Here is a 57,671-nt window from a genome sequence, read left to right as displayed (position 1 = left end):
TAATCAAACAAGAAAGTTAGCACATGGTGCTATGATGATAGCTATTTTTACTGTGCTGATGGCTATCGTATTTTATATTCCTATGGCGAATATTATTGCAGCCGTCATAGCTCCTTTACCGATGATTTGGTATAGCGCCAATTACGATCGAAGGTCATCATTTTTAGTTGCAATAATTGCTGTAATCGTCACTTTTTTTATTGGCGGTTTACTGCTAATACCCGCTTCACTGATTTTTGCAGCGGCCGGTGTGGCAATTGGGGATGCTATTTACAATAAAAAAAGCAAAGTATTTATGTTTATATCTACGAGCACTGTTTTACTCGTAACATTTGCGATTCAATATCTCATATCATTACGTTTGTTTGAAGTGGATTTTATCCGTGATTCGATGGAACTCATGAAGACAAGCTATATTGAATCGATAAAAATGACGGAGAAGCTGACAGGACAGGCAACACCAAAAGAAGTAATGGATAATATGAACAATATGCTGAATATGTTAGAAATGACTCTACCTGCATCCATTACATTGGCAATGCTGTTTGTGTCCTTCATTATTATCACTGTTAACTTACCGATTCTAAAGCGATTGAAAGTAGATGTACCAAGGTTTGGGAAGTTTAGTGAGTTACGCTTACCAAGATCGGTCCTATGGTATTATCTCATTGCTTTATCCATTAATTTATTTGTTCAGCCTGAACAAAACTCTTCATTGGCCATTATCATGTTAAATATTTCAATGATTTTATGGATATTGCTAACATTACAAGGTATTTCTTTTATCCATTTTGCTATCGATGCATTTGGTTATCCTAAATTTATAAAAGTATTAAGTACAATTGTTGCCATTCCACTTTATTCTTTTGTTATATTAATTGGTATTATCGATTTAGGCTTTAACGCAAGAGATTACATTCGGGAAAAGAGTCAAAAGTGAGGAGCTGATTGAAATGGGCAATTTTCGTAAAAGACCAATTCGATATCCACTAGTAGTATTGTTTTTACTAGGTGTAGTGGCAGCTATCCTTATGATGATATGGAATGTATGGATTGGGGTCGCATTTATAATCGTGTATTTAGGAGTTGCCTACTATACGTTAAAGATTGAAGCATTGACGTACAAAGATACAGAGCAACATATAGAAGCACTTTCCTATCGGATGGAAGATGTGGGAAAAGAGGCATTTCTTGAAATGCCATTCGGAATTGTATTATTAAATGATGACTTTACTGTGGAATGGGCAAACCCATTTATGCTTCGGGTATTGCAGCAAGAATCATTAGTCGGAGTTGAATTGGATACGATTTCAGATGAGTTACCTATACTTATAAATGAAGAACAGAAGAATGAAACGGTTGTGGCGATACATGACCGAAAATATCATATTTATTATAAAGAAGATGAAAAGTTATTTTACTTCTTTGATGTTACAAAACAAGTTCAGATAGAAAAGCAGTACTTGGCAGATCGTACCGTGTTGGCAATACTATTTATTGATAATTATGATGAGCTTACATCAGGTATGGATGACCAAGCGAGAAGTGTAACAAACACAATGATGACTTCTATTGTGAATGAATGGGCCGCGCATTATGGTATTTTCGTAAAAAGAATAGCATCCGATCGTTTTATGGCCGTATTAAATGAATCGATATTAGCAGAGCTTGAGCAAAAGCGGTTTTCTATATTAGATGTAATACGTGAGCGAACGATGATGCAGAAGAACCTGTCATTAACTTTAAGTATTGGGATTGGAGCAGGCTCTCAATCATTAGTGGAGCTTGGCCAATTAGCACAGTCAGGTCTAGATTTAGTGTTAGGACGCGGCGGTGACCAAGTGGCTATCAAACAATCAAATGGTAAAATTCGCTTTTATGGTGGGAAAACAAACCCTGTTGAAAAGCGAACGAGGGTACGTGCCCGTGTAATTTCGCATGCACTTAGTGATTTAATACAAGATAGTGATCAAGTATTTGTAATGGGACATAAACATCCAGACATGGACTCAATAGGGGCTTGTGTCGGCGTACGTAAAATGGTCGCAATGAATGGAATTGAAGGATTTGTAATCGTAAATTTTGATGAAGTGCGCGGCAGTGTAAGCCGTTTGATGACCGAATTGGAGCAAAAAACGGATTTTTACAATCGTTTTATAACACCTGACGAAGCTTTATCGAAAATAACACCAAAATCTCTCGTAGTCATTGTGGACACACATAAGCCAAGTATGGTAATTGATAGCCGGTTATTAAGTAGAACGGATAAGGTTGTTGTCATTGACCATCATCGTCGTGGTGAGGAATTTATTAATAATAGTCCAACGTTGGTGTATATGGAGCCATATGCTTCCTCTACTGCAGAACTTGTTACAGAACTGTTGGAATATCAACCGCAAAACGAAAAATTACTGCCTCTTGAAGCAACAGCATTATTGTCTGGAATTATAGTTGATACAAAGAGCTTTACACTTAGAACAGGTGCGCGTACATTTGAAGCTGCTTCCTATTTACGTACATTTGGAGCAGATACGGTTTTAATTCAACGATTGCTAAAAGAAGATGTAGGAACATATGTCGAGCGATCAAAAATTATTCAGACAGTTCAATTCCCTTATACAGGCATTGCAGTCGCGCATGGTGAGGAAACTAAAGTATATGATTCAGTATTAATCGCCCAAACTGCGGATATTTTACTGACTATGAAAGATGTGGGTGCCTCTTTTGTTATTGCACATCGCAATGATGGATTAATTGGCATTAGTGCACGTTCTTTAGGAGACATCAATGTACAGCTTGTAATGGAAAAGCTTGGCGGCGGCGGGCACTTAACCAATGCTGCTACACAGATGAAGGCAGAAACTATTGAAGAAGTAAAAAATCATTTAATTGAAGCTATTAGCGAAATAGTCGAAGGGAGCAAGGAATCATGAAAGTAGTATTTTTAAAAGATGTAAAAGGCAAAGGTAAAAAAGGTGAAATTAAAGAAGTTGCTGAAGGTTATGCTCGTAACTTTTTAATTAAAAATGGTTATGCGAAAGAAGCAAATAATCAAGCATTGAGCGAAATTCAAGGTCAAAAGCGTTTAGAAGAAAAAAATGCAGCTGCGGAACTACAAGCAGCGAAAGATCTAAAAGAACAGTTAGAGGCTATTACAGTAGAAATAAAGGCAAAATCAGGTGAAGGTGGACGTTTATTTGGTTCAGTTTCTACAAAGCAAATTGCAGATGCACTTCAAAAAAAGCATGGCTTTAAAGTAGATAAGCGTAAAATGGATTGCAATGATGGAATCCGTTCATTAGGCTTTACAAATGTTCCTGTTAAGTTACATCAAGATGTAAAGGCAACGTTAAAAGTACATGTAATTGAAGAATAAGGAGCGACAACAATGAACGAATCCATGATGGACCGCGTTCCGCCGCATAATAATGAAGCCGAACAATCGGTTATTGGCGCAGTTTTCCTTGATCCACAAGCTCTTATAACAGCATCTGAAATTGTTATTGCAGATGATTTTTATCATATTGCACATCAGAAGATTTTCCAAACGATGCTGAATTTAAGCGATCAGGGGAAAGCGATTGATGTTGTAACTGTTACAGAAGAATTATCAGCGAAAAAAGAGCTAGAGGATATAGGTGGCTTAAGCTATATAACGGAACTAGCAAATGCAGTACCGACAGCTGCCAATATTGCACATTACGCAAAGATTGTAGAAGAAAAGGCGATATTACGTCGCCTTATTCGCGTTGCTTCTAAGATTGCGGATGATGGATATACGCGTGAAGATGAAGTAGAAGTGCTCTTAGCAGAAGCTGAGAAAAAAATGCTTGAAGTTTCAAACCGAAAAAATGCGGGAGACTTTAAGCACGTAAAAGATGTATTAGTTCAGACATTCGATAATATTGAACAGCTCCAATCACGTGCCGGAGACGTGACAGGTATTCCAACCGGTTTCCGTGACTTAGATAAAATGACTGCTGGTTTCCAACGCAATGATTTAATTATCGTGGCAGCTCGTCCATCGGTTGGTAAAACAGCCTTTGCATTAAATGTTGCACAAAGTGTTGCCGTAAAGGCGCGTGAAAATGTCGCGATTTTCTCTCTTGAGATGGGTGCCGATCAACTTGTCATGCGTATGTTATGTGCGGAAGGCAATATTGATGCACAACGCCTACGTACAGGGGATTTGCAAAATGAGGACTGGGGTAAGTTGACGATGGCGATGGGAAGTTTATCGAATTCGGGAATTTATATTGATGATTCACCAGGTGTTCGGATGGCGGATATTCGTGCCAAGTGCAGACGATTAGCAAAAGAGAATGGATTAGGAATGATTTTAATCGACTACTTACAGCTAATTTTAGGTAGTGGTAAGCCTGGCGAGAACCGTCAACAAGAAGTATCCGAAATTTCACGTTCGTTAAAAGGTTTAGCGCGTGAATTAAAAGTTCCAGTTATTGCGCTATCACAGCTATCACGTGGTGTAGAACAACGTCAGGATAAGCGTCCGATGATGAGTGACTTACGTGAATCGGGTTCGATTGAGCAAGATGCGGATATTGTAGCGTTTTTATACCGTGATGATTATTACGATAAAGAATCGGAAAGTAAGGATATTATCGAGATTATTATCGCGAAACAACGTAATGGTCCAACAGGTACAGTAAGTTTAGCATTCCGGAAAGAATACAATAAATTTTTAAATTTAGAATTTACCCCTCCACCACGCGAGGAATAGACATTAAACACGAACGTTTCACATAATCGACATGTGTACGTTCGTGTTTTTTATTGACTTTTATGTTTCGAAATTGTTAAAATGTTCATGCTTCATCATTAAGGAATAAAAAGTAAGTTTTATTAAACTGAATAGGATACTTAATACTTCTTAAGGATTCAATTCGTCGGAGGTGCTCGTATATGACAGCGGTAGTTGTAGTAGGTACACAATGGGGAGACGAAGGAAAAGGTAAAATTACAGATTTCCTTTCTAAAAAGGCAGATGCAATAGCTCGCTTTGCAGGTGGCGATAATGCAGGACATACAATAAAAATTGGCGAAGAAACGTATAAGCTTCACTTAATTCCATCTGGGATATTTTATTCTGATAAATTGTCGGTAATCGGCAATGGGGTTGTTATTAATCCAAAGTCTATCGTAACCGAATTGAAAGGTTTACAGGCAAGAGGTATTGATACATCAAATTTGAGAATTTCAAATCGTGCGCATGTAATTTTGCCATACCATATTCATCAAGATATCGTAGAAGAAGCGAGTCGTGGTGATGAGAAGATTGGTACAACGGCAAAAGGAATTGGACCATGCTATCAGGATAAAGTAGCTCGAATCGGCATACGTATGGCTGATTTATTGGATAGGCCAACTTTTGAGAAGAAGTTACGCGAAAACTTAAATTTAAAAAACCGCCTATTTACGAAATTCTATGAAGTAGAAGGCTTAAATTTTGAAGATATATTTGAAGAGTATTACGCGTATGGTCAAGAAATTGCCCAATATGTAACGGATACTTCAAAAGTGTTGAATGATGTAATTGATGAAGGTGGCAAGGTGTTATTTGAAGGAGCTCAAGGAATTATGCTTGATGTTGATCAGGGGACATATCCTTTCGTAACTTCATCAAATCCTGTTGCAGGAGGCATTGCGATTGGATCAGGTGTAGGTCCTACTGCAGTAGAACGCGTAGTAGGTGTATGTAAAGCTTATACATCCCGAGTGGGAGATGGTCCGTTCCCATCAGAACTACACGATGAAATTGGTCAACAAATTCGTGAAGTGGGCCGTGAATATGGTACAACGACAGGTCGTCCACGCCGTGTTGGTTGGTTTGACGCGGTAGTTGTTCGCCATTCACGCCGCGTGTCAGGAATTACTGACTTAGCATTAAACTCCATCGATGTATTGTCAGGCTTAGAAACAGTAAAAATTTGCACAGCATATGAGTATAATGGAGAGCAAATTACAGAGTACCCGGCTAACCTTGAAATAATTAAACAATGTAAGCCAGTATATGAAGAGTTACCTGGATGGTCAGAAGATGTAACGGGTGTCCGTACAATGGAAGATTTGCCGGAAAATGCACGTAACTATATTAATCGTATTGTAGAACTTACAGGAATCCCATTAACAACATTTTCAGTTGGTCCTGCTCGTGAACAAACTAATATTGTAAACGGTATCTGGGAATAATAGAAGTGCGCTTTAGAGGGGTATTAAAAGTCATTAGGCTTTTGATACTCCTTTTTCTATGCTATTAAAGAGTTAAAAAGAATAAAAAGGTACGAAGCAATATAAAATAGCTCAATTAATTAGAATGTAACAATTTTTTAGATAATAATACAATTTCATTACAAAAATATTGAAGTAGTTCATTTGGTATGAGAAATATGATACAGTATCAAAGTGTGTTTTAACGCTTGAAAATAAATAGATGGACTAAAAAATATAGATTAGACATAGTTGGAAGGAGCTTTATCATGAGTTCAAAAGGAAACAAGTTAGGCTTGGGCAATTTAAAACAAAGTCTAATGAATCGTCATAATGGAAAACTAAAAATGGCTGCAATTTTTGCGTTACTCGTTTCTACGGTGACATTCAATCTAGGTTTCGCGAATGAAACAGATAAAGAACAATTCGCTAAAATTTTCCACGTTTATGTAGCTGATACATATGTTGGATCTGTTGCAGATGAAGCAACAGTAGAAGAGGTTGTACTAAATAAAGAACTAGAGGCTAGTAAAAAGTATGAAGACTTAAAGGTCGATGCTAGTGCCGAAGTTAAAATTATTCCAGAGCAAGTGTTTACAGTAGATGCAAATGAAGAAGAAACGATAAAAAACCTTCAAGAAGCATTGACTGTTCAAGCACAAGCTTACTCATTACAAGTAGAAGAAACAGTCGTTGCTTCATTGAAGGATAAAGCAGATTTTGAAGCTGTAATTGACGGATTAAAGCTTCAGTATATTACTCAATATCAATTGAATAAATTAAAAAATAACTCAACTAATGATTCATTACCCGAATTAAAAAAAGATGAAACACGTTTAATCGATGTTGCCTTATCAGCTCCGATTACGGGACAGGAAGATTTAGCAAAGCCTGAAGAAATTGTTTCTGTTTCAGAGGCGGTTCAGTTATTACAAACAGGTTCAATAGAACAAGAAACCTATACTGTAAAATCTGGGGATGTGTTGGGCTCCATAGCATCTGCACATGATTTAACAACGGCACAATTACTAAATTTAAATCCTTCTCTTAAAGAAAATACAGTACTTCAGATTGGTCAAGAATTAAATGTAACAGTAGAAAAACCATTTGTTACTGTGAAGGCAGTATATGAGAAGAAAAAAATTGAAGAAATTGATTTCGCCAAAATTGTTGAAGAAGATCCAACAATGTTAAAAGGTGAAAAGCTTGTTAAGCAAGAAGGTAAAAAAGGTAAAAAAGAAGTTACTTATTTAATTTCAGAAGAAAATGGTGTACGAACAGAGCGACTTCAATCTGTAGAAAATATATTAGTAGAACCTGAAAATCGTATAGTCGTTGTAGGAACGAAGGTAATTCCTTCTGTTGGGACAGGGACATTTGCTTGGCCAGCAGTTGGAGGTTATGTTTCAAGTAATATGGGACATCGTTGGGGACGCTATCATTATGGAATCGATATTGCGCGACCATCCAATTATACAATCAAAGCATCAGATAATGGGGTTATTAAAACAGCTGGCAGTCATTCAACTTATGGAAACTATGTTGTAATCGACCATAATAATGGTTTTGAATCACTATACGCTCACTTATCACGTATTGACGTATCAGTTGGACAAGTAGTAGAACAAGGGTCGGCACTTGGACAAATGGGTTCAACAGGTCGTTCAACAGGAACGCATTTACATTTCGAAATTCACAAAAATGGTTCAGAAGTAAATCCATTATCATATTTAAATTAATCTGGGAGGTGTGTTAAAAGCTTTGTCTTTTAGCACACTTTTTTCAATATACAGTAATTTTATATTTTAGAACTAAAATTCGAAAAAAATTAAAAAATATTTCCTGGAAAATAATCTATGGGAAACATCTGTATAATGCATCAAATCGTAAAGCGTGATAGAGTAATGATAGTAAATTATAAAAATTACTTTTCATTTCATATAGAATTTATTAGGAAAGAGGTATATAGATGATGGATAAAACAATTTTAGTTGTAGATGATGAAAAACCAATTGCAGATATTCTACAATTTAACTTAATTAAAGAAGGCTATCGTGTAATTTGTGCATACGATGGAGACGAAGCACTACAAAGAGTAGAAGAAGAGCAACCAGATTTAATGCTGTTGGATATTATGCTTCCAAAGCGTGATGGGATGGAAGTATGTCGTGAAGTCCGTAAAAAATATGATTTCCCTATTATTATGCTAACAGCAAAAGGCTCGGAGATTGATAAAGTATTAGGTCTTGAAATGGGTGCAGATGATTACGTTACGAAACCATTTAGTACGCGTGAACTAATCGCACGTGTGAAGGCAAATATGCGTCGATTAAATGTCCCTGCTCAAGTAGAAGAAGCAACAGCTGAATCGAATGATATTGTTGTAGGTTCATTGACAATTCAGCCTGATGCATATTTAGTGTTAAAGCGTGAAGACTCCATTGAGTTGACCCATCGTGAATTTGAATTATTACACTATTTAGCAAAACATATTGGCCAAGTAATGACACGTGAACACTTGCTGCAAACGGTTTGGGGATATGATTACTTTGGAGATGTACGTACAGTAGACGTGACAATTCGCCGTCTGCGGGAAAAAATTGAAGATAATCCTAGTCATCCTTTATGGATTGTGACAAGACGAGGTGTCGGTTATTATTTACGAAATCCTGAACAGGAGTAGACTGCATGCAAAAAGTAAGCTTTTTTAAGTCAATTCATGTAAAGCTTGTATTAATCTATGTACTTTTAATTATTATTGCGCTCCAAATTATTGGTATTTATTTTTCAAAGCAGCTTGAGACGAATTTGAAATCAAATTTCCAGGATTCCATTCGTCAAAGGATCGAGCTTGTCCACTATAGTATTCGTGAAGAAATGATTAAAGAGCCGGATGATACAACACCCTCAATAGAGGAGAGGTTAAATACAATTTTACAGGAATTTTCTACTGAAGATATTAACAAAATTCATATCGTTAATAGACGTGGACGAATTCTAGCTACTTCTGATAACAATAGTCAGGCACTTATAGGTCAGCGGGCAAATGAAGAAATTATACGAAAAGCGATATCTGCCGAAACGTTATGGGATAATATTTCATTGGATCGAGATACAGGACAACGAGTCTGGATACTTGCAACACCCATTAGCGAATCAGTTGGCCCGAATGGGGAAATTATAGGGGCCATTTATGTCCAATCAAATATTCAAAAAGTATATGAACAATTAAATGAAATTAACCGTATTTTTGCTGCGGGTATTGCGATGTCTCTCGTAATTACCATCATTTTAGGAATACTGGTAGCACGAACGATTACAAGGCCCATTTCCGATATGCGAAAACAGGCGCAAGCGATGTCAAAAGGGAATTACGCTCGAAAAGTGCGAGTATATGGCACAGATGAGATTGGTCAGTTAGCAATTGCTTTTAACCATTTGACTAACCGTCTACAAGAAGCGCAGTCTACGACAGAGGCTGAACGCCGAAAATTGGCAAGCGTTCTTAGTAATATGACAGATGGGGTTATCGCAACAGATCGCAAAGGGAAAATTATATTAATTAATGAGCCTGCTTTGGATCTACTTCATGAAACAAGAGAATCTACGTTAAATCGTCCGATTGCCTCTGTATTGGGATTAGATCAGGAATATAGTTTTGAAGATTTAATTCATATGAAAGATCCAGTGAATCTTGATTTTAGTATGAGTGAAGCGCGGTACATTTTACGAGCTAATTTCTCTGTAATTCAAAAGGAAACGGGCTTTGTAAATGGTTTAATTACCGTACTGCATGATATTACTGAACAAGAGAAAATTGATATGGAACGCAGAGAATTTGTTGCGAACGTATCGCACGAGCTACGGACACCACTTACTACAATGCGCAGTTATTTAGAAGCATTGGCAGAAGGTGCTTGGCGCGATGAAAATATTGCGCCGACGTTTTTAAATGTAACTCAGACAGAAACAGAGCGTATGATTCGTCTAGTAAATGATTTATTACAACTATCTAAAATGGATAGCCAAGAGTATGACTTGAATTTAGGGTTTGTAGAATTCAATAAATTTTTCACTCAAATAATTGATCGCTTTGAAATGTCGAAATCACAAAATGTTGAATTTATTCGTTTGCTTCCAGAGAAAAGCTATTTTGTTGATATTGATACCGATAAGCTCACACAGGTAATTGATAATATTATTTCAAATGCATTAAAGTATTCCCCGGACGGTGGCAATATTCGTTTTGGCTTTACAGTTCATGGTAATATGCTGCGTGTCATGATTTCAGATGATGGAATGGGGATTCCGAAAGAAAATGTGACGAAAATTTTTGATCGCTTCTATCGTGTAGACCGTGCCCGAGCACGTTCTATGGGTGGAACAGGTTTAGGACTTGCAATTGCTCGTGAAATGATTGAAGCACATGGCGGAAAAATTTGGGCAGAAAGTGAGGAAGGTCAAGGTACTACGATATTCTTCACTCTACCATACGAATTAGATGAAGCGGAGGATTGGGAATGAAATATGTTGAACAAGTAAAATCTATTTTGTTAACATTCCTCGTTTTACTTAGTATTATTTTTACGCTTCTTATTTGGAACTATAGGCCCGAATATGGGTTAATAGAAGAAACACAAATTGAGGAAGTTATGGTCGGAGAGCAAAAAGAATTGAAAGATGTATTAAAGCCTTATCGATTACTGTACCGGCAAAATGGCCAATTTTTCGGTACAGTATCACCAAGCGTGTTGAATGAAATTTACAGCTATTTTCCAACATGGCAAACGAATGAGTTGGAATTGATTAATAGCAATGAAAAGCTATCAGATGAAAGAATGAATGAAGTTATAAGAGCAAATAATCGGATCACGATGTTTTTCAATGAGGAGATACCGTTTCAAGTCTTTACCAACCTTTTATCCTTTAACAACGATAAGGATTTACCTGAATCAAGCTTTAATCGTTTAATTTTAGACTGGTCCACTGTAGAAACAAACAATCAATTGGAGCTTCTCTTTTTAAATACAGAAAAGCGCTTATTATTTAGAGGATATACAAATTTAAGAAATACAGATAGATTTTTAGCAGAGGTAGTTAAGCCTGCAGAGGATTATAGTCCTTACGTTGAGGTGGAAAGAGATTCATTACTTTCACTATACGTCTCTCAAAACCCAATACAATCGACACGCTATACGTATTTAGTCGATTATATTAGTGAAAGTTTATTTAAATCAATCGTTTTTACAGATCCCAAGATTGTAAAGCCAAATAAGGAAAGTGAACAATCGGTAAGATATACAGATAATACATCGTTTATGACAGTGGATACAAAGAATCGTATTCTTAATTATGTATACCCACTTGCAGAAAGTATTGCGCCAATTAAATCCTCCAAATTATTAAGCGATAGCTTTAATTATATTAATGATCATGGAGGGTTTACAGCGGATTATCGATTCTCTTCCATGAATATAGGTAAGCATATAGTAGATTATCAACTGTTTTTACACGGATTGCCGATTTATAGTAATATGACGACTTCCCGCATTTCCACAACATGGGGAGAGAATCGTATTTTCCGTTATCGCCGACCATTTTATACTATCGCAACTGCAAATGAAATTAATAGAGAACGAGAACAAAAAGAATTGATTTCTGGTGAGCAGGTAATTGAATACCTTCGAAATACAAAGGAATATTCATTTAAAGATATTGATGAAATCGTTGTTGGTTACCATTTCACGCAAAATGAAGCCTTCGTTTTAGAACCTAGTTGGTTTATCATTTCGAACAATGTGTTTAAACAGATTTCGCCCGAGCGTACAGGGGGGATTACAGATGGATTGGAGTAGAACGAAATCTATTTTTATATGGGTGTTTTTAATCTTAAATCTCTTTTTGTATACGCAATATCTAGAAAGCTATAACGAAGGGCAATTAATGGAAGTTTTAGGAGAAACGACAAAAATTGAAGCACGTTTGAAAGATGATAATATTACGTATATTGCGCTTCCTAATAACAATGAAAATGCAGCTTACTATTCTGGTGAAATCAAAAAATTCTTACCAGAAGAAATACCGTTTTTTCCAAATCAGATAACACAAATTGAAAATGAAAATAAGCTAATCGTTACGATGGAAAAGCCCGTAAAGTTGCAGGAAAGCGGTGGCCGTAATCCATATGTTGAATTTGTTAATGGCCATGTTCATGAAGGAAATGCCTATGTATTATGGGATGTTAATGAGGAAAAAAGAGAGGCGACATTTTTCCAAAAGGTAAATAACTTAACACTGTATTACAATGTGCGCGGTTATGTAAAAATTTATTGGGATGAAGAAAATCGTGTGTATGCGTATGAACAAACTATGCTTGAAAAACACGAGAAAGTAGATAAGCAACAAAATTTATTAACGTCGATACAAGTTTTGCAGATTTTATATGGTAAAAATTTATTAAAACCAGATTCTCAAATTTTAGAGATGAATCTTGGTTATTCCACAAATGTTCAATTAACACAAACACAGGTTTTTGCCCCGACATGGGAAGTGCGTGTGAAGTTAGCTGACGGTACACAAGAAATACATTTTGTAGATGCAGTACAAGGTAATATTGTGGAAATACAAAATGATTTATCCGAAATCGTCGAGCAGACAGAGGATATGGAAGAGTAGGGAGTTTTAACAATGCGATTTAGCGTTTTAGCAAGTGGCAGTACAGGAAACGCGGTCTACGTAGAAAATGATAATCATTCATTTTTAGTCGATGTAGGCTTAAGCGGGAAAAAGATGGAGCAACTGTTTGCTAATATAGATCGTGATATGAAAAATTTATCAGGTATTTTAGTAACGCATGAGCATAGTGATCATATTAAAGGTCTTGGAGTTATTGCACGTAAATATAATATACCAGTATATGCAAATGCAAAAACATGGACGGCAATGGATGGTTTAGTTGGTACAATTCCAACAGATTTATGCTTCGATTTTGATATGGAAACAGTAAAAACATTTGGCAGTCTTGATATTCAATCGTTTGCCGTGTCGCATGATGCCGCGGATCCAATGTTCTATACATTCCATGATAATGGCCGTAAGCTTGTTGTCATTACAGATACGGGCTATGTAAGTGATCGGATGAAAGGATATATCTCAGCAGCAGATGCGTATGTATTTGAAAGTAATCATGATGTGAGTATGCTGCAAATGGGTAAATACCCTTGGAGCATTAAACGACGTATCTTATCTGATGTCGGTCACGTTTCAAATGAAGATGCTGCAGTAGCAATGGCAGATGTCGTAGCAGAAAAGCAGACGCAAATTTATTTAGCCCACTTAAGTAAAGACAATAATATGAAAGATTTAGCTCGTATGAGTGTCGAACAAACGTTGCAGTCTTGCGGAATTATAACGGGGGAGTATTTGCATTTACATGATACAGATGCAAACGAACCTACCAAGCTTGTGATGGTATAAATATGGGTAAAGGGATGTGTTGAAAGTCTATACTTTCAACACATCTTTTTTTTAAGGAGGTTTTAAGTAATTTTCATCTAATTTTAATGTTAAATGTGTATGCTATGAATAAGAAAAGTAATGAAAGGATGAACATCATGGGTTATTTTCCTGAAGATGAAAATGAAAAAAAGGATAGCCAAAACAACCATATTACAGAGCTTGAGGCTCGTTTAAAAAGAGAAGAGGAAGAAAGACAGCTGCGCCTAAAAAACAAAGGTAATAAAAGCGGCAGTAAATTAGGCTACTTTATATCGGGACTGAGCGGTGTTGTTGTAGGTGCTTTATTATTATGGTTACTTTTACCGTCTCTTGCTAATCAGTTGCCAGGTTCAAACGAAATAAACTCTATTTCAAGTGAATCATCAAACTCAACAATTAATCAAACTGCAACGGAAGTAACGACTGATGTTACGAATGCAGTAGAAAAAGTATCGAGCGCTGTAGTAGGGATAACAAATATCCAAAAAGTTGCACCAAATTTCTGGAATCAAAGTACCGGGACTGAACAAGCTGTAGGGAGTGGCTCAGGTATTGTTTATAAAGTAGAAAAGGACTTTGCTTTTATTGTTACGAATCATCACGTAGTAGAAGCTGCAGAACAAATTGAAGTAACGTTGGAAGATGGCGAAAAAGTTGAAGCACAGCTTGTTGGCTCAGATATTTGGACAGACTTAGCAATTATTTCTATTCCGAGTGAAGGAATTGAGACAGTGGCGCAATTTGGTGATTCCGACATATTAAAACAAGGTGAAACAGTTATTGCAATCGGGAACCCATTAGGCTTAGAATTCTATGGGTCGGTAACAACGGGTGTTATTTCAGGGAAGGATCGGTCTGTACCAGTTGATTTAAATGAAGATGGTGTAGAAGATTGGTCGACTGAAGTATTACAAACAGATGCAGCAATTAACCAAGGGAATTCCGGCGGTGCTTTAATTAATATTGCCGGTGATTTAATAGGCATAAATTCGATGAAAATTGCGCAATCTTCTGTAGAAGGTTTAGGTTTTGCTATTCCGATTAATTCGGCAATACCTATTATCGAACAGTTAGAGAAGCATGGAGAAGTTCAACGCCCAACAATGGGTATTTCATTAGTTGATTTGACAGAGGTTCCGGCTTATTACCAGCAGCAGACATTACAATTACCTGAAGAGGTAACGAACGGTGTTGTCATTTCACAAGTTGTGCGCGGATCTGCTGCAGATAAAGCAGGTTTACAGCAATATGACGTCATTGTGGAAATGGATGGACAAAAAATCGAGAATTCGATTCAGCTACGAAAGCATTTATATAATGAGAAGGCAATTGGGGATACATTGCAAATTAAAGTGTACCGTGAAGGAAAAATAGTTGAAGCACAATTGGAATTAGTAGAGAATGCACAATTATAAATTGTGGATAACTAAATATTAGAACTATTTTATACACAATGGGTAGAGAAGAAAAAGGCTTTTCTTTTCTACCCGATTTTTGTTTGTTACAATGGATTGTGGATAACATTTAAAAATTGTGAATAAGTTTCTAGAAATTTCAGAAAAGAAAGAAGGATTAAAAATGAAAAAATATAGCTGCGAAACCCATATAGATCACGCTTTAGATATGCTGGTAGCTGAGACAGAACAATTTCCAACGATGGACTTTTTAACAGAAGATGAAAAGTTATCAACAACTTGTTCTTACTGTGAAGAGCAAGCAACATATATAGTATCAAGTAAATAACTTTACACCATATATAGGTTTTAGTTGTGGATATGTGTATAACTTTTGTGAATAACTTGTTTGTAAATGGAATGTAAAGGTGGATAAGTTGTGAATATAACAATCGTTTCAGTAGGTAAACTTAAAGAAAAATATTTGAAGTTAGGTATCGAAGAATACGTGAAGCGTTTAGGCGGATATGCAAAGATTGATTTAGTAGAGGTTCCGGACGAAAAGGCACCTGAACAGTTGAGTGAAGCCGATATGGAAATTGTGAAACGTAAAGAAGGTGAGCGCATCCTAGCAAAAATTAATGAGGGTACATATGTTATTGCGCTCGCTTTAGATGGTAAAATGAAAACAAGTGAAGAAATGGCCGCTGATTTAGAATCTCTCATGACATACGGAAAAAGTAAAGTTGCCTTTGTTATTGGCGGTTCATTGGGGCTGCACGCCGATGTATTAAAACGAGCAGACGAAAAGCTGTGTTTTGGAAAAATGACGTTACCTCATCAGTTAATGAAGCTCGTATTAGTAGAACAGATTTATCGTAGTTTTAGAATTATTAAGGGAGAACCGTATCATAAGTAAGTGCGGGATTAACGTGTCCTAATTTAATATTTAAATTACAAATTCAAAAAAGAAGCAAAAACTAAGGCCGATTTTCGTTATATAGAAAATCGGCCTTTATAAATATAAATAATATAAAGCACGGTCATATCATAGATACGTAAATTATATGTATTTCCTTTACTGTCAAAGTTAACTTTCCAATTTTCCTTTTACGAAAATGTTTCTACCATTTCTTTTAGCCGTATAAAGTGCTTTATCGCAGCTTATGTAGACATCTTCTAAGCATGTATCGTTAGATGGAGCAATTGTAATGCCACCCATACTTATTGTATAGTGCACTACTAACTCACCCACAATTAAAGGTTTTATTGACTGATTGATTTGTTTGATTATTTCGGTTGCTTCCTGTTCATTTTTGTCTACTAGAAGGAGAGCAAATTCATCACCACCATAACGACCAAATAAATCATTAGTTTGTAAAAATGGCTTGATGATTGTTGTGAGATTTTGAAGAACTTTATCTCCAATAAGGTGTCCGTATGTGTCATTAATAGATTTAAAATGGTCGACATCAAATAAAACATAAGTTATACTTTCTCTTTTTTTAGCATAGTACCTTAATTTATTTTCTGTTTCGGTGCTAAAGGAACGCCGATTAAGGACACCTGTTAAATCATCAAAATTTGCGAAGTGATATAAATCTCGATCCACTTCTTCTTTCATTAAAAGAATAAAGCCGATTGTCCCTAAATTTGAGAAAATATAAATTGCTAGTACCACGGTCCATTGAAATGTCCCTGGAATATAAAAGCTGGTGGGAACTGACGATATAGCTGTTATTACGGCGCGTATGACAGATGCGAAAGAAACTATTAAATAGAGACTTCCAATTAATTTCATAAGAGCCGTTGCACCTTTTGAGAAAACCATCCGGTACATAAAAAGGTAAATAACAGCATTTACAACTGAATAAAAGATAATGCGTAAAGCCGTCGTATCATTAATAATAATAATTAAATTAAATCCGATTATACTAACAACCATAAAGAAGTAAAGTAAGCGTTTTTCAACATTATGAAGCATATTTTTTAAGGTTAGGAATGCGATGATTTCTAATGTATAAGAAATAAAAAGTAAGGAATTAGAAAAACCTAAAAAGAAACTTTTATAAGCTCCTTCACCATATCCTAAACCTATCCAGGCGATAATTTGAATAAATTTTGCGAGGAGAAAGGAATATTTAATACGTTTTGTTAATTGTTTATGCTCATAGGCGATTATCAATAATAGTGTTATTAAATAGCCTATACTAAGCGTTAGTATGATTATTTGAGATGGGAGAAATAAATTCACTGTTTTATACCTTTATTTGATTTATTTTAAATTGATTGTAGTATAAAGGTGGAAGTGTAGTCTAGCAAGTTCACTTTCCAAATGTCTATGTTGGATTAAATATAACTGCAATTTATAACTACGCTTACATTAGTTACGGTGAAGCGTATTTTTTATGAGAAAAGCTTTAGTCCAAGTTCTAAGTCGAACTGGACTAAAGCTTTTCTTATATGCCTCTGTGCTTTGTCACTTCTTGTGGAGGATTATTATGAATCACTTGGTTAAACTCTTTGGAATACTCTTCACGATGATTAATATCTTTTTTCGGCTTTTTTCTTTTTGTAAAAGTTGTTTTACTTTTCTTAGCCATCAATCGTTCACCTCCATTTTATGAGTCAAAGCTATGCGACAGAGTCAAAATTAATTTGTTCAGAACGGTTAATTTTATTCTTGATTTTTAATGGTTATTAAATTTAAAAAATAACTGTAAATGGATTGGCAGCTTACCAGGTAGCGTTATTTCTTTTTTTAAGTACATATAAGAGGAATTAAGGATAAATAATAATGCGCATTTATCATAATTAAGTGAAGTTTTTAAAAGTACCACCTAAGACGTTGATTTGTCATCGTTTTAGGCGGTTTTTATTTTTTTATAGTTACTTAGATACTTGCCTTAAGTAATCCTTTTCTTTTTTTTGAGCAAATTGTCTAGGAGTTTTTTACTTCATATTCGTTTTATCCGGGTCATTTCCAACATATATTAGAAAACGTTGAGATTATAGGAGGTGTTTAGTTGCTGCTGTTTTTTATTTTATTTACTATTTGCTGCCTTACCTATGCACTAATAAAGAAACGTTTTATTGCACTTACTTTTCCTGTAGTTGCACTAGTTATTTTAATGGTAGTCAAAGTACTGTTGGTCCCGCTTCCTTTAATGGAAACGCTTCAATTCATTTTTGATCTGAGATAAATTTATGAAGAAAGGTGGTCCGAATGAAAAAGGTTGATCAAAAAGTTGCTGATGCTTATTTCCGTGAGAAAAATACGTACATGCTCATTTACTTTGCTATCTGGTTTCTTGTGTCTTATGTCGTGGTAGCGTTTGCAGACTCATTAACTGAAATTCAATTTTTAGGATTCCCATTCCATTATTTTATGGGAGCAATTGGAGCATTGTTTACTTTCATTGTTTTACTGTTTGTAAATGCGATTGTCGGTGACAAAATTGATAAAAAGTATGGAATTGATGATGAACGTAATAAAGAAATAGGCGCAAAAAAAATGATAGATCACTAATGGAAGGGGGCTGAATAATGGATAGTCAATTTTTAGTGTCACTGGTAATTATATTGTGTACATTCGCTTTGTATATTTGGATTGCAGTATTTAATACTGCTAAGCAAACATCTGATTTCTATGTTGCTGGCCGTGGAGTTCCTCCTATTTTTAATGGGATGGCAATCGGAGCAGACTGGATGAGTGCTGCATCCTTTATCGGAATGGCCGGAACGATCATGTTACTTGGCTATGATGGCTTAGCTTATATTATGGGATGGACTGGCGGATATTTATTCTTAACGATATTACTTGCGCCGCAACTCCGTAAATTTGGGCGCTTTACTGTACCTGAATTTATCGGAGACCGTTTTAATAGTAAGGCAGCACTAATAATAGCGGCTATATGTACAATAATAATAAGCTTCACGTATTCCATTGGACAGCTATCAGGTTCTGGTGTAGTAATCGGACGCCTTTTTGAAATAGATGCAAAATTAGGAACAATGATCGGCGTTGTGTTAATTGCCTTTTATGCAGCATTTGGTGGGATGAAAGGTATTACTTGGACACAAGTAGCACAATACATTATTTTAATTATTGCTTACTTAGTACCAGTTATTTTTATGTCATTACAATTAACGAGTAATCCTTTACCTTGGATTTCCTATGGTGAAATTGTAACAAAAATGGGCGAACTTGACCGAGAGCTCGGAATCTCGGAATACTTTGCGCCATTTACAAATGGAACAAAGTGGCAATTTTTAGCGCTCATGTTCACATTAATGTGTGGTACAGCCGGACTTCCCCATGTTATTGTCCGTTTTTATACGGTAGGGACTATGAAGGCAGCGCGTTGGTCAGGTGCATGGGCACTAGTGTTTATCGGACTTTTATATTTTAGTGCACCAGCTTATGCAGCCTTTGCCCGTTTCATTTTAATGACGGAAATCGCTGGTAATAAGATTGCGGAGTTACCGGCCTGGACTCAATCATGGATTGATACAGGAAAACTAGGGATAGTCGATACGAATGGTGATGGCATTCTTCAGTGGCTTGAACTTAAAATCGCTAATGACATTGTCGTAATGGCTACCCCTGAAATCGCAAATCTAGGTGTATTTGTTATTGGATTAGTGGCTGCAGGTGCAATGGCGGCTGCGTTATCTACTGCTGGTGGCTTGATGATCTCAATTTCTTCGTCTTTTGCACATGATATTTATTATCGTATCATCAATCCTCAAGCCTCTGAACAAAAACGTTTACTTGTAGGTCGTATTTCTATTGTCGTTGCAACATTACTAGCTGGAATTATTGCATTAAATCCACCTGGTGCCATTACACAAATTGTCGCATGGGCATTTGCGCTTGCTACCGGCACTTTCTTCCCAGCACTTGTATTGGGCGTCTGGTGGAAACGAGCGAATGCAAAAGGAACTATGGCTGGTATGCTTGTCGGTTTAACTGTGACACTTGTTTACATTTTTAGTGCGAAGTATGGCGGATTTACGATATTAGGAATTATCGATACAGGTGCGGGTGTTTTCGGAGCAATAGCTGCCTTCGCTACTAATATCATTGTGTCACTCTCAACGCGTCCACCTTCACAAGAACTTCAGGATGCGGTTATAAACCTACGTTATCCTGAACAAATGACGTATAAAGACGGTGAAGTTTATTTAAATGACGGCTCAATAAAAGATGTAAATTAAGTGGGGGAATTATTCCACTTACAGAATGACTAAACTAAAAAGATGCCAAAACGTTGTTAAATAGACGTTTTGGCATCTTTTTATTCCTCATTAAAGGATAGGATGGCCTCTACCTTATGGCTGAGAAAACTAGAAGCATCGTATTGTCATGCAAGTGTTCCTTTAATTAAATTACACAATTTACTTAAGTAAAATCCTTTTCTAAAGGAAACAAAAAAGGCAGCATCTCACAAGGAGATGCTGCGGTAGAATTCTTTGTTCCTGAAGAACTCTAATGGGTTTGGCACCCAATAATGCTGATTTCGCAATCTTAAATTACCATTATTCGATGTCAACAAGTATTAGTGTTTTTCTACTTATTCAATATAGCATAGTTATCAGTGAAATCTTAAATAATTATGTATTCTGTGTATAAACTTATTAGTGAAAACAGTAGTTTGTTTTAATGAAATGTAAGAAATGTTTCTTCTAGAATTTCGATGGTTTATATAGAATAACTTGCCAAATTTTATAATTTCCCCTACTTTAAAAATAGGATTCTATTAAACATCATAGGGAGGATGACATGAGTAAAAAAGACGAAGCATTAACACAAATTGAGCGGATATTAAAGGAACTAAAAGAGGGCGAAGAAGAAAGTGCAGCTACTGCCGTTGTTGGACAAAGTAGGAGAAGTACCAATATTTCAGGAGCATTATTGAAGGTGCTATTTAAATTTTGGGGATTAAAATTTATTTTAATAGTATTGCTTCTCGTCGGCCTCGTATCTGGAGGTGCTTGGTTATACTTTGGAAGTACATTTAAAAGCGAAAGTACTGTATTTGTAGAACAAGTCCAAGAATTAGCCACGCTTGCAACGGCTGAAGCCCATGTAACTGTAACTATTGAGGAAGCAGACAATAAGCTGTTCGGTAATAACATTGCAGTTAATTTCCCAGGTACAAAGAGGGAGCTGTTATTAATTGTTCCTGCTACAGTTATTGCAGGAGTAGATCTTAAAGGTATCACTTCAGACGATATAAAGGTGAATGATGATAAAAAAGAGTTAGAAATTATTCTACCAAAGGCAACGCTTATACATGATCCAGCAATCCAAATGGATCATGTTAAAACTTTTTCTGACGAGGGAATATTCCGTGGGGAAGTGAAATGGAATGAAGGATTTGACTTAGCAGCAATAGCTCAGAAAGATATTAAAGATAAGGCTATTGAAATAGGCTTATTACAATCAGCAGAAAAAAGCGCGGAGAAAGTTCTCAAGGGGTTCTTTAGCAACCTAGGCTATACGGTGAAAGTAACGTTTAAATAAAATGGTGATTTTTAAAATCAAAATAACCAGTTTTTCTAACAGTCTAATGATATTCATTAGGCTGTTTTTTATTTTGGAATATAAAAATGTATTTAGCCTAACTTTTCTAATTTTTCTTAAAAAATATTTTAATATAACAATTACTATTCATTTATTTGTAAAGATGTTATATAATCATTTTATTAATTTTCGTAAATAACCAATATAAAACCTGAAAATAAATATTAATAACGATATTTTTAATTAAAAAAACGAAAATAATTTAATATTTTGTTTATAATGTTCGTGTTTTTAGGTTAATAGGATAACGAAGGAGTTTTATTGTGGGAAAGTTTGAAAATAAGTGGATTCGTGCTGTAATTCCAGCTTTGTTGATTCACTGTAGTATCGGTACTGTTTACTGTTGGTCATTGTTCAAGGCAGATATTGCCTCTTACATTGGAAATTCTGTCGGTGAAGTGGAATGGGCATTCAGTATAGCCATTTTTGTTCTGGGAATGTCTGCGGCCTTTGGCGGGAAATTTGTTGAAAAAGATATTCATAAGTCGTCATTGCTTGCGGCCATATTTTTTGTTGTGGGGATGGCAGCAACAGGTTTCTTTATTTATCAAAAGTCGTTACTAGGTATTTATATTTCTTATGGAGTGATTATGGGGATTGGGCTTGGAATCGGGTATTTAACACCAGTAAAAACACTGATGCTTTGGTTTAAAGAGCAAAAAGGTTTAGCGACGGGTCTTGCTGTTGCCGGCTTTGGTTTAGCAAAAGTCATTGCTAGTCCGTTAATGGAAAAGTTACTTGGTGAAAGAAATAATGAAGGAATTTTAGTGAATCCAACAAATATCTATACAATGTTTTACGTTTTGGCTGGAATCTATTTAGTAATGATGGTTATTGGACACTTAATATTAAAGAAACCACCAGGATTCGAAGAGGAAAGTATACAAATGCAAAGCTTTAGCTATAAAAAAGTATTAACGAATAAAACGTTTATCGGTATTTGGTTGATGTTCTATATTAATATTACATGTGGCTTAGCATTAATTTCACAAGAAAAAGGGATATTAGCATTCATTGGATTTGGAGCAATTGGTTTAGTTAGTTCATTAACAGCTATTTTTAATGCAGGTGGGCGAATTGCATTTTCTGCATGGGGGGATCGTTTAAAAGATCGTAACTCCATCTATAAAATTATATTCATTTCTTCCATTGGCATAATTTTATGTACGGTTGTGTTTGATGGCATTAATAATTCTATGGCAATTCTTATTATTGCTTTACTTTGTATTGTAAATGCAGGTTACGGTGGTGGGTTCTCATCTTTACCACCACTGTTATCCGACCGCTTTGGTTTAGACAGTATTTCAACTGTGCATGGCTTAGCTTTATCAGCTTGGGCATTTGCAGGATTGTCAGGGAACCAGTTAAGTGCATTTATTCTGGTAAAGACACAATCCTATGACATGGTATTATACGTAATTATGGCTTTGTTCACGCTTGCGACTTTAATTAGTATTTTCGTTGTGAAGCCTGAAAAAGTAAACTTGGAAAATGATGAGTTTAATAAGAAAGAAGAAATAGTAGTAGGTTTAAGATAAATATAAAAGTAAAAAGAGAAATTGCACTGTGCAATTTCTCTTTTTGTTTAACTAAAATTAATTATAGCTCAGACTCGGTAACTTCATTATTGTGCTTAGGACCATTGCCGTTACCGTTACCGTTACCATTACCGTTACCATTACCATTGCCGTTACCGTTACCGTTACCGTTACCGTTACCGTTACCGTTGCCGTTGCCGTTACCATTACCATTACCATTGCCATTGCCGTTACCAGGCTTAACAACAGTAACATCGAATGTCAGTGTATGTTCACCATAAGTTACTGTAACAGATGTAGTACCTTGGCCTTTACCTTTTACAGTACCGGCTTTTACAGTAGCAATCTTGTCATTTTGAACTTTGTAATTCGCTAGCTTTGTAACATCTTTTTCTGTTGTTTCACCGTTTAAAGTAGTTACTTCAGTAATCGTAACGTTTACTTCTTTACCGATGTTCGTTTCAACGTGAGTTTGGTTAATTTCCAGTGTTACGACTGGTACCTCTACAACAGGTGCTGTAACTGTAACATTTACAGTTACTTCGTTTTCACCGTATGCAACAGTAATTGTTGTCGTACCTTCTCCTACTGCAGTTACTAATCCATTGACTACTGTTGCTACATTTTCATCTGCAACAACATAAGTAGCTTTTGAGGTTACATCTTCTTCTGTTGCATCACCTTCAGCAGGTGTTGATGTTTCTGTTACTGCAAGCTGTGCCGTTTCGCCAGCTGTTAAGCTTAGTTCAGTAGGGTTAACAGAAAGTGTTTTTACCGGTTCAACGATTTCATTTTCAAAGATAATCGCTTCGCCAACATTTCCCGCAGCATCATTAATTACCACTGTTACAGCGTTCGTGTCTGCTGTTACCGGGAATGTGAAGCTACCGTCTTGATTTAAGTTGAAAGCAACCGGAGCTTGTACTTCACCCTTTACAGTCGCAACATATGAAGCTTTTAATTTATCATTTAAATTGTAATCTAAACCGTATAAATATAATTCTTCATTATAGACAATATACTTATCTGTTACTTGTCCTGTAACGATACCTTCAGCTACTGTACCTGTAATTTCCGGTTTAGTTGTTTTCACGACAATTGGTCCAACATAATCCGAAACTACTCCTGTAGCGGCAAGACCTGTGAAATCAATTGTATATAGACCATCTGGAATCGTTGTTGCAGGTGCACTGCCCCATGGCTTATACTGACCGCCAACATTCAGTGTATATGAACCTTTTCCAAGTGAAGTACCTGAATGAAGATAACCAATATACCCATCTCCATATTCTCCGCCTTCCGGATTCATAATATCCCAAAGCTCAATATAGTTCGTTGTTACATCTCCAGTTAATGTGAATGAAAGTACCGCTGAGTCTTTCACACCATCACCGTTAAATGATAAGTCTGTTTCCGTAATTTTAAAATCTTTAATTTCTGTTGTTGCTGCACTACCGAAGTCAGCCGCGAATGGCAATGAAGCTTCTGTAGCGCCACCGTTAATGTGGATAAAACCTAAGATTTCAGAGCCATTTGGTGCCACAGCTTGAGAAGCAGTTAAGGTTATATTTAAAAGCTGCTCACCAGCTAAATTAAATGTCGGCTGATCTACTGTAATCGTTGCATCACCGAAAGTTTTCGTTACATCAACGGAAACATTATAATTACCGCCATTACCTTTAATATCTTTTACTAAAACTTGTTTCGTTACAGAAATATTGCCATCTTTTAGTGATTGAGGACCGAAAGTAACAGTACCTTTCAGATTTTCAACAACAGCACCTGTACCATCTAAAATAGCTTCATCAAGTGCATATGCAAGAATTTCTGGATGAGCCGCTGCATAAGCATTTACACGCCCCGCACCTTGAGAAAACACATCATATTTTGCTTTATCTAAAACTTTTGCTGTATTGGAAAGCGCTACTTTTACATCAAAAGCGCTCCAATTCGGATTTGCTTGCTTCACTAATGCAGCAATACCTGCAATGTGCGGTGTTGCCATAGAAGTTCCTGTTTTACGAGCATAAGCTTCCGTATAATCTGCATCAGGGAAGTCTGCTTTGTACATAGGAATTGTTGACATAATATTTGTTCCAGGCGCCGTTACATCTGGTTTAATGTCAAAGTTTGGAGTAGATGGCCCACGGGAACTTGAAGAGTTTACATCATCTCCAGCTGTCGTTGTGGAAGCAAATTTTCCAAAGCTTACTTTTCCAATTCCGCCAGCTAATGCAGCGCGGATTGCAGCACCATCCGTTACGGACATATCAAATGTTGGAAGGAACTCAAATGAATCACCAAGGAAAGTTCCTGAAATGTCTGGTGCATTCGATCCACCGGCAAAGTTATGAATAATTGTTGCAACGGCACCATTGGCCTTTGCATTTGCAATTTTATCAACGAATGCAATATTGCCTCGAGAAATTAAGGCTACTTTACCTTCTACATCAATTCCTTCAAAATCTTTAACTTCTCCGTTTCCTGGAATCGCAACTAAGTCGAATTCACCTGGAAGCTGTGTTGCTAAATCTTTGCCAAAAGTTGTTCCCATTAATGGAAGCTGTTTTGTTAATTTGTAATCACCAACTGTGATATTAACTTCTCCGTTATACATTTTTTCTGGATTTGTTGTGTTACCAACAGCAATCCCTAAACGAGCAGTTGCTGGTGTTCCCATTGTTCCACGATTTGGACCAGAGTTACCTGTTGCAATGACTCCGATTGTTCCCGCTATCATTGCGTTGTTAATCGCGAATGAACCAGCATCGGTTTCAGAGTTAGCTCCGCCACCAAGTGAAAGATTGATAATATCCATTTCTTCTAAAACGGCAGTTTCGATAGCTTTTACAATACCTGATGTAGAACCACTACCATATGCTCCAAGAACTCGATAAGCATAAAGGTCTATTTTTGGAGCAATTCCTTTGATGCCAAACTCGTTAGCTCCGATTGCTGCAATTGTCCCGGCAACATGTGTACCGTGAGAAGTATAGAATGAACTACCGTTTGCATTAAATTCAGGTGTCCCAGCTGGGCGCTCTGAAGGTAAAGTTTCCGACGCATCGTCATCTGCACGAGGTTTATTGTAAGTTGAAGAGTGAGGAATAAAGTTTTTACCACCTTTATAAATTCCGGCAAATTCCGGGTGATCTGCATCAATACCCGTATCTAGTACTGCTACTTTAACTCCTTGTCCTTCTATACCTTCGTTCCATAGCTGTTCGATGCCAAGGAAGGAATTACTTGTATTCATATAAGCTTCTAATGTTTCTTCCTTAATAAGCTCCGATGATTTCATGTTTTGATCTTCTGATGCATAAACCGTCGCATCAGGCTCAATTAGTGTGATCCCGTCTACTGAAAGCAGTTTCGGAAGATCATTTGCTTTAATAGTTGCTGCGAAACCGTTTAAAACCGTATCAAACGTATACCCTTGAGTCATCTGTACGTTTTTGACAGCTAACTCTTTTTTAACTTTTGCTTGCTGGGCTTTTACATTTGAACGAACTTCATTTGCTCTAGCATTGGAGAATTTTTTGCCTTTAACTTGGCTCATCCCTTGCTCTAGTGCAACAGGCTTTTCAGATAAATGAACAATAACTGCAATATCCTGATTGCCCGATACATTTTGTAAGCTTTCGTGAAGAGTTGGACCATCTTTAGACAAGCTTAGCTGTTCAGCAATAGCCGCCTTTAGTTGAATCGTGCTTTCACTTTGATTATTCTGCTTGAATGATTTTAGTTCTTCAGCATTCACACTCGAGAATGGCAACAATAAAGAAAGCACCATAACGAAGGCTAGAACACTACTAAAGAACTTCGTAAACTTAAACTTACTCAAATCTCATTTCCCCTTCACCTTTAATTTTCATACTTTTCAGTTTAGTATGACATTTCCAATTTATCACAGGGAAACCAATTCGAATATCGAAATTTTTAAATATTCTAAAATATTGATAATTAGTATCAGATATTCAAAAATATGTTAAATCTATCTACCTATAAAATTAATGTGAAACTAGAACTTTTAAAGTATACTCTCTTAAATTACTAAGTCTTATGTAAGCAGAACGAATTGCAATCTTGTTAAATTCACCCTTACCAGTTTATATAAATATAGTTTTAGTTTTTAAAATGAGGCTGGGACATAAGTAGAAATTTCTTTGTGAAAGGGAAATACTCTTATTAAGAATTGATATTATATGAATTGATTGGAGTGAAGGGGCGACTCTTGGGGAAAAGCAAAATTTATTTTGCGACGAGTAACCGCAGGAGCACCGACGCCTGAGACGATCGTGTAAGGCCGTGCCCCCGGAAAGCGTCCCCGTAACGGAAATCAATTCTGGGAGAAGCAGAAAAATATCCATTTTCTCTTTAGGAAAATGGATATTTTTCGTTTTGTCCCAGGCTCATTTAATAGGTAGGATTCTTATTTTATTTTAAGCAATATGTAGCAATCACTTCAGCGCCAGCTTTGGCTGCAACTAATAATGCACGTTCATCAATATCAAACTTTGGATGGTGATTCATATAAGGGACATCTAAATACGTCGGTTGGCAGCCAATATAATAAAAAGTGGACGGCTTTGCAAGTGCATAATAGGCAAAATCCTCAGAGCCTGAAAATAAAGGTGCTTCTTCAATAGAGATGATTTCTTCCTGTTCCGAAGCTTTTAATGTTTTGACGACAAAGCTAGTCAGATCTTCATCGTTTACTAAAGGTGGATAATCCTTTTCATAAGTGAGTGCACAAGTAACACCAAACTGCACTTCTAAACCATTTGCTAAACGCTTAATTTCCTGTTCAATTGTAGTTTGAACATCGTCATTCATATAACGCACATCACCTTCAAGGGTTACGGCATCTTTAATAACGTTAAATGTACCTTTCCCATCAAAGGAGCCGATTGTAACGACACCCATATCATACGGGTTTAACCGTCTACTAATAACTGTTTGTACGGTCGTTACAAAATTTGAGGCTGCAACAATTGCATCATTAGCTAAGTGGGGGGAAGAACCATGCCCTCCAGTCCCATGAACAACCAACTTGAAAAATGAGCGACCGGCCATTGCGGCGCCAGCTCGGTACCCAATGTGACCCACTTTAAATGTTGGGAATAAGTGCGCCCCGACAATGACTTCACAATCATCCAGCAAACCTGAAGCCATCATACTTTTAGCACCACCAGGAGGCTTTTCCTCTGCATGCTGATGAATAATTTTAACTGTTCCTTGCAATTCATCTTTTAATTGGATGAGACAGTCCGCTAAAATGAGCAAATACGCGGTATGTCCATCATGACCGCAAGCATGCATGACACCGGGGTTTTTCGATTTAAACGGTACATCTGTTTCTTCTTCAATTGGCAAAGCATCAAAATCTGCACGGATTCCGATGACAGGACCGGGATGGCGACCTTGAATTTCTACTATGATTCCGTAGCCATTGCCGACATTGCGATGAATTGTTACACCTTTATTTTCATAGAAATCCGCGATATACTGTGCTGTTTGCTGTTCTTCGAAGGATAGCTCCGGGTTTTCATGTAGATGACGACGGATCGCAATCATCTCATCATTCCGTGCTGTCAACATATCCATTAACTGTTGTTTTATCGTCATGATGCTTGTCCACCTGCTTTCATTTTTTCAAGAATAACGGCAAAGATTACTGTTCCTGTAATACAAATAAATGTTTGGAATGATGGTGGAACAGGGCCAAGTGCAGCAAAAATTCCTAACCCAATTGCTCCAATCCCCCAAACAGGTTTTTTTAAGGCAAACTGTGCAAGTACTCCCCCAAATATAGCCGGCAATACAAAGTTGAAGGAGTCGCGAATTGCCTCTGGCAGCGCATTAATTAAGTAAGAACCACCTAATATAACCGCAATAAGCATTGTTGTATTCACAATGGAAGCGGCAGAAATCGCTAACGTTGCTGTTACTTCACCTTTGCGTGTACCTGGCTCTGCTTTCACGATAGTCTGTGCAATAGAAGCGCTCGGTAAGCACATATTACCGATGTTACCTGTTAGAAAAGCTAAATATGTTCCAGATACTCCTAAAATAGGGTAATAGCTAATTGGCTCAACAAACCATACGATGGCTACAACAGCCCCATAACTTAAAAATCCTGTTAAGATGACGGACCAACCAGGATGATACCCTAAACCAAATGATAAATAGAGGGGAACGGCAATCGTACAAATGATGACAGCCCAAATCGTAAGGCGACCCCAGAAATGTGCTTGACTATGAAACGTTGTAAAATTTTCCTCGCTTTTTGAAACTGTAGGTGTTGTATGACGCTCTAAAACAACCATTTTAATCATCTCCTTCATTTAAATTAAGAAATAACCGACGCCCATACCGATTAAAATAACCAATCCTAGCGACCACTCTCGCAGCCAATTTTGATTGAAACGTTGGGCTGCCCACATAATCACCGGCATTATAATTAAAGCAATAAAGAAAATAATCGTTTCATTCATCCCTTTTGCAATTTGACCACCACCAAAATAACCGAAAGCGCCGATCATCGCTGCAGTAGAAACGACACTTAGCCATTTTGCTCGATTACCACCACCGCTCGTTAATTTATTTTGAAGTCGGCCAAGTGATTTTGTGAATAATGCTGTAACAAGCAACCAGCCCATGCCACCTAAACACATTGTCCAAACAGCTGCTGTAAAGGCTTGTGCTGAGAAGCTTTTATCACCTAACTCTTCACCAGCTGCTTCTGCTCCTAGACTTGCTCCCACTGTTTCAATTGGTGCTGATCCAACAATACCGATTCGCATCATTGTCGTAGGTTCACCAATTAAAGTAATTAAAGAAATGGCAACGATAATTATGGCAAACGACGGCCCTAGCGAACTAATTGCACCTGTTCGAATAATTGAAGTTACTTCCTGGTTAGTTAAACCGACTTCTGGGGCAACTCGTTTCGAAATACGTATAAATACAATGGCTTGGAAAATCACGATTATTACAACGATTAATGCCAAAAGCCATAAAATCGGGTGACCCATAATTTCTGATGCTAAGTACATAAAAACCCGCCCTTTTAATTGACTAACAATTCAGTTTTCAATACTATACTTTGTTTTCTTATTGCTAAACAATGTGTAATCCTCTATATTTGAAATTGAAAATATAGAATATTCAATATATTTATAGGGGAGGGGAAATGTCTATGTCAGATGGACAAGAAACAATTTTGCGTCAATTAACACTTTCCAATAAACAGTTATCTATCCTCGTAGAAAGTATTCGTACGATTACTTCTAAGCTTCAAATCGATGAAGTATTACATACAATCATGCGCTATGCACTTAATGTTGTTCCTGAAGCGGATGCAGGCTATTTGATGCTTTTTGATAATCATAAACAATGCCTCATTCCAAAAACTTATATCCATTTCCCGCCATCAATTGAACAATTTCAAACAAAGCCAAATGAAGCCATCACTGGTCGCGTATTTGCGACAGGAATGGGTGAGTTTTTTAACAGTAATGAAGAAATCATGGCTGCTATGTATCATCAAAATGTAAGCCCCCATAATTTACGGACAATTTTAAAGAGTGAACATGTTCCGCAGGCAGCACTTTGTGTACCGATAACTGTTGATGTTAAGCCAATTGGTGTCATGATTATTCACCAACTTCAAAAGAAAAGAGATCTCACACAAGAAGATCTATTATTTTTTCAAGCATTTGCAGATCAGGTAGGGGTAGCAATTCAAAAAGCTCAGTATTATGAAAAGATGATTGAAAAAGTAAAAGAAGCGCATGAATTATCCCTAGCATTAGAGACAAAACATACCCTTCTTAAACAACGCTATGATGTACATGCTTCCTTAAATCAATTGCTTTTACAAAATGAACCAATATCGGTCATTTTAAAAGAGCTACAAAAATTAACCCAACTACCGATTGGCTTTTATGATGCCTCTGATGATGTATTTTTGGAGGACAGCTTCTCTATTCCTTACCACACTAAATCAAAAATAAAGAAACAGTTATTTTTAAAGCTAAAACCTTTTGAGTACAGGCTAAAAAACAAACGAAGCTATATAATTTATCCGCTCTATAATTTAGACATTTGTTTAGGGAGTATGATAATTGAACAGAAAGGAAGCATCTCCTACAAAGATCAACAAACATTGGAGCAGGGGGCAAATATTTTAATACTACAAATATTACGTAACAAAAATGTCCAAGAGCTTCATAACAAACGCATCCATGAAACATTTCAACAATTTATAGATGCACCGAATCAAAAATCAGTTGCCTCTACGGCATATCATCTAGATTTAGATGTCCAAGACTATTACCGTTTATGTATTTTCGAATTTCAACAGAAAGCAAACATGCTGTCAATTGAGCAATCCTTAAAACAGTTTATATCTTTGCTAAAAGAACAATTTTCAAGTGAACGTACATTAATTTTTTATGAAAAAAATAAAATAACTTTTTTAATTGGGAGTCCTTTATCAGCAACACTTACCTCGTTAAATGAAACATTACAGTTGCTTCAAAGAAAGTGGCAAATACAACATAAACCACTTTTTCGGAGTGCAATCAGTAAACAACATAAATCACTTTATAACATTACTGCTTTTTATGAGGAAGCGCTTCAAACATTGCGCTTTTTACGTGTACGCGATGAATGGACGGTTACGAGCTATGAGAAAATAGGTCTTAACCAGTTGATCTTACAAGTTCCACCGCGTGACTTGGCAAATTTCATTCAAGATCAAATCGGTGAGTTACTTGCTCAAGCAAATAAAAATCACCTCTACGAAACATTATTAGCTTATTTCAAATTTAACCGTTCTATTCAGCAAACTGCGCAGCATTTGCATATTCATGCGAATACTCTTTACCAGCGCTTGAATCGTATTGAACAAATTTTAAATATCTCGCTGCAAAAACAGGAGGACACCCTTAAAATACAGCTATCTTGTTACTTGCAGGAGAATTATTTAACGCATAGAAAAAAAGTTACTCAGTGGAATGAAGAGGAGGAGTATTTTTGATAAAAACAGAGGGGCTGCTTCTATCGCAGCATTATGCAATACTTGCATTTGGTTATTGAAATCATTTAGAAAAGTTTGAAATGTCTCCATAAATCGCTACCTTCCTCAATAAAGTATCCTGCAATTTTTACAATATTAATAATTCAGTAAAGATATGCTAACACCTTTAAAAGTAAAATAAATTATTGGTAAGTATGGTTTTAAAATACTATTTAATGTTTTTTATGGAATAATAAATTTGAAATTTCCTAATACTTTATATAGAATGTCCTTATAAAAGAATGCCCGGAATTGAACGGGAGAGGTTCATAGCTTATACCCTCTATAAAAAACTATGGAAACATGACAACTTGCCATGTCCATAAAGGACGTGGCTTTTTCTGTTTTTACATATGTTTTAATAGAATGAATCATAGTGCCTCTCTTGAAATGTGTCGGGAAGATTTTCAGGGAGGAGTTTTTATTACATGACTAATTTTAGAATTGTTGAGAAGCTACAAAAAATTGATGAAGATATCCAGAGCAATCAATTAAAATATCATTCAAAACGTGTTCTCATTAGCAAAGAATTTACGTTTGATGCTGCTCACCATTTACACAACTATGAGGGCAAATGTAAAAACTTACATGGTCATACGTATCGCGCAGTCTTAGGATTGAGTGGTTATACCGATGAACGAGGAATTGTAATTGATTTTGGTGACATCAAGGAGATTTGGAAACAAAAAATAGAGATTTATTTAGATCACCACTATTTAAATGAGACTCTGCCACCGATGAATACGACTGCAGAAAATATTGTTGTCTGGATTTTTGAAAAGTTGAATGAAGCCTTGCTTGATGAACATCGACTTCAAGGGGCACGAGTAGAATTTATTAAGCTATATGAAACTCCAACAAGCTATGCCGAAGCAAGAAGGGAGTGGATGGAAATTGAGTAAAGTACCGGTTTTAGAGATTTTTGGTCCGACGATACAAGGAGAAGGAATGGTGGTTGGTCAGAAGACTATGTTTGTACGCACAGCTGGCTGTGATTATTCTTGTTCCTGGTGTGACTCATCTTTTACATGGGATGGCAGTGGCAAACACCTTATTGTTCAAATGACAGCAGAAGAGATTTGGTCAGAGTTAAAACGCCTTGGGGGAAATGGCTTTTCATTTGTCACAATTTCAGGAGGAAACCCTGCACTTCTGCGCAATCTGGAATCGCTTGTTAAAGTTTTAAAAGAGAATAATATAAAGATTGGCGTTGAGACACAGGGAAGCAAGTGGCAAGATTGGTTGTATGAAGTAGATGAATTAACAATTTCACCTAAGCCCCCTAGTTCCGGCATGAAGACCGACTTTTCTATGCTCTCTTATATTTTGGAAAAGCTTAGAGATAGAAGCAACAATCAGAGTATCTCTCTTAAAATTGTGGTCTTTAATGAAGAAGATTATGCCTATGCTAAACAAGTACACCTTCAATTTCCGAGTACTCCTTTTTATCTTCAGGTTGGAAATGATGATATTACATCTAATAATACATCAGAATTGGTTGAGCATTTATTGGAAAAATACGAACAGTTAATCGATAAAGTAATGATGGATACAGAATTAAAAAATGTGAAGGTATTACCCCAGCTGCATACACTTATCTGGGGAAATAAAAGAGGTGTCTAGCAAAAAAAGAGCTCGATCATACCGAGCTCTTATTGCTATAAATTAATCATAATTAAATGATGATTTTGAGGGTCTTTTCTTTAGCTGCATTTTTTTATGTGTCGTGGCTCTTCTAATATTCCTGTAGTCACGGTTTTTCTTTTTCTTGTTTTTTACTTTCCTCATATTTCTTCATATACTCTTGATATTCTTTCTCTACATCTGAAGTTGCTGGAAGAAAGGGTTCTTTACTTGAATCGATACGTTTCCCATACCTAATCATTTGATAAATAATCATACCGTTATTAGGCTTGCCGTTAAACGTAACCATTGGGACTATATCAAATAGTACATAATAAAAGGCATAAAAAACAAAGCGATCCCAAAATGTTTTGTATTCTTCTGCCCAGCCATTGGCAATTAAAAAGTTGATTGTAAGACCTAAGAAGAGATTAATTAGTATAGGACCTGAATAAATACAAATATAGGAAAACTTGCTTTCATATTTCAACTCATCATACGAAAACCAACTATAAATATGATAGTTTTTACGAATATCGAACATCCCAAGTTTCATAAATCTTGGTCCAGATCCGATTGTTAATCTTGGTTCTTTTACACCAAAAAGCCAACTTACAATTATATAGCCCATTTCCCGAAGAAATACAACAACAGGCAATATAATAAATGCAGAAATGATAAGTGAGATAAGGTCAGATATTCCGAACATAATATTCTATACCCTCCCTATAAATACTTATATGTTGTTACCCCTCACTAATTTTCCAAAACATAAGCAAGCGCTCTCTTTTAATCACTCCTGATTCAACAATCCATAAATAAAAGAAATAATAAATGCATGAAAAAAGAAAAAGAGGGTAGAGATACGTTGTAATCATAATGGAGAGGTGTTGAAGTGTAATGTCTGAAAAATTATTTACTTCTACTGCTACTGCATCAGGGGGTAGAGAAGGGAAAGTACAATCTGAAGATGGAGTAATCCATTTCGATACAGCGATGCCAGGTACACCACGTGCAAAGAAGATTGAAAATGCAACAAATCCGGAACAATTATTTGCCGCTGGGTATGCCGCTTGTTTTGATAGTGCTCTCCAATCAACAGCAAGTAAAGCCCGTATCAAGTTTACCTCTGAAGTGACAGCTAATGTTAGTCTGTTAAAGGACGAACAGGATCAAGGTTTTAAACTTGGCGTTGTTTTACAAGTAAAAGGGACAGGTATTGAGCGTGAAAAATTAGAAGAGCTTGTATATAAAGCACATGAAGTATGTCCTTATTCAAAAGCCACTAGAAAGAATATTGAGGTAACGCTGGAAGTTATTTAAAATTAGTTAGCTATTCTGTTAAAGCTATGCTCAGAATAGCTTTTTTTAATTCTAAAATCCTTTTACTTTTCTTAAAAAAATTCTCTAAATAATCGGTTCTCCTTACCCTATTACTTAATGATTTTTAAGATCAAATTTACGCTTTTAATAATTTTATGTGAATATTTAGTTTAATGCTGTGTAATTTAGGGAATAGGATAATTGACTCTAAATTTCTGACAAATGTTCCTAATAAATAGAGGGGCGCTTTTTTAGGTGTGGAAAAAACGGTTAAACGTAAAACATATTCTATTAGAGTACTTGCTAGATAGGGTTAGGATACTTTTGTACAAAAGTAGGAATCAAGCGAAGCTTAAAGAATGGAAATCAGCCTAGCTAAAAACAGTATTCTTATGAAAGTAACCGTCATTTCATTGAATAACAGCAAGACAGCAGTAAAGTATTACAGCTCGGATTTGCTGCTTAAGAACGAAAGGATGCGATTCATTTGAAGCAAAAAATACTATTTATTTCTGATCATGGCGATCCTTTAATTCCGCTTGGAAGTAAACAGGCAGGCGGACAGAATAATTATGTGAAACATTTAGCATTGCAGCTTGATGAGCTTGGGTACAGTGTAGATATTGTTACCCATTGGAGCAATGAACAAAAGCCGGCTGTTGAACAGCTGGGAGAGCGTAGTAAAGTGTACAGATTTGCTGGAGGTCAAAAAGGCTTTGTTGATAAGCAGCAGATGTTTGCTATACTGCCTAGCATTTATGAAGAAATGAAAGAGACATTAGATTTAAGCAGCTATGACGTTGTTCATACTCATTACTGGTTATCCGGTGTACTCGCATATTATCTCCAAAAAGAATATTCTTTCTACTGGTGCCACACAAATCATTCACTTGCAATTGCAAAAGAGCAAGGTACAGGATTTATTGATCAAAAGCGCAAGCATTTTGAAAAGATAATTATGCAAAAAGCCGATGTTGTCCTCGCTACAACTCCAAACGAGAAAAAACAAATTGAAGTTTTCACAAAACATGTAAGCGAAGTATCTGTTGTGCCGGTGGGAGTATCACCGGTTTATTTAGCGGCATCAGAAGATACGAAACAATTTACATTTCCATATTATTTTTATGCGGGGCGTCTTGAAACATCAAAAGGAATTTTTGATCTTTTAAATGCATACCGACATATGTTAAAAAAGAACGATGTACCAGATAATGTGAAGCTACTTATTGCAGGGGGCTGTCCAGAATCGGTTGATTTAAATAATTTTAGTCCAAAAAGTGAAAAGCTAAAAGAAGCAATAAAAGGAATGGAAGATCGCGTGCTATTCCTCGGCCCAAAAACCGAGAAACAGTTAAAAAGTCTTTATGCAGGTGCATTAGTTACGATTATGCCATCTCATTATGAATCTTTTGGAATGGTAGCAGCAGAAGCTCAGGCATGTGGTTGTCCGGTAATTGCGACACATGTGGGTGGATTAAAAGACGTTGTTAAATCAGGCGTAACAGGATTCCATATTCCAAAAGCCAATATGCAAAAGTTAAGTGAAAGCATGGTCTATTTCTTAAAGAATTCTCAGCAAGTATTAAAAATGCGTCGTGATGCTAAGGAATATGCAAAAAGAGAATTTAACTGGACGCTTATTTCCCGCAAAGTAAAGGAGCTGTATGAACGTAAAAATGCCTACGTATCCCTACCTTAAACCTCGTATTTTAGCTACAGATTTAGATAATACAATTGTTAGTGAAAAGGTATCCCACAAAGATCTTTGGGAAACGTTAGCACTGGAAAATACATCTCTTATATATATTACAGGAAGATATAAGCAGTCCGCGATGGATTTAATTGAGCGTGAACAACTGCCGAAACCGGATATTTTAATATGCGATGTCGGTGCTTCTATTTATGTTGGTCCAACATATGAGCTTGACGAAGATTGGGCACGCAATATTAAGCAAAATGATTTTGAACAGGTTAAAACAATAGCCACATCTATTGGAATTGCACGGCAGCCTATAAATACCCCATGGCGTCTTGCTTATTTTGCAGAGAGTAAGCAAGTTCAAATACTTAAAAAAACAGTCCAACAGCTTAATTTGGCAGTGGATATTGTGTTTAGCAGTGACAAAGACGTAGATATACTTCCTGCTAATATTAATAAAGGGTCTGCCCTCACATATATACTTAAAAAGTGCCAATATGATGGAAAGGTTGTTGTAGCTGGTGATTCCGAAAATGATCTCAGTTTATTCAAACTCGGCTATCCAGCCATTGCAGTTGGAAATGCTTGTGACGCTATTTTAAAGCTGCCAGAATCACAGCATATCCATTTTGCTACTGAACATGCAGCAGCTGGCATTAAGGAAGTATGGACTAAAATATACGGTCCATTATCTCAGTAGATTAAATAATAGGTGACAAGCAGTTAGAGCTGTTAGTAGTTTCTTTCATTAAAAAATTATTTTGAACTATAGGCAATTAAATAGGTCTCAATTGAATCCTTTCATACGTTAGTAAAGAAACATCAACATTATGGAAGGAGGATATAATTGGTTAATAGAAACTGGTTTGAATCATTTGATGATGAAAGCGTTCAAGCGTTCCAAGGTTTTGGGCAACAACTACCGGTCCAAACAGCTCCTACTCAATTTGGATCACCGCAAATGTCACCTACAAGACATTATGTTCAAAGAAATGTAACGAATATGGTGGTGCCACATGTTCATCCATCTCATTTAACAACGGTTAACCAACAATACATTAATAATCAGCATTATTTCCCACATACGGAATCCGTAAGACATGAATGCTATGAAACACATACAATGTGTGGAACACCATTTAGACCGGGCGGATGCGGCTGTTCAAAACGTAGAGGTTGGTAATTCAAACTTCACTCCAAAAGTAAACGTCGTATAAGACATTTAATGTTTATTGAAAAATATATAATAGCACCGTCCAAATAGAGGATAGTGCTATTATTTTCAGTTTTATAAATTCCACCATATTTTGTATATTTTATTTACTTTATAAATACATTGAAAGAAAATAACTCATATAAGGAGAAATTATTATTCCAAAAATCGCTTCAGTTAGTTCATATAAACCGCCATTCACGTTAGCTCAATCTAATATTGAGCAACTAACGAAAGAGCTTTTTCAACATAAGATTTCAAGACTAGATCGTTTATTAAAGGTTTTTGAAAATGGTGAAATAAAGACACGTAATTTCTGTGTTCCACCAGATTGGTATCGAGAAGAACATACTTTTGAAGAACGTAATGAGCTTTATATTCAGTTAGCTACAGAATATAGTGTGGAAGTAATTAAGAAATGTTTAACAAATCGATCGTTTTTAAAAGAGGATATTTCTACTGAAGATATCGATGCCATATTCTTTATTAGTAGTACAGGCATTTCTACGCCAAGTATAGAGGCGCGAGTAATGAATATCCTTCCATTTTCAAATCAGCTTGTTAGAATCCCAATATGGGGATTAGGTTGTGCTGGTGGAGCATCGGGAATTAGTAGAGCGTTTGATTACTGCAAAGCTTATCCAGATGCAAAAGTGCTCGTAGTTTGTGTGGAACTATGCAGCCTCACGTTCCAAAAGGAAGACTATTCAAAAAGTAATTTAGTAGGAGCATCGTTATTTGCAGATGGTGCTGCTTGTGCTCTCGTATGTGGGGACAATGTAGAGTTTGGTCAGGATATATCAGTCCCTCATATTATTGGACGAGGCTCCAAATGGATGCCGGATTCTGAAGATGTAATGGGTTGGGATGTTAAAAATAGTGGATTACATGTAGTATTTTCCAAAAACATACCCGTGATTATTTCAAAATGGCTAGGTCCGTTTATTCATGAGTTTTTAAATAAGCATGACGTTTTACCCGAGCAAATCGATAATTTTGTTGCACATCCTGGTGGAAAAAAAGTTTTGCAAGCATATGAAGAGGCACTTCAGCTCACATCAGAGCATACAAATGTTTCACGTGAAATATTACAGGCTAATGGAAACATGTCATCACCAACGGTACTTTATGTATTAGAGGAATATATGTTAAAGAAAAATAAGCAAAACACACTGGGTCTCTTAGTAGCTCTAGGTCCCGGCTTTAGTGGAGAAGTAGTTTTATTAGAATGGAGGGAGTAAACTGTTTTTTTATTTAGTACTAGCTTTTATTATTATACAAAGATTAGTCGAACTGCTTATAGCCAAAAGAAATGAGAAATCTATGTTGGCGAAGGGGGCATATGAGGTTGGTGCTTCCCATTATCCATTCATGATTTTACTCCACGTGAGTTTCTTTGTAAGCCTTATAGTAGAGGTAATCTACTTTACAGGACAACTTACACCACATTATATTTTATTGTTCATCTTTTTGTTACTACAATTACTAAGAGTATGGTGTTTAGCGTCACTAGGTCCATTTTGGAATACAAAAATTATAATCTTACCTGGAGCCAATGTTGTTGTTAAAGGTCCCTATTCATATATTAGACATCCAAATTACTTAGTTGTCTGTTTGGAAATCGCTGTAATTCCACTCATGTTCCAAGCATATTTTACAGCAATCTGCTTTACTATTTTAAATTTGATTATTCTCTCCATCCGTATTCCTTTAGAGGAAAAAGCTTTAAAAGAAGTAACAGACTATGGTTCACCATTAAACCAAAATTTAAAAAATCGGTAACAATCACGCACTAATTCTTCATTGAATTAGTGTTTTTTTTATTTTATGTATAATTTTTTGACATCAGGGTAAATAACTTACAGATTGACTTTGTTGAAGTTCAAATCTAATACTTTATCCAACAGGAGGGGTCTTTTTGAAAGCAGTAACGTACCAAGGTGCCAAAAAAGTAGAAGTAAAAGAAGTTCCTGATGCAAAAATTGAAAAGCCAGATGACATTATTGTACGTATTACCTCTACGGCAATATGCGGATCAGATCTCCATATTTATCGTGGGGCAATCCCAACGAGAGAAGATTTTGTTATTGGACATGAACCGATGGGAATCGTGGAAGAAGTCGGACCTGATGTGACGAAAGTAAAAAAAGGAGACCGAGTTGTTATTCCTTTTAATGTTGCATGCGGTGAATGCTTCTACTGCCAAAATCAGTTGGAAAGCCAATGTGACAATGCCAATGAAAATCCAGCTATTGATTCGGGTGCCTATTTTGGCTATACAGAGCGCTACGGCAATTTCCCAGGTGGACAGGCGGAATACCTCCGTGTACCGTACGGAAACTTCATACCATTTAAAGTACCAGACAACTGTGAACTAGAAGATGAGGCATTACTGTTTATATCGGATGTATTGCCGACTGCCTATTGGAGTGTAGAGCATGCAGGAGTGAAAAAGGGCGATACAGTTATTGTATTAGGATCAGGACCGATTGGATTAATGGTACAAAAATTTGCGTGGATGAAAGGTGCTAAACGTGTATTAGTAGTAGATCCTCTTTCATATCGTCTAGACCATGCAAAACGAACAAATAATGTTGAAATATTTAACTTTGATGATTTTGACGATGTAGGAAATCACCTTCATGAAATTACACATGGAGGAGCAGATGTAGTAATTGACTGTGTAGGGATGGACGGTAAAATGTCGCTTGTAGAGAAGGCACAGCAAAAACTGAAATTGCAAGGCGGAACATTGAGTGCGATTGATGTAGGGATAAAAGCTGTTAGAAAGTTTGGTACAATTCAGCTTACAGGTGTATATGGTTCAAAGTACAACATGTTCCCATTAGGCAATATATTTGAGCGCAATGTAACGGTGAAAATGGGTCAAGCACCTGCAATTCATTATAGTCCTATGCTGTATGAAATGGTTGCCGAAGGAAAGATTGATCCAACAGAGATTATTACGCATAAAGTGCCATTATCTGAAGCAAGTGAAGCCTATCAAAAGTTCCACGATCACGAAGATCAAAGCATTAAGTTTATATTAAAACCTTAAATAAAGAGCTCTCTAATTGATGAATCACCTAATTGTTGCTATAGCAATGATTAGGTGATTTTTATATAAAAACTATAGACGAATTGATGCTCTTTTTCATGCTTCCATAGTATGATGGGATTATGTTGGAAAAGGAGTGAATATGTTAATGAAGAAATTTTATTGGATGTTTTTTATGGCCATTTTAATGCTAGGGTTAGCTGCATGTGGTACTGAAACAACAGATAATACCGAGCAAGGAAGCGCGGAAGACTACACAGCTGCTATAACAGAAAATCCAATTGTGACAATTACGATGGAAAATGATGAGAAAATCGTTATTGAATTAGAGCCGAAAACTGCACCAAATACTGTGGCTAACTTTATTTCTCTTGTAGAAGAAGGATTTTATGATGGACTTATTTTTCATCGGGTCATTCCAGGATTTATGGTACAAGGTGGAGACCCAGACGGAACAGGTATGGGAGGCCCCGACTATTCAATTAAAGGGGAATTTTCATCAAATGGATTTGAAAATACACTGACACATGAGCGTGGTGTTTTATCAATGGCTCGTACACAACAGCCGGATTCAGCAGGTTCTCAGTTCTTTATTATGGTTGAGGCGGCAACTCATTTAGATGGCGATTATGCATCTTTTGGTAAAGTCATTGAAGGGATGGAAGTTGTCGATAAAATCGTTGCAGTTGAGCGAGATGGTAGCGATAAACCTAAAGAAGATCAAATAATGAAAACTGTAGAAGTAGATACGAAAGGCTTTGATTATCCCGAGCCAGTTGTACAAAAATAGGAAAGAAGTGACCGGTTAATTTTAGTCGGTCACTTCTTTTTAAATTTTGCGGCAGCTATTAAGTATTCAGAAGGTAATATTAATAGTTGATTGATATCATGAAATCCCTCGTTTTCTTGAAAGGCTTCTACAATTCGATAACCTATACAGTAGCCAATCCAAGGTGGTAGGTTTAAAGCAATATCTCCAAACAAATAAGCTCTATGTTCATGTAACCCCCGTATATGCAGGGCAGGGGCAAAGTGGGAATTCCAATAGCTAATGGCTTCTTCCATAGAATAACGCTTCGTCCATGAACTTATAGCGTACTCCCCAAATAAGCTTTCAACTGCATGCTCCGCTAACCCTTCCATAATTACAGAATCAAGTAATGTAGGAGGTTCTGAAATGAAGCGTCGCCTACAAATGTGGTGATATTCATGCGCAAGTAAGGCATGTAGCTCCTTTATCGTAATCCTTGAAGAAATAAATAAACAAATACCGAATGGGTAGGCGACGCCATTTTTTACAAAGCCATTTTTAATGGGCAAAATAGCAATGGGTACATCCGGTCCATCCCATGCAAGCATAAGTTGTTCAAATAATCTCTCAGCGATGTGCCAAACATCTAATGTTAAGGGCAATTCGCCATTTTGAAGAAGACCTTGTTGTAACAACTCAAATTGAACAGCCTCGGGTGGTTGCTGAGGAAAAATAGACTGTACAGAGTGATAGGCAAGTTGTTCGCGTTGATCGTTTTTTTCAAATAACATTTTTGTATCGAGAATTGGCATGATGTCCTCCTTTTTCTTTTAGTGTATGACTTAGACGATAGGCTCGTATGTGCTTAAAGCCTGAACATATAGTAGAAAAAAGTATGGAAGGGAGGTACACTGATGAATCCACAAGATGCATATAATTTATGCTGTCAATATCAAGGTAAGCGGGTGAGAATATCCGATAATTGCGGAAATACTCATGTTGGCCGGATTACAAAGGTCGACAATCGACAAGTTTGGATTATGCCTGATAATAATGGGTATGGTATAGGATTTTGGGGTTTTGGGCCTGGTGCCGGCTTTGGCTATGGTATTGCATTAGGAGCAATTACTGGAATCGCATTAGCAGGACTATTCTTCATATAGAATGAAAAAAAGCTGTCTTGGATTAACTTCCAGACAGCTTTCTTTGAGTATTTTATTTGTTATTTGTGAAGAAAATGGCGATAGTGCCACGCCCAACATGTGCCCCAATGACAGCCCCGATTGTTGTCGTTTCAATTGCCTTAGGTTGTAGGGCATCTTGAATGGCAGCCTTTACTTCGTGCATTAATTCTTCATCATTACTATGTGAAATACCAACGACTTTATTTGTAAAGTCGCCACCGCGATCTTTCATCAGTGCAATCATTCGTTGTGTAGCTTTTTTAAATCCACGTGTTTTTTCAAGCGGGATTAGCTTACCATCTTCCATATTTAGAATCGGTTTGATGTTTAGTAACCCACCCATAAAAGCACTTGATTTCGAAACACGCCCACCTTTTGCCAAATAATTTAAATCCCCAACAGTAAACAAATGCTCCATTGAATTTGCCATAGCTGTTAGTTGATCTACCGCTTCTTCAAATCCGATACCCAATTTATTTAATCGAACTGCCTCTTTCACAACTAAACCTAAGCCGAAGGAAGCACACTTTGTATCAATAATAGCTAATTTCAAGTTAGGATAATTTTCTAGTACTTGGTTTTTTGCGAGTATAGCGGTTTGGCATGTACCTGACAACTCTGATGAGAAGGCTAAATAGATACCTTCCTCTCCTGATTTTGCTAATTGTTCAAATGTGTTTAAAAAAACTTCCAATGAAACTTGTGATGTTTTTGGTTGTTCACCTTCACTAATGGCAGCGTATACTTGGTCTGTCGAAATGCCAATAATATCATCGTACTCAACGCCTCTTACTAATACACGTAGTGGGAAAAGATGAACATCTTCCTTATCAAAAAATGATTTAGATAAGTCCGATCCACTATCTGCAAAAATTTTCATAAACATCCCCCTAATCTCATTCAAATTTAATTTTAACTTGAATTTCTGGATTGAACTATTTATATTTGTCATGTCTTGCTCATAATATTTATCCTATTTCTCTATTATATGCAAAGAATGATGATTAACATTCTTACAAAATATTCTAATAATTTATCCAAGCTTCGCTAGTATATAATAGAAGGAAAAGAACATTCTTAATAAATATAACTTAAAAATATTGAAAAAAATACTCTGTAATTGTTAGAAAATAAAAATAATTTATATTCCTCTAATACGTAAATTGCTTGAAAATGTTAAAACTTTTCTCGCAAATGTCAACCTTTTCATATGCGTACTTACAGCAATCTGTATATATTTTAATCTTTTCGCAATTGTGTTACACTACAATAAGGTAATAACAGATCTAGAATGAATGGACCCGCCTCCTTTTTTAGATTGTCGATAGTAAATTAGAGCGCTTACATTATTCTAAAAATCTTAATATATATAAAGGGAAGGTAAAAATGAGTAACAAGCATATTAAATCAGACGTTATCTTAATTGGTGCCGGAATTATGAGTGCAACTTTAGGTACAATGCTTAAAGAATTAGCACCAGATTGGAAAATCAAAGTATTTGAGAATTTAGCAAAAGCAGGTGAGGAGAGCTCTCACGAATTAAACAATGCCGGAACTGGGCATGCAGCTTTATGTGAGCTTAACTACACAAGCGAGAAAAAAGACGGAACAATCGATATTACAAAAGCGATTAATGTTAACACGCAATTCCAAGATTCACTACAATTTTGGTCGCATTTAGTTAACACAAAGCAAATCGAAAAACCAGAAAATTTCATTATGCCATTACCACATATGAGTATGGTACAAGGTGCTAGCAATGTTGAGTATCTTAAAAAGCGTCATGCAGCAATGACTGCTAACCCATTATTCGAAGGTATGGAGTTCTCTGATGATCCTGAAACATTAAAACAGTGGATTCCATTAATTATGAATGAACGTAAATCAAATGAGCCAATTGCTGCAACTAAAATTGACTCTGGTACGGATGTGAACTTTGGTGCGTTAACTCGTACTTTAATCGCAAACTTGCAAAAACAAGATGTAGACGTAAACTACAATCATAATGTTACTGACGTTAAACGTTTAAAAGACGGTTCTTGGGAAGTAAAAGTCCATAACAAGGAAAACGGTAAAGTAGAATACCATACGTCGAAATTTGTGTTCTTAGGAGCTGGAGGCGGTAGCTTAGAGTTACTGCAAAAGTCTGGCATTCCCGAATCAAAACATATCGGTGGGTTCCCAATTTCAGGTTTATTCCTAGTTTGTAAAAACGAAGAAATTATTAATCAACACCATGCAAAAGTATACGGTAAAGCAGCAGTAGGTGCACCACCGATGTCAGTACCTCACTTAGATACTCGTTATATCGATGGTCAAAAGTCATTATTATTCGGACCGTTTGCAGGCTTCTCTCCGAAGTTCTTAAAAACTGGTTCAAACATGGACTTATTTGCTTCAATTAAACCGCATAACTTATTTACATTACTTGCTTGTGGTGTGAAAGAAATGTCGTTGAGCAAGTATTTAGTTTCTCAGTTAGTTCTTTCAAAAGAAGCACGTATGGAGGAATTACGTCAATTCATTCCTACTGCTAAGTCAGAAGACTGGGAAATCAGTGTTGCAGGTCAACGTGTTCAAGTTATTAAAGACACAGACGCTGGTAAAGGTACATTACAATTTGGTACGGAAGTAGTAACTGCACACGACGGATCAATTGCAGCTTTACTAGGTGCATCTCCAGGTGCTTCTACAGCGGTATCTGTAATGTTAAAAGTAATCAAACAATGTTTCCCAGAAGAATTAAAAACTTGGGAGCCTAAGATTAAAGAGATGATTCCTTCTTACGGCGAAAACCTTGTTGAAAATACAGCACTTCTTAAAGAAATACATGAAACAACAACTAAAGCATTAGGTTTACAAAAAGCATAATTAATAATAGAGAGAACCTTTAATCAATGTCAGATTAAAGGTTCTTTTTTCATTCTCGTAAATGCGCTATAGTACAAAGATAAGGGAAGGGGAGAAACACTATGCATAAGTTGGATTATGCTTCACCGATAGGGGTTATTGAGATAGTCGGTACAGAACAATTTATTTCATCGGTATTATTTGTGGAAAGAGAAATTCAGTTTTTACAAACGAATGAAACACCTGCATTATTAGTCGATTGCTATAAAGAGTTGGATGAATATTTTAGAGGTCAACGTCTAGAGTTCACTGTATTTTATAAACTTGAAGGTACAGCTTTTCAAATTTCCGTATGGAAAGCATTAAAAAATGTACATTACGGTCAAACTGCTTCATATAAAGAAATTGCCCAGCAAATAGAAAATGTTAAAGCGGTACGTGCTGTCGGTATGACTAATAGCAGAAATAGGATATGTATTATCGTCCCTTGCCATAGAATAATAGGGGCAAATGGCAAGCTGACAGGATATGCAGGAGGTTTATGGCGTAAAGAATGGTTGCTGAACCATGAGTTAAAACATCAATATATTTTATCGTGATAAAATATATTGGTATAATAAGAAGTAAGATATGAGGTGAATTAATGAACGAGCAACAATATGATAAGTTTTTAAATATTCAAACGGTAGGCTTTCAGTATGGGTTTCCAAAGCTAGCAAAGTATCATCGCTATGAACCGACCCCATATAGTGGGCTTGAACAATTATTTGAAACATATGAAATGCCATTGAATGCTCGATTCCTCGATATTGGGTGCGGGAAAGGCCGTGTCCCGATTTATATATACAATCGTTTCCGTATTCCTGTCATAGGGATTGAAATGGATCAAAAATTCTTTGCAGAAGCCGAACATAATGCCGAGCAATACTTGAAAAAAATCAAAAAGAAGAAAGCACCTATTCAATTTTTGAACATCATTGCAGAAACATATGAAATTAAAAAGCAGGATAATGTTTTTTTCTTTTTCAATCCTTTTTCCATTCATGTTTTTCGCGAATTTATTAATCTCCTTTTTAAGTCATTCAAATTATATCCAAGAACTATTGATATAATTTTATATTACCCTTCCCCTGACTATATGCATTTTTTACTAGAAGAAAAAATGCTGGAATGTTATTTAAATATAAAACTCCGACATGAAAAAAATGAAAATGAACGAATCGTCGTTTTTCGTATTATGAACGAATAATGACGGTTTTTTTATAGTCTTTAAATATACAAAATTTACAGAAAAATCACACTAGACTAATAATTTAGTATCGTATACAATACAGAAGTTGGAATAAATGAGAATTTTATTGCAATGTCATCTATTCTGAATATTTAAAAATTAGATTGTAGGAACTTGAAAGATTGAGTATAATTATCTGAAATATCAAATATTTCAAGTTTACTAAGGGGGAAATAATAATGGCAAAGCACAACAAAACAAAAAAGTACGGGTCATTATTCATGGCAACAGCACTATTAACTGGGCTTTTAGCAGGATGTGGAACTGATGATTCCGGTTCTTCTGGTTCAAGTGGAAGTGGCAATACAGCAGGAGAAACTATAAAAATTGGTGCAAACTTAGAATTATCCGGTGCGGTTGGTTCTTACGGGTCATCTATTAATGATGGAGCAAAATTAGCAATTGATGAAATCAATGCATCAGGTGGTATTGATGGTAAGCAAATTGAATATATTCCTATCGACAATAAATCAGAAACAGCTGAGGCAACATCTGCAGCGATTAAGCTAGCGGAGCAGGAAAAAGTAGTGGCAATGTTAGCGCCTGCAACTTCTGGTAACTCTGTTGCAACTGTGCAAATTGCAAATAACCATAAAGTTCCGATGGTTACTGGATCAGGTACAGCTCCGAATGTAACAGTGAATGATGACGGAACAGTAAATGAATATGCATTCCGTACATGTTTCATCGATCCATTCCAAGGTACAGTAGCAGCAAACTTTGCGACAAATGAATTAGGTGCTAAAAATGTAGCAATTTTTGCGGATAATGCATCTGATTATGCGAAAGGTTTAGCTGCATCATTCAAAGAAACAATTACAGCAAACGGCGGTACAGTTGTTACTGAAGAGGCGTATGTTGCAAAGGATGTTGACTTTAAATCTCAATTAACGAACATTAAAGGGAAAAATCCTGACTTCATCTTCATTCCTGGATATTACGAAGAGGTTGGAATAATCGTAAAGCAAGCACGTGAAGCAGGTATTACCGTTCCATTAATGGGCGCTGACGGTTGGGACTCTCCTAAATTAATCGAATTAGCCGGAGCGGATGCTTTAAATAATACTTTCATTACAAATCACTATTCATCTGAAGATCCAGATGCAAAAATTCAGGATTTCGTTAAAGCCTTCAATGATAAATATAGTCAGGCGCCTAATGCATTCCACGCTTTAGGTTATGATTCAATTTACTTTATCGTAGATGCTATTAAACGTGTAGATGGAGATGTTACGAGTGAAGCAGTTCAAAAACAGCTAGCATCAACGAAAGATTTAAGTTTAGTAACAGGTACTTTCACAGTTGACGAAAACCACAACCCAGTAAAATCAGCTACAGTTCTAGAATTCGTAGACGGTAAACAACAGTTCAACTCTAAAGTTAATCCTTAATTTTTTTCAAGTAAGGGGGGGCGGAACTTGCCTCCCTTTTTCGTATTTTCATAGTTAATAGTTGAAAAGGAAGTGAACTTTATGGAGTGGATTCAACAATTAGTGAACGGGATTTCGCTAGGTAGTATTTATGCGCTCATCGCTTTAGGCTATACGATGGTGTATGGGATTATTAAATTAATCAACTTTGCCCATGGTGACGTTTTTATGCTAGGTGCCTTTATTGGTTTTTATGCAATTGCACGTTGGGAAATGAACATATTTTTAGCCCTTATTTTAGCAATGATTTTATGTGCCGTTATCGGAGTAATTATTGAGCGTGTCGCCTATAAGAGACTGCGAAATGCGACGCGTATAGCAGCACTTATAACGGCCATTGGGGTATCACTGTTAATTGAGTACACAGTAATTTTCTTCCGAGGATCGTCTCCAGAGGCATATCCGACAGTGTTTACAACGAAGAATATTGAAATTTTTGGTGTTCAAATTAGCACACTAGCCATATTCATTTTGTCTGTATCGATCTTTTTAATGCTTCTCCTACAATTCATTGTTCACAAGACGAAAATCGGAAAAGCGATGCGTGCAGTATCACATGACGCTGATGCAGCCCGCTTAATGGGTATTAACGTTGACAATACAATATCTGCAACATTTGCCATTGGTTCTGCTTTAGCAGGAGCAGCCGGTGTGATTTTTGGTATTTACTATACTCGTATCGACCCATTAATGGGGATTATGCCGGGAATTAAGGCATTTATCGCAGCCGTTTTAGGCGGTATAGGAATTATTCCAGGGGCGATGGTAGGCGGTCTTGTTCTTGGAGTAGTAGAAACCGTTGTTTCTGCACTAGGCTATTCTTTATGGCGGGATGCAGCCGCATTCGTCATTCTTATTTTAATTCTAATTTTACGTCCAGCGGGTATTTTCGGTAAAAATACACGCGAGAAAGTGTAGGTGAACAGCATGAAAAAATCAAAAATCTTTTGGGGTTATGCCGTCCTAGCACTTGTTATTTATGCAGTTGTTCAATTATTAATCTCAAATGGTGTTATTCAGAACTACTATCAAAATATGTTTATCGCAATGTGTATTAATATTATTTTAGCAGTTAGTTTACATGTCATAATCGGGGTTACAGGTCAATTTTCGATAGGGCATGCAGGATTTTTAGCAGTCGGTGCTTACATATCGGCAATTTGTACAATGAAGTTTGGCATGCCATTTATTACAGCAATTTTAATTGGTGCAATTGTTGCCGCACTGGCTGGACTATTGGTTGGAATTCCATCTCTTCGTTTAAAAGGGGACTACTTAGCCATTGCAACGCTCGGATTTGCGGAGATTATTCGAATTGTATTTGTTAATACGGACTATGTAGGAGGAGCTGCAGGTTTGCAAGTGACTCACCAATCAACGTGGACATATGCATTCTTTGGCGTATTCATAACTATTTTAGTCATTTCCAACTTCACGAATTCCCGGCATGGTCGCGCATGTATATCCATACGGGAAGATGAAATTGCTGCTGATGCAATGGGAATTAACACGACCTATTACAAAGTAGTCGCATTTGCAATTGGATCATTTTTTGCCGGCGTTGCGGGTGCAATTTACGCCCATAACTACTATATAATTCAGCCAACTGCATTTGGATTTTTAAAATCCTTTGATATTTTAATATTCGTCGTTTTAGGCGGGTTAGGAAGTTTATCAGGATCTGTAATTGCTGCGATTTTATTAACCGTCGTTTCAACGTATTTACAGGACTTCCCGGAGACACGAATGATTATTTATTCATTAATTCTAATCTTAGTTATGTTATATCGTCCGACGGGATTATTAGGTTCAAAAGAAATTACAGCATACTTTAAGTTTGGTAAAAAGGGAGGTACACGCGTATGAGTGCACTTCTAACCGTAGAGAATTTAGGTATTCAATTTGGTGGATTAAAGGCTGTTCAAAACGTTGAATTGTACATGAATCAAGGTGAATTAATCGGTCTTATAGGTCCAAATGGAGCAGGTAAGACAACGACATTTAATATGCTAACCGGTGTTTATTCGCCAACAGAAGGAAAGATTATGTTTGATGGCAAATCAATAGGAGGCCTTGATCCATATAAAGTAACACGCCAAGGAATTAGTCGTACATTCCAAAATATCCGCCTATTTAAGGAGTTATCGGTCCTGGATAATGTAAAGGTGGCAAACCACGGTTTAGCGAAGCACAACTTAGTTTCAAGCATTTTCCGCTTACCAAGCCATTTTAAAGGCGAGGAGAAGATGGAAGAGGAGTCATTGGCTTTTTTAAAGATATTCGGGCTGGATGTTTACCGTGATGAGCTTGCAAAAAACTTGCCGTACGGGATGCAACGTCGTTTGGAAATTGCTCGTGCATTGGCAGCAGCTCCAAAGCTATTATTATTAGATGAGCCAGCAGCTGGAATGAATGCAAAGGAAACACATGATTTAATGGAGCTTATTGCGTTCATCCGCAAGGAATTTGATTTAACGATTTTATTAATCGAACATGATATGAACTTGGTTATGGGTATTTGTGAGCGTATTTACGTGCTGGATCACGGTCAATTAATTGCAAACGGGACACCGGCAGAAATTCGTTCAAACCCGAAAGTAATTGAAGCTTACTTAGGTGAGGAGGTTACAGAATAATATGCTAAAAATCAATGATATTGATGTTTTCTATGGTAATATTCAGGCATTGAAAGGAATCTCCCTCGAAGTAAATGAAGGTGAAATTGTTACATTAATTGGGGCGAATGGGGCAGGGAAAAGCACTTTACTTAAAACAATTTCCGGATTACTAAAGCCAAAGCGTGGCTCAATTGAATATTTAGGTTCTGCAATTGATGGTAAGCCGGCACAATCTATTGTAAAGTCAGGAATTTCTCATGTACCGGAAGGAAGACGTGTATTTTCAAATATGTCGGTAGAGGAAAATTTGGAGCTAGGTGCTTATTTACGCTCTGATCGAGACGGGATTAAAAAGGATTTGGCCCATGTTTACGAATTGTTTCCTCGTCTTTTAGAACGTCGTAAACAGCTTTCAGGGACCCTTTCAGGTGGTGAGCAGCAAATGCTTGCGATGGGGCGCGCTTTAATGGCTAAGCCAAAACTAATCATTATGGATGAGCCATCAATGGGCTTGGCACCATTAATGGTAAAAAATATATTTAATATTATCGAGATGGTTAATAAAGAAGGTGTTACTGTATTACTAGTAGAGCAAAATGCGAATATGGCATTATCTGTTGCGCACCGTGCCTATGTTTTAGAAACAGGTAAAATAGTGCTTGCAGGTTCTGCGAAGGAACTGCAGGAAAGTGATGAAGTAAGAGCCGCTTATTTAGGTGGATTATAAAAACTGAAAGAAGGCTGGTTAAAAGTATAATTGACTTTTAACCAGCCTTCTTTATATGTAAGTATGTAAACTATTGCTACCAAATAATCGCTTCTTCATCTGGATACTTTAATGTCAGCTCTACTTCATAGAAAGATTGCTTTGATAAGCTTGTTACATCTAAAAGCTGCTGAATTAATACTTTATAAGTCTCGTCTTCTGTTAAAAGACGCAATGCAAATGAATTTATATGTTTTTCGCGTTCTTCTTTAGATAATGAAAGATACTCCAGATTCAATATATCCACATACTGTGGGGCATACTGATGAAACAGTGGTGACTTCGTATGTAACGTTGTTAAAAACAACATATAATGGTCCTCTGGAAAAAATGAAGAGATGGATTCGGCTACAAGTGCCTGGAACTTGCGAACTGTAGTTACCGCCATACTCCACTCCGAATCATCTACTGTTTCTTTATAAAGTGAAATGAAATCATTTAATGCAAGCGCAGAAAAAATGAGCTCAGGGACAAATAAAGGCACACTGTAATAAATATTTTTTTCAGGATAAATTGCATGTATCTTCTTCAGCACATTTTTATTTATCCCATTTGAAATATAATCAATGCCATGTTCCCCTTTAGAAGCTTGGCGTAACTTTAAGCAAACGGCTAATAATCGTTGCCTTACACCTTCATAATGGAAATAGCGCTTTTCTTCCCCGATGACCTCGTAAACTGCATGTATTAAATTATCCAAATCCCAATAGTCCCCACTTACCGTTAATCCTGTTAAGTTCTCAGTTGGCTGTATTGTTAGCATAACGATGCCTCCTATGCCTAGTAAGCAGCTCTCCCGGTTAAGGGAGAGGATTACTTATTGTTTTGGTGTATAATTCAGTAATTTGAATAGTTCATTTTTTTCTTTTTCCGTAAGATTACGCCATTGTCCAACCTTTAGATTTCCAATATGAATATTCATGATACGGATGCGTTGAAGTCTTTGTACAGAATATCCCAGTGCCGAGCACATACGACGAATTTGGCGGTTTAAACCTTGCTCCAAAATAATTTTGAAAACTTGTGAAGAAACTTTTTCGACACGGCAAGGTAATGTCGTAGTATCCAAAATTTCCACACCTGCGCTCATGTCTTTAATGAATTTGTCGGTAATCGGTTTATCGACTTGTACGACATACTCTTTTTCATGATGATTTTCTGCACGTAAAATTTCGTTTACAATGTCACCATCGTTTGTAAGAAGGAGCAATCCTTCTGAGTCTTTGTCTAAACGACCAATATGGAAAATACGCAATGGATGGTTTACAAAATCAACGACATTGCCTTGAATATGCTTTTCCGTAGTACTTGTAATGCCAACAGGCTTGTTCAGAACGATATACACTAACTGCTCTTCTCTTTTTACAAGTTTGCCATCTACAAATACTTCGTCACCTGGTTCTACTTGGCTACCATTTGTTGCAAGGATGCCATTTATCTTTACACGTCCATCTTCTACCCATTTATCTGCACCGCGACGAGATACGATGCCGGTTTCTGCTAAATATTTATTTATACGCATAATTTTTTCACCTACTAATAGAATATCTTCAGTATACATGAAATGACTTATAAATTCGTCTCACGTTGTTTTAAATTATTCATATTAATTCAGAACTAATGATTTAAATTGTTCGAGTGGCATAGAATTTTGAACAGGAATCCGGGGTACATATAACCGAGGGCTCGTTATTTTTGCTTTACCACCCTTATTTAAAAATGCTAGCGAAATATTATTTTCTATAAATGTAGCTTCATGATTTTTATTAAATTTCCCGTATGGATAAGAATAGTACTGTGCTTGTATATTAGGGTCAATTTGCTTTAGTACTTCATTCGTTTGCTGGATATCATAATGCAGATCTTTAGCTGATGTAAGCTGGAGCTGACTTCTATTTAATGCATCATTGTAAACATGCAGCGCATAAGTATGATGCTCGATTTCAATAAGGTCCATTACACTTTGGAGTTCTTTAAATCCTGCAAATTGTACTATTTCTGCCTCACTGTTAAATGGGGGAGTTTCTTCTTTTACCCGATTCCCAATGACAAAGGTAGTACCATGCATATTGTTTTCCTTTAAAATGGGATAGACCATTTTCTCCAGAGATAAATTGGCATCATCGAAAGTGAGGGCGACTGCTTTTGCAGGAAGTGCCTGCTTCTTTTGCATCCACTGGTCTAAATCCTTTAAAGAAATAGTCGTATAGCCTTCATTTTTCAAAAATATCATTTGCTTTTCAAAGTCTACAATATCAACAACAGAGATATTATTACGGAAGTAGGATTTTTGAATGTTTTCCACAAAGTGGTGATAAATTAAAATAGGAACACCAGCGTCAACCTGCATTTTTTTAATAGGAACATATCCAAGCTTTCCACCAATAACAACCTCATAAAAATAGCCTTTTACGCCATTGGAGCTAATACGTGTATTAGCGCTTAATGTAGCAATTTGTCTACTACTATTGCGATGGGAATTATAAACGGGTGTGGAGTCATTGGTTAAAATCTGTATTTTATTATTGTTTTGCGCAGGAGTAATTTTTTCATTTATGCTTTTCGCATCTTGTTTATCGATATGAACCTTTGCATTACCAATTTCGATCATCCAGGTTAGATCCTCTATAGTAGCGAGGTATGTTTCCCCTTTTTTTAAAGTAATGTACTTTACTTCTTGGTTATTATGCAAATAAAAATAGGCCGTTGTATCCTTTTCTATTTTTACTGTTTCTTGTGCCGAAGCGTATGTAACATTTGGAAAGATAAATGATAAAAACAATAAAATAAAAAGTGTACTAAAATGTTTCATTTGTCTACTTCCTTTTGGTTGATAGTAATAATTACCAGTATAGCAGAATATTTAAAATAAAATATTCTTAAAATTGTAGTTTAATATTTGAAATTATTGGATTCTTCTGACAATATAATAGTTAGAGATACCTCTCACAACAAGGTGAGCTATTAAATAAAAAACCTGTAGATGAGGGTATGGTCACAACAATTTTTGCAAAGGGGAGAGAATTCAATGGCAGCAGTGTATCACAATCCTAACACAGATGGCGCATTAGTGAATTTTAAGGAGCGCTATGACAACTTTATTGGTGGTAAATGGACACCTCCAGTAAAAGGGGAGTATTTTGACAATATAACACCGGTTACTGGAAAAGTTTTTACGCAAGTTGCTCGTTCAACTGAAGAGGATATCGAACTCGCATTAGATGCAGCGCATGCAGCAAAGGATGCATGGGGTAAGACATCTGCCGCAGAGCGATCAAACATTTTACTGAAGATTGCTGATCGTATGGAACAAAACTTAGAAATGTTAGCGGTTGCAGAAACATGGGACAATGGTAAAGCTGTACGGGAAACATTAAATGCAGATTTACCACTTGGTATTGATCATTTCCGATATTTTGCGGGGGTATTACGTGCACAAGAGGGATCGATTAGTCAGATTGATGATAATACAGTTGCTTATCATTTCCATGAGCCAATCGGAGTTGTAGGACAAATTATACCGTGGAACTTCCCTTTACTTATGGCAATATGGAAGTTGGCGCCAGCACTTGCTGCAGGAAACTGTGTTGTATTAAAGCCGGCTGAGCAAACGCCAACATCGATTTTAGTGTTAGTTGAGTTAATTGAAGATTTACTGCCACCTGGTGTAGTGAATGTTGTGAATGGTTTTGGTTTAGAAGCAGGTAAGCCACTGGCATCTAGTCCACGTATCGGAAAAATTGCCTTTACAGGGGAAACGACGACAGGGCGCCTCATTATGCAGTATGCTTCACAAAACTTAATCCCTGTTACATTAGAGTTAGGTGGTAAATCACCAAATATATTCTTTGAAGATATTATGGAGGCAGACGATGCCTTTTTGGACAAAGCCGTGGAGGGTTTCGTATTGTTCGCTTTAAACCAAGGGGAAGTATGTACTTGTCCATCTCGTGCACTTATTCAAGAGTCGATTTATGAGAAATTCATGGATCGTGTATTGAAGCGTGTTGAAGCGATTAAAACAGGAAATCCTTTAGATACAGATACAATGATGGGTGCTCAGGCTTCTTCAGAGCAAATGGAAAAAATCCAATCGTATTTACAAATTGGAAAAGAAGAAGGTGCTGAATGCTTAATCGGTGGCGAGAAAAATGATCTTGGCGGCGATTATGCAAACGGTTACTATATTAAGCCAACTGTATTTAAAGGTCATAATAAAATGCGTATTTTCCAAGAAGAAATTTTTGGTCCAGTCGTTGCAGTAACAACGTTTAAAACGAAAGAAGAAGCTTTAGAAATCGCAAATGATACACTTTATGGCTTAGGCGCGGGTGTGTGGACGCGTGATATGAATACTGCCTATCGCTTTGGACGTGGTATTGAAGCTGGACGTGTATGGACCAATTGCTATCATGCATATCCGGCCCATGCAGCATTTGGTGGGTACAAAATGAGTGGTATCGGTCGTGAAAATCATAAAATGATGTTAAGTCATTACCAACAAACGAAAAATCTTTTAGTAAGCTATGATGAAAACCGCTTAGGCTTCTTCTAAGAGAGGGGGGTGCGATTTTGGTTGAACGTGTAACCGCAACCGATGCAGCACTACAATTAATTGAGAAGTTAAAGGAACGTCATGGACCGATTATGTTTCATCAATCGGGAGGGTGTTGTGATGGCTCATCGCCAATGTGCTATCCAGATGGCGATTTAATAATTGGTAATCAGGATGTGCTGCTCGGCCATATTGGGGATAGTCCGTTTTATATGCATAAAAATCAATATGATTATTGGAAGCATACCCAAATTATAATTGATGTTGTAGCTGGACGGGGCGGGATGTTTTCATTGGAAGGTGTCGAGGGAAAACGCTTTTTGTCAAGATCACGTGCATTTACAAAAGAAGAGCTTGAACAGCTTTAAGGATAATGTGAAGAGTAAACGCTGATGGATTTCCATTGGTGTTTACTTTTTTTTACAAACAAATGCATTATTTTTCACCTCAAATATTTAGGCGTATAATAATGGTTAGGAGTGTGAAGATATGGAAAAGTCATCTTTTATTCAATTGCTTAGCCAAAATTATGAGCGGATGGAGCTCTTTTTCGGGACAAATGAAACCAGTAATATTCGAATACCTTTAGCTAATCAGTTTACATTTTCACGTGAAACATTTAATGGATCAAAATTTGAGGATAGTGTTAAAAAAATACATAAGCAAAAACCAAAGAAAAAGTTGCTCGATATTTTATCACCATCCAATAATATATCTGCATTGACTTATAGAATTTTAGTGCATCTTGTATTACATCCAGAACCCGAGCAAGAGCTGAAACGCTTAATCTCAAATGAAAAGTTGCTAATAAAGGCCGGATTTAAAAATAGTGCCTATCAAAATATAGCTGCGTTATTTTTAACAGATGAAGATCATGCATTTCGAGCAAAGAAGTTGCATACAGAAATGAAAAAACATCACTATTTTTTAACTGGCAAAGATGACATTCCCTACGCAGTATTATTAACGAATCAGTCCA

The 57,671-nt window shown here is 36.5% G+C and carries 53 protein-coding genes and 1 riboswitch (2 of these 54 running past the window's edge); of the genes, 41 read left to right on the top strand and 12 right to left on the bottom strand.

Annotated elements, in window-relative coordinates:
- The 14 genes from MKY13_RS19910 to rlmH all read left to right on the top strand — a co-directional run.
- Window positions 1-940, top strand: partial view of a YybS family protein gene (locus MKY13_RS19910; protein ID WP_191701070.1) — the 3' portion only. It extends 8 nt beyond the left edge of the window; the window shows 940 of its 948 coding nt (coding positions 9-948); its start codon lies off the left edge, out of view; the stop codon is at window positions 938-940.
- A 13-nt stretch (window positions 941-953) separates the two neighbouring features.
- Window positions 954-2,933: a DHH family phosphoesterase gene (locus MKY13_RS19905; protein ID WP_191701071.1), complete on the top strand. Its 1,980-nt coding sequence runs from the start codon at window positions 954-956 to the stop codon at window positions 2,931-2,933.
- Window positions 2,930-3,376, top strand: coding sequence for a 50S ribosomal protein L9 (gene rplI, locus MKY13_RS19900; protein ID WP_191701072.1), 447 nt, complete (start codon window positions 2,930-2,932; stop codon window positions 3,374-3,376). Before MKY13_RS19905 ends, rplI begins: the two co-directional genes overlap by 4 nt.
- Before the next feature lie 12 nt (window positions 3,377-3,388).
- Window positions 3,389-4,741, top strand: a complete 1,353-nt coding sequence (dnaB, locus tag MKY13_RS19895; protein ID WP_191701073.1) for a replicative DNA helicase — start codon at window positions 3,389-3,391, stop codon at window positions 4,739-4,741.
- 182 nt (window positions 4,742-4,923) lie between these two features.
- Window positions 4,924-6,210: an adenylosuccinate synthase gene (locus MKY13_RS19890; RefSeq protein WP_191701074.1), complete on the top strand. Its 1,287-nt coding sequence runs from the start codon at window positions 4,924-4,926 to the stop codon at window positions 6,208-6,210.
- Between the two features lie 287 nt (window positions 6,211-6,497).
- A complete protein-coding gene (locus MKY13_RS19885; protein WP_191701075.1) occupies window positions 6,498-7,967 on the top strand; it encodes a M23 family metallopeptidase in 1,470 nt (489 codons plus the stop codon).
- A 233-nt stretch (window positions 7,968-8,200) separates the two neighbouring features.
- The gene (yycF, locus tag MKY13_RS19880) at window positions 8,201-8,911 is read left to right on the top strand and encodes a response regulator YycF (RefSeq protein WP_191701184.1); all 711 of its coding nucleotides are present in this window, start codon (window positions 8,201-8,203) and stop codon (window positions 8,909-8,911) included.
- 5 nt (window positions 8,912-8,916) lie between these two features.
- Window positions 8,917-10,752: a cell wall metabolism sensor histidine kinase WalK gene (gene walK, locus MKY13_RS19875; RefSeq protein WP_191701076.1), complete on the top strand. Its 1,836-nt coding sequence runs from the start codon at window positions 8,917-8,919 to the stop codon at window positions 10,750-10,752.
- Window positions 10,749-12,083 (top strand): two-component system activity regulator YycH, encoded by a 1,335-nt coding sequence (gene yycH / locus MKY13_RS19870; RefSeq protein ID WP_191701077.1) that lies wholly within the window; start codon window positions 10,749-10,751, stop codon window positions 12,081-12,083. The genes walK and yycH overlap by 4 nt, the downstream gene beginning before the upstream one ends.
- The gene (yycI, locus tag MKY13_RS19865; RefSeq protein ID WP_191701078.1) at window positions 12,070-12,903 is read left to right on the top strand and encodes a two-component system regulatory protein YycI; all 834 of its coding nucleotides are present in this window, start codon (window positions 12,070-12,072) and stop codon (window positions 12,901-12,903) included. The genes yycH and yycI overlap by 14 nt, the downstream gene beginning before the upstream one ends.
- Before the next feature lie 12 nt (window positions 12,904-12,915).
- The gene (locus tag MKY13_RS19860; protein WP_339214587.1) at window positions 12,916-13,704 is read left to right on the top strand and encodes an MBL fold metallo-hydrolase; all 789 of its coding nucleotides are present in this window, start codon (window positions 12,916-12,918) and stop codon (window positions 13,702-13,704) included.
- 137 nt (window positions 13,705-13,841) lie between these two features.
- Window positions 13,842-15,140: a trypsin-like peptidase domain-containing protein gene (locus tag MKY13_RS19855; RefSeq protein ID WP_191701080.1), complete on the top strand. Its 1,299-nt coding sequence runs from the start codon at window positions 13,842-13,844 to the stop codon at window positions 15,138-15,140.
- Between the two features lie 163 nt (window positions 15,141-15,303).
- Window positions 15,304-15,468, top strand: coding sequence for a CxxH/CxxC protein (locus MKY13_RS19850; protein ID WP_191701185.1), 165 nt, complete (start codon window positions 15,304-15,306; stop codon window positions 15,466-15,468).
- Window positions 15,469-15,558: 90 nt separating this feature from the next.
- Window positions 15,559-16,038, top strand: coding sequence for a 23S rRNA (pseudouridine(1915)-N(3))-methyltransferase RlmH (rlmH, locus tag MKY13_RS19845; protein WP_191701081.1), 480 nt, complete (start codon window positions 15,559-15,561; stop codon window positions 16,036-16,038).
- Window positions 16,039-16,209: 171 nt separating this feature from the next.
- On the opposite strand, the gene MKY13_RS19840 is transcribed toward rlmH, so the two are convergent.
- Together MKY13_RS19840 and MKY13_RS19835 are read right to left on the bottom strand one after the other, a co-directional pair.
- Window positions 16,210-17,373, bottom strand: a complete 1,164-nt coding sequence (locus MKY13_RS19840) for a GGDEF domain-containing protein (RefSeq protein WP_339214584.1) — start codon at window positions 17,371-17,373, stop codon at window positions 16,210-16,212.
- A 205-nt stretch (window positions 17,374-17,578) separates the two neighbouring features.
- The gene (locus tag MKY13_RS19835) at window positions 17,579-17,725 is read right to left on the bottom strand and encodes a hypothetical protein (RefSeq protein ID WP_191701192.1); all 147 of its coding nucleotides are present in this window, start codon (window positions 17,723-17,725) and stop codon (window positions 17,579-17,581) included.
- Between the two features lie 620 nt (window positions 17,726-18,345).
- Here MKY13_RS19835 and MKY13_RS19830 point away from each other — a divergent pair.
- The 4 genes from MKY13_RS19830 (at window position 18,346) to MKY13_RS19815 (ending at window position 23,246) form a co-directional block, all read left to right on the top strand.
- Window positions 18,346-18,648 carry a sodium/substrate symporter small subunit gene (locus MKY13_RS19830; RefSeq protein ID WP_339214582.1) on the top strand — a complete coding sequence of 101 codons (303 nt, stop codon included), beginning with the start codon at window positions 18,346-18,348 and terminating at the stop codon, window positions 18,646-18,648.
- Window positions 18,649-18,665: 17 nt separating this feature from the next.
- Window positions 18,666-20,339: a sodium:solute symporter family protein gene (locus MKY13_RS19825; RefSeq protein ID WP_191701084.1), complete on the top strand. Its 1,674-nt coding sequence runs from the start codon at window positions 18,666-18,668 to the stop codon at window positions 20,337-20,339.
- A gap of 565 nt (window positions 20,340-20,904) precedes the next feature.
- A complete protein-coding gene (locus MKY13_RS19820; RefSeq protein ID WP_339214580.1) occupies window positions 20,905-21,648 on the top strand; it encodes a DUF4230 domain-containing protein in 744 nt (247 codons plus the stop codon).
- A gap of 323 nt (window positions 21,649-21,971) precedes the next feature.
- Window positions 21,972-23,246: an OFA family MFS transporter gene (locus MKY13_RS19815; RefSeq protein WP_339214578.1), complete on the top strand. Its 1,275-nt coding sequence runs from the start codon at window positions 21,972-21,974 to the stop codon at window positions 23,244-23,246.
- A gap of 61 nt (window positions 23,247-23,307) precedes the next feature.
- Here the strand turns inward: MKY13_RS19815 and MKY13_RS19810 are convergent, their stop codons facing one another.
- The 4 genes from MKY13_RS19810 to MKY13_RS19795 all read right to left on the bottom strand — a co-directional run bounded on the left by MKY13_RS19810 (window position 23,308) and on the right by MKY13_RS19795 (window position 30,304).
- Window positions 23,308-27,090 (bottom strand): S8 family serine peptidase, encoded by a 3,783-nt coding sequence (locus tag MKY13_RS19810; RefSeq protein ID WP_339214576.1) that lies wholly within the window; start codon window positions 27,088-27,090, stop codon window positions 23,308-23,310.
- A 593-nt stretch (window positions 27,091-27,683) separates the two neighbouring features.
- Window positions 27,684-28,874 (bottom strand): amidohydrolase, encoded by a 1,191-nt coding sequence (locus tag MKY13_RS19805; RefSeq protein ID WP_191701088.1) that lies wholly within the window; start codon window positions 28,872-28,874, stop codon window positions 27,684-27,686.
- Window positions 28,871-29,575: a small-conductance mechanosensitive channel gene (locus tag MKY13_RS19800; RefSeq protein ID WP_191701186.1), complete on the bottom strand. Its 705-nt coding sequence runs from the start codon at window positions 29,573-29,575 to the stop codon at window positions 28,871-28,873. Before MKY13_RS19800 ends, MKY13_RS19805 begins: the two co-directional genes overlap by 4 nt.
- 18 nt (window positions 29,576-29,593) lie before the next feature.
- A complete protein-coding gene (locus MKY13_RS19795) occupies window positions 29,594-30,304 on the bottom strand; it encodes a DUF5058 family protein (RefSeq protein WP_191701089.1) in 711 nt (236 codons plus the stop codon).
- A gap of 143 nt (window positions 30,305-30,447) precedes the next feature.
- On the opposite strand from MKY13_RS19795, the gene MKY13_RS19790 reads away from it, so the two are divergent.
- The 3 genes from MKY13_RS19790 (at window position 30,448) to queE (ending at window position 33,954) form a co-directional block, all read left to right on the top strand.
- Entirely contained in the window at window positions 30,448-32,292 is a 1,845-nt protein-coding gene (locus tag MKY13_RS19790; RefSeq protein WP_191701090.1) for a helix-turn-helix domain-containing protein, read from the top strand.
- Between the two features lie 295 nt (window positions 32,293-32,587).
- Window positions 32,588-32,634, top strand: a riboswitch (PreQ1 riboswitch).
- Window positions 32,635-32,759: 125 nt separating this feature from the next.
- Complete coding sequence (gene queD, locus MKY13_RS19785) at window positions 32,760-33,233, top strand: 6-carboxytetrahydropterin synthase QueD (RefSeq protein ID WP_191701091.1); 474 nt, start codon at window positions 32,760-32,762, stop codon at window positions 33,231-33,233.
- Window positions 33,226-33,954 carry a 7-carboxy-7-deazaguanine synthase QueE gene (queE, locus tag MKY13_RS19780; protein ID WP_339214574.1) on the top strand — a complete coding sequence of 243 codons (729 nt, stop codon included), beginning with the start codon at window positions 33,226-33,228 and terminating at the stop codon, window positions 33,952-33,954. The genes queD and queE overlap by 8 nt, the downstream gene beginning before the upstream one ends.
- Before the next feature lie 127 nt (window positions 33,955-34,081).
- Here the strand turns inward: queE and MKY13_RS19775 are convergent, their stop codons facing one another.
- Window positions 34,082-34,663: a hypothetical protein gene (locus MKY13_RS19775; protein ID WP_191701093.1), complete on the bottom strand. Its 582-nt coding sequence runs from the start codon at window positions 34,661-34,663 to the stop codon at window positions 34,082-34,084.
- Window positions 34,664-34,854: 191 nt separating this feature from the next.
- Here MKY13_RS19775 and MKY13_RS19770 point away from each other — a divergent pair, with 191 nt between their 5' ends.
- The 8 genes from MKY13_RS19770 to MKY13_RS19735 all read left to right on the top strand — a co-directional run bounded on the left by MKY13_RS19770 (window position 34,855) and on the right by MKY13_RS19735 (window position 42,037).
- Window positions 34,855-35,277, top strand: coding sequence for an organic hydroperoxide resistance protein (locus MKY13_RS19770; protein ID WP_191701094.1), 423 nt, complete (start codon window positions 34,855-34,857; stop codon window positions 35,275-35,277).
- Between the two features lie 487 nt (window positions 35,278-35,764).
- The gene (locus MKY13_RS19765; protein WP_339214572.1) at window positions 35,765-36,976 is read left to right on the top strand and encodes a glycosyltransferase; all 1,212 of its coding nucleotides are present in this window, start codon (window positions 35,765-35,767) and stop codon (window positions 36,974-36,976) included.
- Window positions 36,942-37,676, top strand: coding sequence for an HAD-IIB family hydrolase (locus MKY13_RS19760; RefSeq protein ID WP_339214570.1), 735 nt, complete (start codon window positions 36,942-36,944; stop codon window positions 37,674-37,676). Before MKY13_RS19765 ends, MKY13_RS19760 begins: the two co-directional genes overlap by 35 nt.
- Window positions 37,677-37,823: 147 nt before the next feature.
- Window positions 37,824-38,159 carry a CotD family spore coat protein gene (locus MKY13_RS19755; RefSeq protein WP_225231330.1) on the top strand — a complete coding sequence of 112 codons (336 nt, stop codon included), beginning with the start codon at window positions 37,824-37,826 and terminating at the stop codon, window positions 38,157-38,159.
- A gap of 188 nt (window positions 38,160-38,347) precedes the next feature.
- Window positions 38,348-39,430 (top strand): 3-oxoacyl-[acyl-carrier-protein] synthase III C-terminal domain-containing protein, encoded by a 1,083-nt coding sequence (locus MKY13_RS19750; RefSeq protein ID WP_339216976.1) that lies wholly within the window; start codon window positions 38,348-38,350, stop codon window positions 39,428-39,430.
- Between the two features lie 82 nt (window positions 39,431-39,512).
- The gene (locus tag MKY13_RS19745; RefSeq protein WP_339214567.1) at window positions 39,513-39,971 is read left to right on the top strand and encodes an isoprenylcysteine carboxylmethyltransferase family protein; all 459 of its coding nucleotides are present in this window, start codon (window positions 39,513-39,515) and stop codon (window positions 39,969-39,971) included.
- A 136-nt stretch (window positions 39,972-40,107) separates the two neighbouring features.
- Window positions 40,108-41,247, top strand: coding sequence for a zinc-dependent alcohol dehydrogenase (locus MKY13_RS19740; RefSeq protein ID WP_339214565.1), 1,140 nt, complete (start codon window positions 40,108-40,110; stop codon window positions 41,245-41,247).
- Window positions 41,248-41,395: 148 nt separating this feature from the next.
- The gene (locus MKY13_RS19735; protein WP_339214563.1) at window positions 41,396-42,037 is read left to right on the top strand and encodes a peptidylprolyl isomerase; all 642 of its coding nucleotides are present in this window, start codon (window positions 41,396-41,398) and stop codon (window positions 42,035-42,037) included.
- Window positions 42,038-42,066: 29 nt separating this feature from the next.
- Here the strand turns inward: MKY13_RS19735 and MKY13_RS19730 are convergent, their stop codons facing one another.
- Entirely contained in the window at window positions 42,067-42,810 is a 744-nt protein-coding gene (locus MKY13_RS19730) for a DUF2268 domain-containing putative Zn-dependent protease (protein WP_339214562.1), read from the bottom strand.
- Between the two features lie 102 nt (window positions 42,811-42,912).
- On the opposite strand from MKY13_RS19730, the gene MKY13_RS19725 reads away from it, so the two are divergent.
- Complete coding sequence (locus tag MKY13_RS19725) at window positions 42,913-43,161, top strand: hypothetical protein (protein ID WP_191701101.1); 249 nt, start codon at window positions 42,913-42,915, stop codon at window positions 43,159-43,161.
- A 52-nt stretch (window positions 43,162-43,213) separates the two neighbouring features.
- Here MKY13_RS19725 and MKY13_RS19720 read toward each other — a convergent pair whose 3' ends face one another.
- Window positions 43,214-44,062 (bottom strand): DegV family protein, encoded by an 849-nt coding sequence (locus MKY13_RS19720; protein WP_339214559.1) that lies wholly within the window; start codon window positions 44,060-44,062, stop codon window positions 43,214-43,216.
- Window positions 44,063-44,547: 485 nt separating this feature from the next.
- Between MKY13_RS19720 and MKY13_RS19715 the strand changes: the two genes are divergently transcribed.
- From MKY13_RS19715 to MKY13_RS19680, 8 genes are all read left to right on the top strand, one after another.
- A complete protein-coding gene (locus tag MKY13_RS19715; RefSeq protein WP_339216974.1) occupies window positions 44,548-46,053 on the top strand; it encodes a malate:quinone oxidoreductase in 1,506 nt (501 codons plus the stop codon).
- A gap of 101 nt (window positions 46,054-46,154) precedes the next feature.
- Window positions 46,155-46,631, top strand: a complete 477-nt coding sequence (locus MKY13_RS19710; RefSeq protein ID WP_339214557.1) for a methylated-DNA--[protein]-cysteine S-methyltransferase — start codon at window positions 46,155-46,157, stop codon at window positions 46,629-46,631.
- 44 nt (window positions 46,632-46,675) lie between these two features.
- Entirely contained in the window at window positions 46,676-47,281 is a 606-nt protein-coding gene (locus MKY13_RS19705; RefSeq protein WP_339214555.1) for a class I SAM-dependent methyltransferase, read from the top strand.
- Window positions 47,282-47,502: 221 nt separating this feature from the next.
- Window positions 47,503-48,714, top strand: a complete 1,212-nt coding sequence (locus MKY13_RS19700) for an ABC transporter substrate-binding protein (RefSeq protein WP_339214554.1) — start codon at window positions 47,503-47,505, stop codon at window positions 48,712-48,714.
- 81 nt (window positions 48,715-48,795) lie between these two features.
- On the top strand, window positions 48,796-49,671 hold the full coding sequence (locus tag MKY13_RS19695) for a branched-chain amino acid ABC transporter permease (protein ID WP_339214551.1): 876 nt from the start codon (window positions 48,796-48,798) through the stop codon (window positions 49,669-49,671).
- Between the two features lie 9 nt (window positions 49,672-49,680).
- The gene (locus MKY13_RS19690) at window positions 49,681-50,619 is read left to right on the top strand and encodes a branched-chain amino acid ABC transporter permease (protein ID WP_191701108.1); all 939 of its coding nucleotides are present in this window, start codon (window positions 49,681-49,683) and stop codon (window positions 50,617-50,619) included.
- Window positions 50,616-51,389, top strand: coding sequence for an ABC transporter ATP-binding protein (locus MKY13_RS19685; protein WP_191701109.1), 774 nt, complete (start codon window positions 50,616-50,618; stop codon window positions 51,387-51,389). Before MKY13_RS19690 ends, MKY13_RS19685 begins: the two co-directional genes overlap by 4 nt.
- A gap of 1 nt (window position 51,390) precedes the next feature.
- Complete coding sequence (locus MKY13_RS19680) at window positions 51,391-52,098, top strand: ABC transporter ATP-binding protein (protein WP_191701110.1); 708 nt, start codon at window positions 51,391-51,393, stop codon at window positions 52,096-52,098.
- A gap of 76 nt (window positions 52,099-52,174) precedes the next feature.
- On the opposite strand, the gene MKY13_RS19675 is transcribed toward MKY13_RS19680, so the two are convergent.
- The 3 genes from MKY13_RS19675 to MKY13_RS19665 form a co-directional block, all read right to left on the bottom strand.
- The gene (locus MKY13_RS19675; RefSeq protein WP_191701111.1) at window positions 52,175-52,900 is read right to left on the bottom strand and encodes a hypothetical protein; all 726 of its coding nucleotides are present in this window, start codon (window positions 52,898-52,900) and stop codon (window positions 52,175-52,177) included.
- A 54-nt stretch (window positions 52,901-52,954) separates the two neighbouring features.
- Window positions 52,955-53,659 (bottom strand): 23S rRNA pseudouridine(2604) synthase RluF, encoded by a 705-nt coding sequence (rluF, locus tag MKY13_RS19670; RefSeq protein WP_339214546.1) that lies wholly within the window; start codon window positions 53,657-53,659, stop codon window positions 52,955-52,957.
- A gap of 84 nt (window positions 53,660-53,743) precedes the next feature.
- A complete protein-coding gene (locus MKY13_RS19665; protein WP_339214544.1) occupies window positions 53,744-54,949 on the bottom strand; it encodes a polysaccharide deacetylase family protein in 1,206 nt (401 codons plus the stop codon).
- A 216-nt stretch (window positions 54,950-55,165) separates the two neighbouring features.
- On the opposite strand from MKY13_RS19665, the gene adh reads away from it, so the two are divergent.
- The 3 genes from adh to MKY13_RS19650 all read left to right on the top strand — a co-directional run.
- Window positions 55,166-56,692 (top strand): aldehyde dehydrogenase, encoded by a 1,527-nt coding sequence (gene adh, locus MKY13_RS19660; protein WP_191701114.1) that lies wholly within the window; start codon window positions 55,166-55,168, stop codon window positions 56,690-56,692.
- A 17-nt stretch (window positions 56,693-56,709) separates the two neighbouring features.
- Complete coding sequence (locus MKY13_RS19655) at window positions 56,710-57,060, top strand: DUF779 domain-containing protein (RefSeq protein WP_191701115.1); 351 nt, start codon at window positions 56,710-56,712, stop codon at window positions 57,058-57,060.
- Between the two features lie 121 nt (window positions 57,061-57,181).
- On the top strand, window positions 57,182-57,671 hold the 5' portion of the coding sequence (locus tag MKY13_RS19650; RefSeq protein ID WP_339214542.1) for a DUF4003 family protein. Its footprint extends 485 nt past the window's final position; only the first 490 of its 975 coding nucleotides appear in the window; it begins with the start codon at window positions 57,182-57,184; its stop codon lies off the right edge, out of view.

Source organism: Solibacillus sp. FSL W8-0372 (genome assembly GCF_037969735.1).
In the GTDB taxonomy this organism is placed as follows: domain Bacteria; phylum Bacillota; class Bacilli; order Bacillales_A; family Planococcaceae; genus Solibacillus; species Solibacillus faecavium.
Note: the sequence above shows the minus strand (reverse complement) of the source record. Positions and strands in the feature narration are given on the sequence as shown.

Excerpts from the sequence above, each read along its gene's own strand:
- MKY13_RS19905 (WP_191701071.1), top strand. The coding sequence starts at position 954 with ATGGGCAATTTTCGTAAAAGACCAATTCGATATCCACTAGTAGTATTG.
- rplI (WP_191701072.1), top strand. The coding sequence starts at position 2,930 with ATGAAAGTAGTATTTTTAAAAGATGTAAAAGGCAAAGGTAAAAAAGGT.
- dnaB (WP_191701073.1), top strand. The coding sequence starts at position 3,389 with ATGAACGAATCCATGATGGACCGCGTTCCGCCGCATAATAATGAAGCC.
- MKY13_RS19890 (WP_191701074.1), top strand. The coding sequence starts at position 4,924 with ATGACAGCGGTAGTTGTAGTAGGTACACAATGGGGAGACGAAGGAAAA.
- MKY13_RS19885 (WP_191701075.1), top strand. The coding sequence starts at position 6,498 with ATGAGTTCAAAAGGAAACAAGTTAGGCTTGGGCAATTTAAAACAAAGT.
- yycF (WP_191701184.1), top strand. The coding sequence starts at position 8,201 with ATGGATAAAACAATTTTAGTTGTAGATGATGAAAAACCAATTGCAGAT.
- walK (WP_191701076.1), top strand. The coding sequence starts at position 8,917 with ATGCAAAAAGTAAGCTTTTTTAAGTCAATTCATGTAAAGCTTGTATTA.
- yycH (WP_191701077.1), top strand. The coding sequence starts at position 10,749 with ATGAAATATGTTGAACAAGTAAAATCTATTTTGTTAACATTCCTCGTT.
- yycI (WP_191701078.1), top strand. The coding sequence starts at position 12,070 with ATGGATTGGAGTAGAACGAAATCTATTTTTATATGGGTGTTTTTAATC.
- MKY13_RS19860 (WP_339214587.1), top strand. The coding sequence starts at position 12,916 with ATGCGATTTAGCGTTTTAGCAAGTGGCAGTACAGGAAACGCGGTCTAC.
- MKY13_RS19855 (WP_191701080.1), top strand. The coding sequence starts at position 13,842 with ATGGGTTATTTTCCTGAAGATGAAAATGAAAAAAAGGATAGCCAAAAC.
- MKY13_RS19850 (WP_191701185.1), top strand. The coding sequence starts at position 15,304 with ATGAAAAAATATAGCTGCGAAACCCATATAGATCACGCTTTAGATATG.
- MKY13_RS19830 (WP_339214582.1), top strand. The coding sequence starts at position 18,346 with ATGAAAAAGGTTGATCAAAAAGTTGCTGATGCTTATTTCCGTGAGAAA.
- MKY13_RS19825 (WP_191701084.1), top strand. The coding sequence starts at position 18,666 with ATGGATAGTCAATTTTTAGTGTCACTGGTAATTATATTGTGTACATTC.
- MKY13_RS19820 (WP_339214580.1), top strand. The coding sequence starts at position 20,905 with ATGAGTAAAAAAGACGAAGCATTAACACAAATTGAGCGGATATTAAAG.
- MKY13_RS19805 (WP_191701088.1), bottom strand. The coding sequence starts at position 28,874 with ATGACGATAAAACAACAGTTAATGGATATGTTGACAGCACGGAATGAT.
- MKY13_RS19800 (WP_191701186.1), bottom strand. The coding sequence starts at position 29,575 with ATGGTTGTTTTAGAGCGTCATACAACACCTACAGTTTCAAAAAGCGAG.
- MKY13_RS19795 (WP_191701089.1), bottom strand. The coding sequence starts at position 30,304 with ATGTACTTAGCATCAGAAATTATGGGTCACCCGATTTTATGGCTTTTG.
- MKY13_RS19790 (WP_191701090.1), top strand. The coding sequence starts at position 30,448 with ATGTCAGATGGACAAGAAACAATTTTGCGTCAATTAACACTTTCCAAT.
- queD (WP_191701091.1), top strand. The coding sequence starts at position 32,760 with ATGACTAATTTTAGAATTGTTGAGAAGCTACAAAAAATTGATGAAGAT.
- MKY13_RS19775 (WP_191701093.1), bottom strand. The coding sequence starts at position 34,663 with ATGTTCGGAATATCTGACCTTATCTCACTTATCATTTCTGCATTTATT.
- MKY13_RS19770 (WP_191701094.1), top strand. The coding sequence starts at position 34,855 with ATGTCTGAAAAATTATTTACTTCTACTGCTACTGCATCAGGGGGTAGA.
- MKY13_RS19760 (WP_339214570.1), top strand. The coding sequence starts at position 36,942 with ATGAACGTAAAAATGCCTACGTATCCCTACCTTAAACCTCGTATTTTA.
- MKY13_RS19745 (WP_339214567.1), top strand. The coding sequence starts at position 39,513 with ATGTTGGCGAAGGGGGCATATGAGGTTGGTGCTTCCCATTATCCATTC.
- MKY13_RS19735 (WP_339214563.1), top strand. The coding sequence starts at position 41,396 with ATGAAGAAATTTTATTGGATGTTTTTTATGGCCATTTTAATGCTAGGG.
- MKY13_RS19730 (WP_339214562.1), bottom strand. The coding sequence starts at position 42,810 with ATGCCAATTCTCGATACAAAAATGTTATTTGAAAAAAACGATCAACGC.
- MKY13_RS19725 (WP_191701101.1), top strand. The coding sequence starts at position 42,913 with ATGAATCCACAAGATGCATATAATTTATGCTGTCAATATCAAGGTAAG.
- MKY13_RS19720 (WP_339214559.1), bottom strand. The coding sequence starts at position 44,062 with ATGAAAATTTTTGCAGATAGTGGATCGGACTTATCTAAATCATTTTTT.
- MKY13_RS19710 (WP_339214557.1), top strand. The coding sequence starts at position 46,155 with ATGCATAAGTTGGATTATGCTTCACCGATAGGGGTTATTGAGATAGTC.
- MKY13_RS19705 (WP_339214555.1), top strand. The coding sequence starts at position 46,676 with ATGAACGAGCAACAATATGATAAGTTTTTAAATATTCAAACGGTAGGC.
- MKY13_RS19700 (WP_339214554.1), top strand. The coding sequence starts at position 47,503 with ATGGCAAAGCACAACAAAACAAAAAAGTACGGGTCATTATTCATGGCA.
- MKY13_RS19695 (WP_339214551.1), top strand. The coding sequence starts at position 48,796 with ATGGAGTGGATTCAACAATTAGTGAACGGGATTTCGCTAGGTAGTATT.
- MKY13_RS19690 (WP_191701108.1), top strand. The coding sequence starts at position 49,681 with ATGAAAAAATCAAAAATCTTTTGGGGTTATGCCGTCCTAGCACTTGTT.
- MKY13_RS19685 (WP_191701109.1), top strand. The coding sequence starts at position 50,616 with ATGAGTGCACTTCTAACCGTAGAGAATTTAGGTATTCAATTTGGTGGA.
- MKY13_RS19680 (WP_191701110.1), top strand. The coding sequence starts at position 51,391 with ATGCTAAAAATCAATGATATTGATGTTTTCTATGGTAATATTCAGGCA.
- MKY13_RS19675 (WP_191701111.1), bottom strand. The coding sequence starts at position 52,900 with ATGCTAACAATACAGCCAACTGAGAACTTAACAGGATTAACGGTAAGT.
- rluF (WP_339214546.1), bottom strand. The coding sequence starts at position 53,659 with ATGCGTATAAATAAATATTTAGCAGAAACCGGCATCGTATCTCGTCGC.
- MKY13_RS19665 (WP_339214544.1), bottom strand. The coding sequence starts at position 54,949 with ATGAAACATTTTAGTACACTTTTTATTTTATTGTTTTTATCATTTATC.
- adh (WP_191701114.1), top strand. The coding sequence starts at position 55,166 with ATGGCAGCAGTGTATCACAATCCTAACACAGATGGCGCATTAGTGAAT.